At 55.9% G+C, this 57671-nt stretch carries 50 protein-coding genes and 2 pseudogenes (1 of these 52 running past the window's edge); 18 read left to right on the plus strand and 34 right to left on the minus strand.

All coding sequences use genetic code 11. From position 1 onward, the window contains the following. Nucleotides 1-1230: 1230 nt before the first annotated feature. The 9 genes from U5A67_RS25250 (at nt 1231) to U5A67_RS25290 (ending at nt 8347) form a co-directional block, all read left to right on the plus strand. Entirely contained in the window at nt 1231-2001 is a 771-nt protein-coding gene (locus U5A67_RS25250; RefSeq protein ID WP_321816730.1) for a hypothetical protein, read from the plus strand. 2 nt (nt 2002-2003) lie between these two features. After that, nucleotides 2004-2717: a hypothetical protein gene (locus U5A67_RS25255; RefSeq protein ID WP_321816729.1), complete on the plus strand. Its 714-nt coding sequence runs from the start codon at nt 2004-2006 to the stop codon at nt 2715-2717. Between the two features lie 283 nt (nt 2718-3000). Further along, nucleotides 3001-4035 (plus strand): hypothetical protein, encoded by a 1035-nt coding sequence (locus tag U5A67_RS25260; protein WP_321816728.1) that lies wholly within the window; start codon nt 3001-3003, stop codon nt 4033-4035. Between the two features lie 23 nt (nt 4036-4058). After that, the gene (locus tag U5A67_RS25265; RefSeq protein WP_321816727.1) at nt 4059-4367 is read left to right on the plus strand and encodes a hypothetical protein; all 309 of its coding nucleotides are present in this window, start codon (nt 4059-4061) and stop codon (nt 4365-4367) included. Between the two features lie 31 nt (nt 4368-4398). Continuing rightward, nucleotides 4399-4971 carry a FlhC family transcriptional regulator gene (locus U5A67_RS25270; RefSeq protein ID WP_321816726.1) on the plus strand — a complete coding sequence of 191 codons (573 nt, stop codon included), beginning with the start codon at nt 4399-4401 and terminating at the stop codon, nt 4969-4971. 18 nt (nt 4972-4989) lie between these two features. After that, a complete protein-coding gene (locus U5A67_RS25275; protein WP_321816725.1) occupies nt 4990-5277 on the plus strand; it encodes a hypothetical protein in 288 nt (95 codons plus the stop codon). Nucleotides 5278-5375: 98 nt separating this feature from the next. Then, a complete protein-coding gene (locus U5A67_RS25280; protein WP_321816724.1) occupies nt 5376-5762 on the plus strand; it encodes a hypothetical protein in 387 nt (128 codons plus the stop codon). A gap of 226 nt (nt 5763-5988) precedes the next feature. Next, on the plus strand, nt 5989-6438 hold the full coding sequence (locus U5A67_RS25285) for a lytic transglycosylase domain-containing protein (RefSeq protein ID WP_321816723.1): 450 nt from the start codon (nt 5989-5991) through the stop codon (nt 6436-6438). An 844-nt stretch (nt 6439-7282) separates the two neighbouring features. Beyond that, complete coding sequence (locus U5A67_RS25290; RefSeq protein WP_321816722.1) at nt 7283-8347, plus strand: acyltransferase; 1065 nt, start codon at nt 7283-7285, stop codon at nt 8345-8347. A 142-nt stretch (nt 8348-8489) separates the two neighbouring features. Here the strand turns inward: U5A67_RS25290 and pilV (U5A67_RS25295) are convergent, their stop codons facing one another. The 15 genes from pilV (U5A67_RS25295) to U5A67_RS25365 all read right to left on the minus strand — a co-directional run bounded on the left by pilV (U5A67_RS25295) (nt 8490) and on the right by U5A67_RS25365 (nt 26814). Further along, nucleotides 8490-9635, minus strand: coding sequence for a shufflon system plasmid conjugative transfer pilus tip adhesin PilV (gene pilV / locus U5A67_RS25295; RefSeq protein ID WP_321816721.1), 1146 nt, complete (start codon nt 9633-9635; stop codon nt 8490-8492). 892 nt (nt 9636-10527) lie between these two features. Further along, nucleotides 10528-11724 carry an acyltransferase gene (locus U5A67_RS25300; protein WP_321816720.1) on the minus strand — a complete coding sequence of 399 codons (1197 nt, stop codon included), beginning with the start codon at nt 11722-11724 and terminating at the stop codon, nt 10528-10530. A gap of 160 nt (nt 11725-11884) precedes the next feature. Further along, complete coding sequence (pilV, locus tag U5A67_RS25305) at nt 11885-13033, minus strand: shufflon system plasmid conjugative transfer pilus tip adhesin PilV (protein WP_321816719.1); 1149 nt, start codon at nt 13031-13033, stop codon at nt 11885-11887. A 595-nt stretch (nt 13034-13628) separates the two neighbouring features. Next, the gene (locus U5A67_RS25310; RefSeq protein ID WP_321816718.1) at nt 13629-14591 is read right to left on the minus strand and encodes an ATPase, T2SS/T4P/T4SS family; all 963 of its coding nucleotides are present in this window, start codon (nt 14589-14591) and stop codon (nt 13629-13631) included. 3 nt (nt 14592-14594) lie between these two features. Beyond that, on the minus strand, nt 14595-15095 hold the full coding sequence (locus tag U5A67_RS25315) for a type 4 pilus major pilin (protein WP_321816717.1): 501 nt from the start codon (nt 15093-15095) through the stop codon (nt 14595-14597). A gap of 34 nt (nt 15096-15129) precedes the next feature. Continuing rightward, the gene (locus U5A67_RS25320) at nt 15130-16200 is read right to left on the minus strand and encodes a type II secretion system F family protein (protein ID WP_321816716.1); all 1071 of its coding nucleotides are present in this window, start codon (nt 16198-16200) and stop codon (nt 15130-15132) included. Continuing rightward, nucleotides 16200-18041 carry an ATPase, T2SS/T4P/T4SS family gene (locus U5A67_RS25325; RefSeq protein ID WP_321816715.1) on the minus strand — a complete coding sequence of 614 codons (1842 nt, stop codon included), beginning with the start codon at nt 18039-18041 and terminating at the stop codon, nt 16200-16202. The genes U5A67_RS25320 and U5A67_RS25325 overlap by 1 nt, the downstream gene beginning before the upstream one ends. After that, the gene (gene pilO2, locus U5A67_RS25330; RefSeq protein WP_321816714.1) at nt 18038-19384 is read right to left on the minus strand and encodes a type 4b pilus protein PilO2; all 1347 of its coding nucleotides are present in this window, start codon (nt 19382-19384) and stop codon (nt 18038-18040) included. The genes U5A67_RS25325 and pilO2 overlap by 4 nt, the downstream gene beginning before the upstream one ends. A gap of 1 nt (nt 19385) precedes the next feature. Then, nucleotides 19386-20042, minus strand: a complete 657-nt coding sequence (pilP, locus tag U5A67_RS25335; RefSeq protein ID WP_321959749.1) for a type IV pilus biogenesis protein PilP — start codon at nt 20040-20042, stop codon at nt 19386-19388. Between the two features lie 44 nt (nt 20043-20086). Continuing rightward, the gene (locus tag U5A67_RS25340; RefSeq protein WP_321816712.1) at nt 20087-21748 is read right to left on the minus strand and encodes a secretin N-terminal domain-containing protein; all 1662 of its coding nucleotides are present in this window, start codon (nt 21746-21748) and stop codon (nt 20087-20089) included. Continuing rightward, the gene (locus U5A67_RS25345; RefSeq protein WP_321816711.1) at nt 21748-22596 is read right to left on the minus strand and encodes a toxin co-regulated pilus biosynthesis Q family protein; all 849 of its coding nucleotides are present in this window, start codon (nt 22594-22596) and stop codon (nt 21748-21750) included. Before U5A67_RS25345 ends, U5A67_RS25340 begins: the two co-directional genes overlap by 1 nt. A 47-nt stretch (nt 22597-22643) precedes the next feature. Next, on the minus strand, nt 22644-23771 hold the full coding sequence (locus U5A67_RS25350; RefSeq protein ID WP_321816710.1) for a TrbG/VirB9 family P-type conjugative transfer protein: 1128 nt from the start codon (nt 23769-23771) through the stop codon (nt 22644-22646). 2 nt (nt 23772-23773) lie between these two features. Then, nucleotides 23774-25180, minus strand: coding sequence for a TrbI/VirB10 family protein (locus U5A67_RS25355; protein ID WP_321816709.1), 1407 nt, complete (start codon nt 25178-25180; stop codon nt 23774-23776). Between the two features lie 8 nt (nt 25181-25188). After that, entirely contained in the window at nt 25189-25959 is a 771-nt protein-coding gene (locus U5A67_RS25360) for a TrbG/VirB9 family P-type conjugative transfer protein (protein WP_321816708.1), read from the minus strand. Nucleotides 25960-26076: 117 nt separating this feature from the next. Further along, nucleotides 26077-26814 carry a type IV secretion system protein gene (locus tag U5A67_RS25365; RefSeq protein WP_321816707.1) on the minus strand — a complete coding sequence of 246 codons (738 nt, stop codon included), beginning with the start codon at nt 26812-26814 and terminating at the stop codon, nt 26077-26079. A 324-nt stretch (nt 26815-27138) separates the two neighbouring features. Between U5A67_RS25365 and U5A67_RS25370 the strand changes: the two genes are divergently transcribed. Continuing rightward, a complete protein-coding gene (locus U5A67_RS25370) occupies nt 27139-27843 on the plus strand; it encodes a hypothetical protein (RefSeq protein WP_321959750.1) in 705 nt (234 codons plus the stop codon). 44 nt (nt 27844-27887) lie between these two features. On the opposite strand, the gene U5A67_RS25375 is transcribed toward U5A67_RS25370, so the two are convergent. From U5A67_RS25375 to U5A67_RS25430, 12 genes are all read right to left on the minus strand, one after another. Then, nucleotides 27888-29387, minus strand: coding sequence for a type IV secretion system protein (locus U5A67_RS25375; RefSeq protein ID WP_321816705.1), 1500 nt, complete (start codon nt 29385-29387; stop codon nt 27888-27890). 142 nt (nt 29388-29529) lie between these two features. After that, nucleotides 29530-30747 (minus strand): type IV secretion system protein, encoded by a 1218-nt coding sequence (locus U5A67_RS25380; protein ID WP_321816704.1) that lies wholly within the window; start codon nt 30745-30747, stop codon nt 29530-29532. A 23-nt stretch (nt 30748-30770) separates the two neighbouring features. Next, the gene (locus tag U5A67_RS25385) at nt 30771-31565 is read right to left on the minus strand and encodes a hypothetical protein (protein WP_321816703.1); all 795 of its coding nucleotides are present in this window, start codon (nt 31563-31565) and stop codon (nt 30771-30773) included. Further along, a complete protein-coding gene (locus U5A67_RS25390; protein WP_321816702.1) occupies nt 31531-34062 on the minus strand; it encodes a hypothetical protein in 2532 nt (843 codons plus the stop codon). The genes U5A67_RS25385 and U5A67_RS25390 overlap by 35 nt, the downstream gene beginning before the upstream one ends. A 25-nt stretch (nt 34063-34087) precedes the next feature. After that, a complete protein-coding gene (locus tag U5A67_RS25395; RefSeq protein WP_321816701.1) occupies nt 34088-34414 on the minus strand; it encodes a hypothetical protein in 327 nt (108 codons plus the stop codon). Between the two features lie 15 nt (nt 34415-34429). After that, nucleotides 34430-34771 (minus strand): hypothetical protein, encoded by a 342-nt coding sequence (locus U5A67_RS25400; protein WP_321816700.1) that lies wholly within the window; start codon nt 34769-34771, stop codon nt 34430-34432. Continuing rightward, a complete protein-coding gene (locus U5A67_RS25405) occupies nt 34740-35732 on the minus strand; it encodes a CpaF family protein (RefSeq protein ID WP_321816699.1) in 993 nt (330 codons plus the stop codon). The genes U5A67_RS25400 and U5A67_RS25405 overlap by 32 nt, the downstream gene beginning before the upstream one ends. Before the next feature lie 190 nt (nt 35733-35922). Beyond that, nucleotides 35923-36555, minus strand: coding sequence for a DUF4400 domain-containing protein (locus U5A67_RS25410; RefSeq protein ID WP_321816698.1), 633 nt, complete (start codon nt 36553-36555; stop codon nt 35923-35925). 1 nt (nt 36556) lies between these two features. Beyond that, entirely contained in the window at nt 36557-37099 is a 543-nt protein-coding gene (locus U5A67_RS25415; protein ID WP_321816697.1) for a hypothetical protein, read from the minus strand. 26 nt (nt 37100-37125) lie between these two features. Then, nucleotides 37126-38976 (minus strand): conjugative transfer system coupling protein TraD, encoded by a 1851-nt coding sequence (gene traD / locus U5A67_RS25420; protein WP_321816696.1) that lies wholly within the window; start codon nt 38974-38976, stop codon nt 37126-37128. 112 nt (nt 38977-39088) lie between these two features. After that, the gene (locus U5A67_RS25425; RefSeq protein ID WP_321816695.1) at nt 39089-40273 is read right to left on the minus strand and encodes a TraI domain-containing protein; all 1185 of its coding nucleotides are present in this window, start codon (nt 40271-40273) and stop codon (nt 39089-39091) included. Nucleotides 40274-40770: 497 nt separating this feature from the next. Continuing rightward, nucleotides 40771-40971 carry a hypothetical protein gene (locus U5A67_RS25430; protein WP_321816694.1) on the minus strand — a complete coding sequence of 67 codons (201 nt, stop codon included), beginning with the start codon at nt 40969-40971 and terminating at the stop codon, nt 40771-40773. A gap of 422 nt (nt 40972-41393) precedes the next feature. On the opposite strand from U5A67_RS25430, the gene U5A67_RS40750 reads away from it, so the two are divergent. The 3 genes from U5A67_RS40750 to U5A67_RS25435 all read left to right on the plus strand — a co-directional run bounded on the left by U5A67_RS40750 (nt 41394) and on the right by U5A67_RS25435 (nt 44737). Further along, nucleotides 41394-41519 (plus strand): hypothetical protein, encoded by a 126-nt coding sequence (locus tag U5A67_RS40750; protein WP_415767934.1) that lies wholly within the window; start codon nt 41394-41396, stop codon nt 41517-41519. Between the two features lie 148 nt (nt 41520-41667). After that, a complete protein-coding gene (locus U5A67_RS40755; RefSeq protein WP_415767935.1) occupies nt 41668-41757 on the plus strand; it encodes a hypothetical protein in 90 nt (29 codons plus the stop codon). Nucleotides 41758-43519: 1762 nt separating this feature from the next. Next, nucleotides 43520-44737 (plus strand): RepB family plasmid replication initiator protein, encoded by a 1218-nt coding sequence (locus U5A67_RS25435; protein WP_415767936.1) that lies wholly within the window; start codon nt 43520-43522, stop codon nt 44735-44737. 208 nt (nt 44738-44945) lie between these two features. Here the strand turns inward: U5A67_RS25435 and U5A67_RS25440 are convergent, their stop codons facing one another. Genes U5A67_RS25440 through U5A67_RS25450 form a run of 3 tightly spaced genes read right to left on the minus strand, consistent with a single transcriptional unit; the run spans nt 44946 to nt 47999 of the window. Further along, nucleotides 44946-46187 (minus strand): hypothetical protein, encoded by a 1242-nt coding sequence (locus tag U5A67_RS25440; protein WP_321816692.1) that lies wholly within the window; start codon nt 46185-46187, stop codon nt 44946-44948. A gap of 26 nt (nt 46188-46213) precedes the next feature. Then, on the minus strand, nt 46214-47311 hold the full coding sequence (locus U5A67_RS25445) for a ParB/RepB/Spo0J family partition protein (protein ID WP_321816691.1): 1098 nt from the start codon (nt 47309-47311) through the stop codon (nt 46214-46216). Between the two features lie 10 nt (nt 47312-47321). Then, entirely contained in the window at nt 47322-47999 is a 678-nt protein-coding gene (locus U5A67_RS25450; protein WP_321959751.1) for a ParA family protein, read from the minus strand. A gap of 434 nt (nt 48000-48433) precedes the next feature. Between U5A67_RS25450 and U5A67_RS25455 the strand changes: the two genes are divergently transcribed. The 3 genes and pseudogenes from U5A67_RS25455 to U5A67_RS25465 form a co-directional block, all read left to right on the plus strand. Next, the gene (locus tag U5A67_RS25455; RefSeq protein ID WP_321816689.1) at nt 48434-48700 is read left to right on the plus strand and encodes a hypothetical protein; all 267 of its coding nucleotides are present in this window, start codon (nt 48434-48436) and stop codon (nt 48698-48700) included. 1337 nt (nt 48701-50037) lie between these two features. Next, on the plus strand, nt 50038-50235 hold the full coding sequence (locus tag U5A67_RS25460; RefSeq protein ID WP_321816688.1) for a hypothetical protein: 198 nt from the start codon (nt 50038-50040) through the stop codon (nt 50233-50235). 1194 nt (nt 50236-51429) lie between these two features. Continuing rightward, nucleotides 51430-52011 (plus strand): annotated as a pseudogene (locus U5A67_RS25465) (transposase); the annotation flags it as partial. A 620-nt stretch (nt 52012-52631) separates the two neighbouring features. On the opposite strand, the gene U5A67_RS40760 reads toward U5A67_RS25465, so the two are convergent. The 4 genes and pseudogenes from U5A67_RS40760 to U5A67_RS25475 all read right to left on the minus strand — a co-directional run bounded on the left by U5A67_RS40760 (nt 52632) and on the right by U5A67_RS25475 (nt 54903). Next, complete coding sequence (locus tag U5A67_RS40760) at nt 52632-53120, minus strand: transposase (protein ID WP_415767937.1); 489 nt, start codon at nt 53118-53120, stop codon at nt 52632-52634. Nucleotides 53121-53141: 21 nt separating this feature from the next. Then, nucleotides 53142-53345 (minus strand): annotated as a pseudogene (locus U5A67_RS40765) (hypothetical protein); the annotation flags it as partial. A gap of 51 nt (nt 53346-53396) precedes the next feature. After that, the gene (locus tag U5A67_RS25470; protein WP_321816687.1) at nt 53397-53621 is read right to left on the minus strand and encodes a hypothetical protein; all 225 of its coding nucleotides are present in this window, start codon (nt 53619-53621) and stop codon (nt 53397-53399) included. 121 nt (nt 53622-53742) lie between these two features. Beyond that, nucleotides 53743-54903: an ATP-binding protein gene (locus U5A67_RS25475; RefSeq protein WP_321816686.1), complete on the minus strand. Its 1161-nt coding sequence runs from the start codon at nt 54901-54903 to the stop codon at nt 53743-53745. An 853-nt stretch (nt 54904-55756) separates the two neighbouring features. Here U5A67_RS25475 and U5A67_RS25480 point away from each other — a divergent pair. Together U5A67_RS25480 and U5A67_RS25485 are read left to right on the plus strand one after the other, a co-directional pair. After that, complete coding sequence (locus U5A67_RS25480; RefSeq protein ID WP_321816685.1) at nt 55757-56488, plus strand: response regulator; 732 nt, start codon at nt 55757-55759, stop codon at nt 56486-56488. Continuing rightward, a protein-coding gene (locus tag U5A67_RS25485) for an ATP-binding protein (protein ID WP_321816684.1) crosses the window boundary here: on the plus strand, nt 56472-57671 show its 5' portion. It continues 78 nt past the right edge of the window; the window shows 1200 of its 1278 coding nt (coding positions 1-1200); its start codon is at nt 56472-56474; its stop codon lies beyond the right edge, outside the window. Before U5A67_RS25480 ends, U5A67_RS25485 begins: the two co-directional genes overlap by 17 nt.

The raw sequence follows: 57671 nt of genomic DNA on the forward strand, positions 1-57671 counted from the left end.
CCTTCCCCACCTAAGCAACGGTCTGTGGCGGAGCCGCCCTGTCGGCCGTAGTAGCGCAAGTCGAGCGCAGTGACAGGACGTCCCGCCCGCTGGAAAAACAACTGAAGCAACGATACGCAAGAGGCCAGCAACGATAGGCGACAGCAACGCAACGCTACGCAACAGCACGCAACGCGACGCAACAACAAACGCAACACTACGCAACAGTACGCAACGCGACGCAACAACAAACGCAACGCGACGCAACAGTACGCAACGCGACGCAACAACAAACGCAACGCTACGCAACAGTACGCAACGCGACGCAACAGCTGACGCAACGCGACGCAACAGTACGCAACGCGACGCAACAGCTGACGCAACGCGACGCAACAGTACGCAACGCGACGCAACAGCTGACGCAACGCTACGCAACAGTACGCAACGCGACGCAACAGCGGGGGCAACACTCGAGCAGCGAGCGCTACAACGCTAATGAATGCTGCTTTGGAGCATTTTTCGTGCTCTAGCCCATGCCGCCAGCGTGAGACCATGTGCGACTTGCAAAACCAAGGTCTAAGATGTTGTGACGTCGATCGACGAATTCCTTGCCGTGGCTCGCAAGAAGCGGCGCCGCGGTAGGCTCGATGAGCATTCGGATGAGATAGTCGCGCTTCGGAGCGCAGGTGCGAGCTATGGCGAAATCGTCGAATTTCTGAGTGCTAAATACTCGGTCAGCGTGAGCCGATCCACGATACTCCGACATCTGGATGCCCTTCCTGCAAACCAATCAGCTTCGCGCGACGTCGCCACACCTTCAATAGCCGCGCCTCGCGATCCACTATCCGACGTCGACGGGAAGCGGGCGCCGCCTCCGCCGTCATCGGGTTTTGCGGAACAGCGCGTGGAAGGTGTGGCTACAGGCGCGCGAAATTCGAACCGTCACGACCTCAACGCGCCTCCTGTAATTCCCGATGCTTCGCCGCGATCCGAGATGCCGATGCGACCTGAGGTCGAGTCGGCAACTACGCCCCCTGTCTCAGCTTTACCTACTCCAGCTCGTGGTCGCGAAAATCGACCTCCGATCGATCGAGATTCCAGAGAAGTGGTTGAGAGGGACGCCGGATCCGAAGACGATCTCGTTACGAGATACAGATTCGGCGGCGCAGAGCACAAAGCCCTCATGGCAGCCTACCGAGCCAGAAAACGCCAGTCAGAAGACTGAGCTACCAACCCCCTAAGGAAAAACCAATGGCACTGAAAATTCTCGTAATTCATTCCACCAGCTTAGTTGGCAAAAGCACGACAGTCGCTTCCCTGCTGCACCCCCGCCTCCGAAACCCGCGGATTTTCTCAGTGGAAAAGCAGAACCAGGACGCGAGCCGATATGGAATCGAGGTAGTTCGCTATAACGGCCCGGACTTTAGGACTCTCTTTGACGACATCGTCGCGTACCCGAGCGACCTGATCGTCGACGTTGGCGCGTCGCAGTACTCTGGCGTAATCAAAGAGTTCGCGCGGCTGGCCGGTTCGATCGACGATTTTGATATCGTCCTCGTTCCAACCACCCCAGATGGCCGGGTCCAGGAGGAGACACTCGGGACGATCGATACGCTCCGCAAGGTCGGCATGAACCTGGAAAAACTCCGCGTGCTATTTAACCGCGCAACCATCGACGACCCCTCGCAGCTCGACGAGCAGTTCGAGCCCGTAATTGCATATCTTCAAGAACACCTCGGTCTTTCCTTTTACAAGGACCTTATCCTGTACGAAAACCCGATCCACTCGGAACTCCGGGCCGAGGGTCTTTCGTTCGAAGAAGTCGCACGCGACACTACCAACTACCGCGAAAAAGTAACCGAGGCGGTGCGCAAGTCGCCCAGGAGCGCCGAAACACAAGCGCTGATTCGCATGCTCGGCCTCCAGCGGGCAGTGAACAGCGCGAGGATCGCTTTTGACGAAGCGTTCCAGGCCCTCCGCTTGCCGGTCGTAACACACCCCTCGGTTGCGATCGAGGAGTGAACATGTTGCGTGGTGGTCCGCGGGGCGCGATGGAAGCGCTTTACGAATTGCAGGTCGAGGAGGCGAGCGCACTTCGCGCCGAAGCACAGTCGCTGATCGCTGAGATCCGCAGCGTACACACCCACATCCTGGAGGTGGTTAAGATACGCAGCACGGAAGATCAACGCATCGAGCAACTTTCCGCCGAACTCCGCGCCCATCACGTTCAGTACCAGGATCTAGCGAGGGAGCGGATTCGCGCTGACCGCGAGTTCCTGCAGTCTGATAACGAGCGGAAGGCAATGCTGCTCACGCTCACTGAACAGGTCGAGAAGGCGGATTCGATCCCTGCGCGAATGCAGGAGATACTCAACGCAGCCGATGTTACGCAGATCCACAAGAAACTCGCTGACGCACTCGAACTCGACATATGGGCCAGCCTCGCGCGTCATTCAGAGGACGAGTTCCGCCGACTAGCCGAGTTGGCGGCGCGAGTGGAACAAAGTGTCCACTCGGCGGTAGCGCAGCTACGGGACGCAAATGCCGGCAAACCGGCGGTCCCGCCCATCCTCACCACCGGTCCTGTCAAAGACCGGATTCTCAGCTTCTTTCGCCACCACTACGCACGCGTACTGCGTCTGAGCACAGACCTTCGCGATCTCGTCTTCGTGTTGGCGTGTACGTGCGTCTCGATAGCGGCCCTCTCAGTCGCAGCGCTGCAATTCTATCGTTCTTAATCTGGGACAAATGAAGGCACCCGAGACCGCCTTCAGACCGAAGATAGCACGGCGAAACTCATAAGCCACTGATTTAAAGTGGATTATAGATTCCACATTTGCCCATTTGACGTTTTTTTCGACAAAACGTGAATCGGCCACATCGCTAAGTCTTGCCAAAAACAGACAATCTGGAACTTTTTTTCTCGCCTGGGGGGTGAAAGAACAGAGGCTCGTGCCGTATCTCTACATGTGGGCTCAAATCTTCGAGCCCGGTCATTTTGGCTACTGAGAGGAAAAGCACATGTCATCGCTGGCTGCGCACGCAACAAACACCCGCCTCCCCACCATGCCCCCTGGTCTTTCACAGGAAGATCAACAGGAGCTCGCGGGACTGGCCATCACCCTGCGGATCCACTTTGAGAGCCTGAACCAAACGGTTGTCCAGATCGCGTGGATCACCTTTCGCATGGCCCAGCTTATCGGTGATCAAGGAGCCCAGGAATTTTTCTGTGAGGTCTGCGGGCGAGCTGCATCGACGTTTCGTCACTATCGCTACATAGGGAAAGTGGTGAATCGCTTCCTTCATCCAGACGGGCATATTCCGCCGCACATCACCCGCCTGCCGCTCAACGCCTTCAAGCTCATCGACGACAGCGACGATGTCCGCTTGGCGCAGGTAATCGATGAGGAGGCGCAGAAAGGGCCACTGAGCCTTAGCCAGGTGAAGCAGATCGTCGAACAGGCTACCGCAGAGCTTAGAACCGAGCTTGAGGAGGCAAATGCTCAGATCGGCGAACTGACCGCAACGACAGCTGAAGCTCAGGCCAATGCGCAGGACGCAGAGAAGGCCCTTTCGGTAGCACAAGCAAAGCATGACGCGGTGGTCGTCGAGCTGCGGTCACACGAAAGGCAAGTCACGGACGTCGCTGCCGACCGAGACGCGATTCTCAAGGATCTCAGAGAGGCACAGCAAGAGATCGATCGACTACGCCTGAGCGAGAAGGAAGTCTCCATTGTCGAAACACCGGTCGAAGTTCTGCCCAAGGATGTTGAGAGTCTTGAGCACGCGCGCCGCGAACTTGCGGAAGTGACAGCGCGACGGGATCGTTTGAACCTCGAACTCGTGGAAATTGATCAAAAGATCTCACAGGCACGAGACGCCGCAGACGCACTCGACCAACTCGAGAAAGGTGCTGCCGACCTCCTTTCTGCGTTCCCTGCCGCGGCGGTTCTGGCGATGAGAGCGTCAAACACCACTATCGGCGCGCGAGTTGACCAGCTTGCCGATCAGCTTCGAGCGTTGGCTGACGCTCTTTCGTCGAGCCACGCTGCCTGATCACTCGTGCCACAGGAAACCCAATGTCCCGAAAAACCGAAATCGACCTCTTTCTCCCACCGCTTGCTCGGCTCGCCATCGCCGAAGCCAACATGAAGATACTTGAGTGCTACCGCAGCTTGAAGGGCCACGATGACCCAGCCGCGGCCCTTATGTTCGGCCTGTCCGACAAGCAGTATGAAATTGTGCGCAACCTCAGTCATTCCGACATCAGGTGGGCCGCCAACAACGGGCTCCCCCTTTGGCAGTCACGCTTCGATCTCGTGTCGCTCAACGACAAGCCTGAGCTCGATCGAGACCGCGTCATCACGGAACTTCTCAAAACATTCTAACGATCCCGCGCCGTCTCACAGGAGTAAAAACATGATCGCTAACGGAAACGCACCCACTCTGAACGAGCGTATTGCACGTGTCCTTATCGCTGCGGGTACACGTAGACCGGTGGTCCGGAGTATCAGCCGGGTGCCGGAGCCGCTTATCGACCAAATGTACACCGAAGAACTCGGTCGCCAATCCACGTCAGGCCAACTGCCATCAAGCCTCGAATGGTTTACAAAAAGCCATCGAATCCAGATACACGGTGCGTTTGTGCTGCTAGCGTACCGCCGCATCACCCAGTCCCTTCGCGGACCGGCGTTCGATGGCCTCCTCCCGCGCCAGAAAAAGGAAGTCGCTTTTACGCGCACCCTGACCTACTACCAGGAGATCTGCGGGGGCGCTGATAAGACGGTAGTTAGCTCACAGCGGCTGTATACGTTGCTCGGGACTTTTGGCGACGCTCGACAGATCAGCGAACGCGGTAACGAGGCGGCCGAGATCAAGCTGCACTTTTGTGCAAGCTGCAAGGTACCGCTCATCATCCCTCGCGACTACCTGGAATACCATTGCGGCGAGTGCAAACCTAACGCGCGCCGCGGCCAGAGACATCCTTCATAACCAACGGAAGGCCAGCCGATGCAATACTTGTTGACCGCATCCCGAAAGGTTCGACGCGAACTCGCGCTGTTGCTACCGAACTGGAGCTGGAAAATTGACGGGGTTTTGAGCGCAGCTATCCTCATCACGCTCATTCTTGATCGTACGCCAATCAAGAAACTGCCGATCTCATTGTGGATAAACGTCGCCGCGATTTTCTGCGCTGGTTTGCTCTTGCATCGCTACCGGCGCCACTCGATCAACAACATCGATGGAGCCCGGCGTTTCTCCAACCGGTTTCGCTTCCCACGGCGACAAGGGGATTAGCTTCCTCGCAGTTTGCATTGTGTCTCGCTAGCAGTAACCTCTAAGCACAAACCATGAACGCACAACAGTACGATGTGCAACTACGCAAGGAGCGCTAGATGAGCACGAAGAAGCCATATTCGGACGACCCGACATACAAGGAGATCACGGAGACGCCCAAGCCGACAAAAATGTGGCTTCCATTCCTCGACAACGGAAGACGTTCGACGGCTGAGCTAATCGTCGCAAATGCAGCTGCATGGTTTGGCCTGCTTCTCATCGCCGCAATGTGCGTCATGATCTATTGTCTCGCCCTTTTTTGTTTGAACGGTGCGCGTGATTATATTAGTGAACTCCTTCCCGGCTGCGCCAACGCCGCAGCAGTAGTCAGCATCGCCTTAAAAGTTCTGGTGACCGTTGCAGTTGCGTTCTTAATGAAGTTTCTCTGGGACTGTACGCCTTACTTCCTCTCCAAGCTCCGCGAAGAGGAAGACGACATTTTCTAAGACCGAATCTGTGCTAGAGCCACCCACGGTAGCTCTAGCACACGCAGGCCGCTGCTGACCGAAAGACATGGGCCAGCGCAATTCGCCCACCAACCCGTGAGTGATGTGAACTCCGCCAAGCGAGAATTCGCTTCATTCAAATAGCGGCCACAATCTTGCCGCTTTTAGACCGAGGCACTTCTTTACACCGCCGACAATTACCGGACCCTATACCCCGGTAATCTGCATGAACATCCCCGTGCTCCTCATCCGATCGTTCGCACTGTTGCTCCTCTTGCCAGCGGGCGCAGCATTTGCCGACTGTTTCGACGACGCCGCGAGTTTCCACCACGTTAATCCGACGATTCTGAGAGCTATAGCCATCGTGGAGAGCGGCGGCCGGCCAAACGTCACCAATGTCAACAGCAATGGCTCGGTCGACTATGGAATGATGCAGATCAACTCAATTCATCTTCCCGAACTCGCAAAATTCGGCATCAGTAAAAGCGACCTATATGACGGCTGCAAGAGCGTTTATCTGGGGGCGTGGATTCTTGAGCAGTCCATTCAGAAGTATGGAAACACCTGGGATGCGATCGGAAGCTACAACTCAGCAACCCCAGTTTACCGAGACCGTTACGCAGCAAAGGTGAAAAATGTAGTGCAGTATCTCATATCACACGGCTATGCCAACTAAGCCTCATCGTGTTGGGTGCGATTGACATAGATAGTCGAATCGACCGAATAGCTGGATATCCGTCGGATGACAATCGGTCCAGTGATTTTCTCGACGATCACTCAAAACTTTCAAGATCGTGCTCGTCTGTAGTTTGATTCCGTTGCTTCCCGCAGTTACTGTCCAGAATGACAATCACGACGGATGCCCTAACGATCCCGAAGCACCTTCGACGCAGGTCGTCCGCTTAACTCTGGCTCAAGCCGCTCTAAACATGGAATTTTGACGAATTACTCTGCACTCGCGCCTACAGATCTCCGCAGCAAGCTCGGGAGCTCGCAGCGCAGCAGCTCCACTACTGCTCGCCTGAGGCTTGCCCCCCAACATATAAACTTACCGCCAGATAAACCAGTCGAAAGGATTTGGAACATCCACTCCGTTAAGGAGCCTTTCAGTAACCGTGCGAATCTCTACAAAGGCGACGCTGCAAGTGCACCTTCACCGTATGGATGAAAATTCCCGGCTCAATACTTTGTTATGGCATAACGAAACGGAATTTCTCTCATAGAGAATTTTCTCGTATCTCGCGGCTTCGCATTAAGATTACCTTGCAAATTCCTTAGTCTTCGAGTTTCCCCTCGAGGCTTCTCCCGTGTATTCAACGGGCTAAGCGAGCGACGGATACATAACCACGGAAAAAACGGTGATCTTGGAAACCGATGAGGAGGGGTAAAATGGCGGCTACGCCCGTGCACACGACATAGCTTGCAAAACGAAGCAAGTCGCCGAAAATTAGAGGACTGCGCATAGCAGGAACGGCTCGAGCCCGAAACGCTAGCATGCTGAGCCCATAAATAGGAAACATATGAAGTCGGATAGGTTTGAATCGATACAGGTGCTTCGCGCCCTCGCAGCACTAGCCGTGGTCGCCTTCCACACAGTCGGGAACGTCGGAAGTTATGGGTGGTCCGCCCGCCTTCTTCCACGGTTCGCCAGTTACGGCGAACTCGGTGTGGATGTGTTCTTCGTGATCTCAGGATTTGTAATCGCGCTCGTAAGCAAAGGTGACAGGGGCGGCGTCGGTGCCGCGAGGCAATTCCTAGTCGCCCGGATCACACGCGTCGTACCGCTATATTGGCTAATGACCGCCATTTTCGCTGTGCTACTTGTCGTTGTTCCGTCGGCGTTTGGACATGCACGATTGGCTCCGTGGCACTTGATCACATCGTTCATTTTTTTTCCATCTATCAACTGGGCGGGAATCGTCGCCCCTGTCCTCAATGTAGGATGGACGCTCAACTACGAAGCATGGTTCTATCTGGTATTTAGCTTAGCGCTTTGCTTCACTAGCCGCCCTCTAATTTTCGTTGGTATCGCGCTCGCATCTACGTCACTTTTGCGACTTTCACACCCGACCGGAGTGGCTTTTAGCTTCTATACAAACTCTATTGTTCTGGAGTTTCTTTTCGGGGCATTCGTCGGGACATACTATGCAGCCGGAAAAAAGATACCAGCAACCGGTGCAGGGATCGCTCTGCTAATAGCAATCGCGTGCAAGTTTGCTTATTCCCCGACACTGACTGAGGAAAACCGTATCCTAGTCTTTGGCATACCTGCGCTAACGATTCTCATCGTCGCCTTGGCACTCGAAGCTCGTCTGCGTGGCGCAAGACTCATCGGGAAGCTTGGCGATGCGTCTTATTCGCTATATTTGACGCACGTTCTTTCTGTACCGCTTGCGTTAAAATTGATTCAGATAATTGATCGACAACATCACGTCCCCGGCGATCTCGTCGCCATCGCAGTGATTTCACTCGCTGTTTGCGTCGCACTTGGGTGTTATCACCTCGTCGAAAGGCCGATGACGCGGTTTGTTCGTACTCGGCATAGCGTTCGACCCGTTGGGAAGGGCGCAGAGCAAGCGCTATAAGTACGAACGTATGATTTAGCTGCAGATCGAGGCGCCTCGGCGTGTGGCGTCTCATCCAGCACTGACTCGAAGGCAATCGCTAACATACAGCATGCGATCGGAACTCGGAACGAGTGTGTATCAGCGACAGCTAGTATCTTTCTCAACTGTAACAGCCTGCTAGTACTTGTGCGTCTTTCACGGTCACATACCAGGTTCGCACTCCCGCTCCACCATCGCTATACATATTCCATCCAGCGTTTGGGTCACTGTTGTCCGGTTCTGAGCCAATGATAGAGCAGAAAGTATAGGAACCTATTGTAAAGGTCTCCCATGAGGAGTCTGTATTAGTAAACCAGCCGACCTGCTGCATGGCTTGTTGCATTGTATCGCCATGCCAAACTCCCGACTTACAAAATAATGGCTGAGTTCCATCGGTGCCGATGGCACCATTAACCGAACAGCTACTACCCAATGTCGCACTACCGTCGGCGAGCAAGTATTCTCCGGACGTAATGCGCCCTGACGACTTAATGGTACTACTACCATTGATCGCGCCAGTCGCTGTGACCGTCCCGCCTACAGTCACGTCTCCACTCGCATCGACCGTCTCGGTGTTCAGAGCATCGACGTCATTGATGTCGTGCTTTGTACCGCTTGTATCTTCCAGCGAGAGGTCTGTCTGCATCGCGTTGAGCTGCGATTCTCCGGTGACCTCTACGCGATACAAATAGTTCGTATTGGTGGAGGAACTGGTGAAGGCCAGCAGCGAAGCGAGATGTCCGCTTCCTGGGTTCGTGAACGTGGTCATCGCCTGCTTCCAGCCACCGTAAGCACCACGCGCATAGCTCGTGGTCATCGTCGAGTCGCCGCCCTGATTGGCGTAAGGGATAAATCCGCCTTCTGCACCGACCTGCGACGCGATCTTTACGAGTTGCAGCTGATCGGAGATTGCAGTACCGCCCGTCGAGACAACCATCGTCTCCAGCTCACCACTTGAGGGCTGCAATATCTGCGCTTCCCATGTCTGGCCGTATGCGTTGGTACTGGAAAAACCCGACGGCAGATAGCCCGTATTGATCAACATCGCCGTCGTGATGGTTGTCGGGGATGACGATGTAACCAGCCCCGCCAGGGTAGCTGCATAGTCCTGCACGTACTGTTCTACAGCCTTGTTGAACAGCACGTTTTGGCGCGCGACCGCGGCGGCCAAGATGTTCTTGGTTCCAGTATCGGACCATTTGATAAAGGTGCCCACGCTCATCAGCGAAAGCAGGATGGCCATCGCGTAGCCCAGTAGCGCGTCCATATGAAACTCCTCAGGGGTTAATCTCTATCTCGCCCGGAAGGCTCTGACGCTATCGAGTGCTGCAAACTCGCCATCGAATGATGGACAGACACGTGCACCAGAACCGTTCTCAAACGCGCAAAGCCACGTTTTGTGACGCGACGCTTACAAAGTGATAAGGAGTTTGCCCCGGAGTCTGCGCTCGTCCAAGACGAATGCCAACCGCATTGCGGCGCCTTTCGCTCGGAGATCTCTGATCACATCTCAGCACTGACCTACACGCGAGACATCCAGAGATGGGCTTCGCCCCTCTTTCACGGGCACGTCAACCTGAGGGCAAACAGAGCAGAATGAGTAGGCGTTTGAAAGCCGTGTTCAAACGGAATACAGAGCGACCGGCACCGCGTGGTCAGCAAATTCGCGGGCGGCAGTAAAGCTGCGTCCGTTCGACGCCAGTTAGCCCATTGGGCGTTTCGTGGACGGCGCACACCGCATGCTTTAGGCGTCGTGGCTATGCGGATCGTGAATAGAAATAAGACAAATTGCGTGCCGATCGGCCAAGGCCGTGAGCCACTGACTAGCTCTGCTTCTGGACAAGCAGGAAGCGCCTGGAAACTGACACAGCATAAACTTCGACGGCCGCTGCATTGTCGCCTACTCCGCTCCGGGAAAGGCGACCGTCTCACCAGCCAATCACCGGGGACGCACCAGCACGTCTGGAACATCACACGCAGGCAAATTCACCAATCACCAGATCCAGCGCGCGCGATTGCTTTGTCGACCAGCCGCGATGGGGCCGGCCGGGCATATTGAACGACTCAAGATGCCTACCCTATCCAATCTACTTGGTATTGCGCCTACGAATGAAGATGGTGAAAAAGACCAGCGATCGACGGACCGGGATCCACGGTAATCATCGCGATGCGTTAAAAGCCCCGAACACTCTCTCAGCACGCCTGCTAAATTTGCGACCGGCGGAACGTCCCATCGCTATACCGGGCCTCTCAAGTTTGACAAAAACTACCGCAGAAACTACGCTCAACATTACAGCACTTCCGACAGTGGCAAACCAGAAATTAGTTTCAGTTCTCGTAATAAACGACCTACCAGCGTCGGTGTCCCACACAATGCTGAAGATCAGCCCTTGCAACAGGTAAATCGCAAAACTCGTGTGACCGAGGCGGACAGCCGCAGTCGACGAAAATGCGCCAAACAACGTCGCCCCTTGAGAAATTAAGACGAAGAATACGAAGAGGATACCCGCTTGAATTGACGAAAACGGCGCTGGGTGAAGCCAAATTAGAAACACTAACAACAATGCCGCGGCTAAGGAACCAGCCCGGTCGTTGATCGTTTCGGTTGGCCATACTTTCCGAATAGACGCAGCTACCATTCCCGCAGCAAACAACGAGACATACGACCAGTTGTTGCCCTGCTGCCCCACCTCTGAAAGGTAAAGACTCGCGACGAGGAGCGCTGTTGCGGTCGGAAGATGTGAGCGTCGGCGGGCGAAGATGGAGGCCGGCAGTAGCGCAAAGTAGAACCGCCACTCGTACTTTAACGTCCATACGACACCGGCCAGTATGATCCAGGTGTTCTCATAGCCATTCAAATCATGGCCGATCAGCAGACCCAGCCCGAACCAATGAACCACACCGACGGCAAAAGCTCGCATCGATTCATGGAGAACAAATCCTGTGCGCAACATAACTACGGCAAGCATTAAACTTACCGCCAGGAAATATACCGGCGCAATTCGGAAAACCCGACCGATGTACAGCTGAGACCATATTAGTTTGCCGCCAGATTTCACGAGCTTTCCCCAAAATAGAAAGCCCGTCACCATGAAGAAGAGACTGACTGCTACCGATCCTAACTGAGAGAAGAGCGGATCCGCCGGTAGCGTCCATGTCCCCGTGGCCAACCACTGCCTTGCCACGGCAGCGTGTTGAACCATGACGCTTAACGCGAGATAACCGCGCATTCCATCAATCGCGACACTACGGTCTCCGCCGTGACCAGGATCATCCAGAAATGCCCATGTGGATGCTGTGAACAACACGCTGACGACTGCCAGCAAGATCAGATAGAGCGCGAGCGAAAAGAGCAAACCAACCCCGTATAGTTACGCGAACTGTGATCGTTCGTCGCCCGCAGTATACCGTGCTCGCTAAAAATCCCATGTTAATTAAAAACGCCTGTTCTCGCTATATGCACTTTGGGTTCAACAATCTCCCATGGGGAGCTCACACCCGAGTGAAATTCCCGCACTATGACTTGACACAGGTGTACTCGTAGTGCAAGGAAATGGTCGCCACTATCGTCGATGTGTAGCCGCTTGGACAGCCTTGTTCACCTGGAATGTAACCCTCGCAAGCTGAGACGTGTGCCCATCCCTGTGCAGAGTCCCCGTTGTTGTCGTAGTCTGCCCAGCCACACGTTGTCCCAGTTGGAACAGCGCCAATTTCAACCCATTCCCCGTTTTGACAGAAAAGCGGTTGAGTTCCATCGCTTCCCATCGCGGCATCAATTGAGCAACTTGCCCCAACGGTGGCGCTACCGTTTGCGAGTACGTACTCCCCTGAGGTGATTCTTCCGGACGATGTAATCGTACTGCCGGAAGTTATCGAGCTGGAGGCAGTTAGCGTACTCGAAGTAGAGATTGCGCCAGTAGCGGTGATCTTGCCGCCTGCAGTCATATTGCCACTTGCGTCGACCGTCTCGGTGTTCAGAGCATCGACGTCATTGATGTCGTGCTTTGTACCGCTTGTATCTTCCAGCGAGAGATCTGTCTGCATCGCGTTGAGCTGCGATTCTCCGGTGACCGCTACGCGATACAGATAATTCGTATTGGTGGAGGAACTGGTGAAGGCCAGCAGCGAAGCGAGATGTCCGCTTCCTGGGTTCGTGAACGTGGTCATCGCCTGCTTCCAGCCACCGTAAGCACCACGCGCATAGCTCGTGGTCATCGTCGAGTCACCGCCCTGATTGGCGTAAGGGATAAATCCGCCTTCCGCACCGACCTGCGACGCGATCTTTACGAGTTGCAGCTGATCGGAGATTGCAGTACCGCCCGTCGAGACAACCATCGTCTCCAGCTCACCACTTGAGGGCTGCAATATCTGCGCTTCCCATGTCTGGCCGTATGCGTTGGTACTGGAAAAACCCGACGGCAGATAGCCCGTATTGATCAACATCGCCGTCGTGATGGTTGTCGGGGATGACGATGTAACCAGCCCCGCCAGGGTAGCTGCATAGTCCTGCACGTACTGTTCTACAGCCTTGTTGAACAGCACGTTTTGGCGTGCGACCGCGGCGGCCAAGATGTTCTTGGTTCCAGTATCGGACCATTTGATAAAAGTGCCCACGCTCATCAGCGAAAGCAGGATGGCCATCGCGTAGCCCAGTAGCGCGTCCATATGAAACTCCTCAGGGGTTAATCTCTATCTCGCCCGGAGGCTCCCGATCGATATCAGCAAACGTGATGCCGAAGCGCGAGCTCGCGTGTTCTGAGAAGCGAGCGCTTTTTGGCCACCGGCCGTCAAGGGTTAATCACCACCCAGTCAAGCAAATCTCCAGATGGGATCGAAGAGGAAACCGAGTAAGTCGTCCCGGTCGAAAGGTTGACAGCGCTACCTGTGCTACGAACGGCGTACCAAGAGAGGTCGCCCGACGTGTCCAAGCGTATTTTCCCTGCAGCCCCCGGCACCGACGGCACATATGCGAACACGTTAAGGCCACTGCTCGCAGTAGTCGTCATGCAACCGGCGTTCGTCGGCGCGACAACGCCAACTGGCAACGTCACAGTAATTGCACTGCTCACCGTGTTGCCGAGTTCGGACGCTGCCTCGACGCACGCCGACGCATAAACCTCCGCAGACGCGGCGCGCGCAACCGCAGCGGACTCCAAGGCGCCAACCGCGCCCGCACCGGTAACTGTTTGCGACCAGAAGGCAGTCTGGGCTATCAGGCCACAAAAAAAGAGTAGCACTACCATTGGTAGTAGTGCGGGCATCAAAGCCTCCTGCTATTAGCGGGCGCTGTGTTCAACAAGGTCCGCTGGCGCTCGAGTTCTGACGATAAAAGCGAAAAATCCCCCTTACGTAGATTCGTACGTATAGCGGTCTCGTTAACGACCCCCGAGACGATCAAAGGCGATGCGGTGATGACATACCGTTCTCCACCTTGAAACTCCATGATCCGCATACTCTGATGGATCACAGCGCAAAGCGAATCCGCGAGGAGCCCCATATCGAGCCCTGCCTCCCTGACCATATTCTTCATGCGCTCCAATGCGGTAGGCACGTCTTTCGCGTGAAGTGTCGCAGACACGAGATGGCCACTGCTTCCCGCAAGCGCAGCTTGTGCCGCGGCGCTTCGGGTCAATATCTCACCGAGCATGATCATGCTCGGATTTGCACGCATTAATCGAAGTATTGCTGGTCCATATTCATCATCGGAGCGTATTTCCGTCTGGTAGCAGGTCCCTACCGTGGAGCCGACACCGTGGCGCCCCTGCATGCGAATCTCAACCGGATTTTCGACCGTGCACGCGGTTCCACCATACATCGTGAGGCGCTTGAGGATCCACGACGCCTGACTCATCGATTTCCCCTCTCCGGTTGCGCCAGTCCATAGGACCAGGCCCCCGGACCCGAATCGATCTGATAAAAGTGCCTTCACCAGTTCCGGCTGAAATCCAAGACTCTCGAACTCGATCGGCTCTTGCAACAACCTGCGACAAACGTAGACGTCACCGTCCAACGTATCCAGCCGCTGGACACGCAGCCCTACACCGTCCCACTCGGTCCGAAAATCGAGTCCCGTCCTGTGCCCTTGCAGATGCCTTCGGAGTTCGTTGATAACATCGATCCACGGGCCATCGAGAACACGACGCTCGCGTTCGGCAGCGCTGCGCTTGAACCACACACCATCTGGTTCAAGATAGAGATCAGAAAAGCGAAGATCGCGTAGCATCGGTTACTGGAACGTAAGCGTAATTGTCAGGTCCGACTCACACGCGGACTCTGCGGTCGTCGCATCTGGCTGGTTGGTTTCGGTAAATGTCGTACCGCCCACCTCGAGGCTCACGTAGTCCTTGAGACCAGTAACGACAGTAACGCACTGTTTCACCGTCTCCGAACCGCCGCCGCCAAACGCGACAACTCCTTCTGTGTCGCTGTCCGCGCTCGAGAGCGTTACGGAATTGCCCCAGGCGTCGTAGATTGCACTGCTACGTACCATGTCAGAGGGAAACACACCGGCTGACGACAGCGCACTCTCATTGGCGCTAGTGAAGTTCGTGTAGCCGTTGTTATTCTGGCTAAAAAGTCCTCGCGCATTTGCCACTACCATCGTGATGTCCGACACCACGGTGCTCGCCTTGCTACTTGAAAACGCGCCCGTTGCTGCTAGTGCGACCGCAGCGAGTGCGATAAGACCCAACACGACCGCCATTGCGCGGCCAAGAATACCTTCCATGCTCTGCTCCTTCTAACTAAACCGTAGTCGCGGGTTAACGGCCTGCGCCAACCGACGCGTTGATAAGTGACGAGATTTCGTTGCTGCCCAGCTGCAGCACAAGAAACGCGAAATACATCAGTCCGCCAAAGAGGCCTGAGACGAACATTCCGCGAAAAACCAATTTCCGCTCAAGGGTCTTCGCATACTCACGGGCCACCGTTTCGATCTTTTCCGAAAAGTCCGGATAGTCGATGTAAGCGCCAATTTCGTCGACGAGGTCTTCCGAGGGAAAACCGTTTCGCGATGAACGCATGGCTTCGTCCATCCGCTCACCGTCACGCAGGCCCACCCGGATCGGCCTGAGCCGCGAGGCCAGCCACGGGGAAGCGTTGGCGATCTGGCCTTCGAGCGCGTCCGTGTTCGTCACGCCAGCGCGTACCAGCGCGCAGTACGAAATCAACCACACGAAGCCATTTATTTCGCGATACACGATGAACGGCAAAACCCAACGGTCGCAGAAGATTCGTCCTCTTCCCGTCCATCGGGGCAGTGCCATCCAGACACCGGCGCCGATACCGGCAACGACTGCAAGGGCTACCGGCCCATACCACCCGGTCGCAAAGCTACCGAGCGCATTGAGTACTGCAGCCCACCCGGTCCAATGGGAAGTTGGGACAGCCAACGCCAGTTGTGGAATCACGCTGTGACCAAGCGTGAACAACACCATCCAGAACGCAACCAGATAAGTGAGCGGACTGAACAACGTCGACTGAAGCTTGCGTCGAATGCTAGTCGTCATCGAGCGGACGTCAAGAACCAGACGCATGGCGCCGGGAAGGTTTGAAACATGCTCACCGGCAGCCAGTACGCCGCGCTCAAGGTTTGTCAGACTCTCGCGCATAGCCTCGGTAAAGGTCTCACCGTTGATCATCCTGAGTTGGGTCTGCTCAACCGTGCGCGCAGACTTCCGCCGCTTTTGCCGGATAAGCGTTTTTCGAAAGCCGCTCAGAACTTCGGTGATACCAAGTCCGTTCGCCAACTGGCTCGAAGCCTGTTCGTAGAAGCGCTGGCGCACGGTCCATGGCAGACGATAGACCTTGAAGTTGGAGATTGTCTTTGCCATTAGCTAAAGTTGTGATGTTCCGCAGATTCGAGGCGATGCACGTGGCGATGCACGTCGAGTGGCGAGAACTGCCCACTCAGCACCCTCTCCATAGCATTAGCGAGGAGCGAACGATCCGAGCCCGGGCGGGCGCGGTGCCGGCGTCGGGCCTCAACGAAGCCCAACTTGACAAGCCCTTCCATCAGCTCTTCGTCGGACAGGACGATCTCTGCGACAGCCTCCCGATCGGTGACGCCGGTATCTCCACACTCCTTGCACCCAGGACCACGCAAATGAATCCCGCTGGTATCACCCCACGTGCTTAAGGCGCGCAACATGTATTCCGGAAGACTTTCGCGCGATTCATCGAGCGGCCGGCGGCAGGCTTTGCAAAGCACCGGAACGATCCGCTGCGCCACCATCGCTACGATCAATTCGTGGTCGCAGGTCTTCGACATAGCGAGCCGCTCCTCATCAAGACCTGCAAGACGAGGCATAACGCGGAACGCATCCATCACGTGCAGCGTCGACCATACAAAGTGGCCTGTCTCTGCCGCCTGAAGACAGGCCACCGCCTCGTCAGCCTTGCGGATCTCAGCCAACTGGATAATGTCTGGGTCCATACGCAGCGTCATCCGGACCATCTCGCGAAAGTCCTTGCCGTTCGCGTCGAGCGTAATTGCCCATGGCAGCGGATACTCTGGCGGGTCTTCGATCGTGATCTGACGTGCCTCAGGAAAGAGCTGCGCTTGATAGCGCATCAGCTGATATAGCGTCGTCGTCTTGCCGCTCCCCGTTGGCCCCGTCGCCAGCACGACTCCAGACGGTAGCCGCACAAGTTGCTCGCACAGATCGTGCTGCAACGGTGTGTAGCCCCGAACTTTGAACTGTCCAGTGGGGGGCTTAGGTGTGCGCAGCGTAAGTACGCGACCGACCTCACGCGGAGCATCCCCGTTTGCGGGTTCCTGTCCATATTGCAGTCGTGCGATTAGAAAGCTGCAGCTCTCTGTCGGATAGTGCGGTCCCCGGATGATCCGGATGCTCTCAAGGCTCGTTCTCGGGAAGGTACTCCCGTGAATCTGGGCATCCTGGAACTCCCGCGGGTTATATGTTGCATCCTTGACCGTGGCGAGGCCGGTGTAAATCGCACGCGCAAGCGCCTCCCCCTCTTCCGGTCGGCGGGTGTATTCGTTCACAACCCGATAGTCGCCCTTGACCCGTACCTGCACTTCGGCATGGGTTTCCCGTACCAGCAGCACGAAGTCGGTCGCTCCGAGCGCGATTGCCTCAGTGAACATTCTTCGTGCCTCCATGAGCGTGGCGAGGCCGTTCTCATCCTCGACGGACTGGACACGTTGCGCGATTCGAAGCGCCTCGAGTTCGTCGGCCGAAAGACGGTGTACCTCTGGCCGAACACCAAACCGGCGCAGATCTGCGATCCATGTCAGGAAGGCGGCGGTCGCTGCGTGGCGGACGTCGACATGGACATCCATTCGCTGCGCCTGCCTGACCAAGTCGAGTTCGGTCTCGTCCAGTAGACCCGTCTGCTCTGCGAGCTCTTCGACACTGCGGCCCGTTCGTCCCTGCTCTTCGAGCAACACCTGCAGCTGCGCAGGCGTGACCACTCCCATGTCAATGGCGACCCGCCCGAACGGCCGCGCAGAAACTGAGTGATAGACAACATAAGGGCCAAGCCCCTCAGGAAGGGAAGGAAGACGCTCGGCGTTTTGAGCAGTGGGATCCCCTGTGGCGCGGAGGGTGCGTTGCCCACCTGCTGGCGACGCGGCCGCAGCTGGCCGATCTTCGTCGCCGGCTAGCTGCGCCGTGACGCGAGACACACTACGCGTGAAGAAATTCGTCACGATTTGACCTTTTTTGAAATCCCGTGGGGGTGACGTTGCGCCGCCCCGCCAGAGGGCGCCACTGCGTCCATATGCACAGCAGTATTGAGTGTGTAGAGCTCGAGCGTAGCCTTCCAATGCGAGCTGTCGGACGCTGCTGCACCCCCGCCCTTTATAGGGCCGCTCGTCGAGCCGGCGCCCCAACTGACGGACTTGAGGCGTACCCCAGGCAGGCTATCAAGGTCGCCACTCCAGCCACCCCACGGAGGAACATCGAACGTCACCGTCGCGATGCTTCGAGACCAAGCGGATTGAGCCGGCAATGCAGACTTCGCACCGGGAGCATCATTGACTTCGCGTTGCCCCTGGATATTGAGTGGGACGTCATAGCGCTGGGCGAAGACCCAGAGCGCACGCCGCGCGTCACTTTCAGCCTGAGCGTAAGACGAGCCAGCCGCGAACACGCGAGGCACATGCGACGACAAGCGAGCGAGCTTCGCATCGCCAGCAAGTTGGCCCGGGGCGTCGGCGGCGAGGCCCCCCACCCAATCTGTCGAAATTGTGATCCCGCCGTGCAAACCGGCTCCGGGCTCGCAATCCCACTGATTCAAGGTCCAGCTTCCGTGCGCCAGATGCTGTCGCGCCCACGCCTCACCACACACAGTCGCAACTTCTGAAGCGCGAGCTTCACGCGTCCATGGCAACACATTTGCTTCTGCATCGTGCCGGGCCTGAAGCGCGTCGAGAATGGCGAGTTGGCGCGCATGCTCAGCTTTTAATCGCTGTACCTCTCGCTGGTGATGCCAGACAAAACCAGCCAGACAAAGGCCCAGCGCAGTACACGCCAAGCCCCCCGCATAGGCGGCGGTGAGCCACGGCTTACGCTGCAGGTCGCGAAGGAGAACGTTGCTCGAGGAGGCCTCGACCATGGCCGCGAGCGTAGCGACGTCCCCCTCAAAGGAACCCCACTCGCCCAACGCCATATGTCGTTCACGCAGGCTCAGCATCTCGTTCAGCGTGCCGCATGCGTCACCGTCAGGAATGATCTCACCTCCCCGACTCACAGCAATAAGCCAATGCTGGTCTTCGCCCAAGTCAAATAACCCGATCCAGGGCGAGGGGCGATGCGCAGCAATGACTGCAGCAAGCACGCGCAGAGCTGAAGGTTTGCGCACGTCTTCCGGCAATTCGCAGAATCCGACCTGCACGGCGTCAGACGCGGTATGCCATACGGCACCCCAACGCCCGTTCAACCTTGAACGCGACGCGAGTTCGCTCGCGCGAGGCACCTCATCTTCGTGGCGCCACGACAGGCCCACGACGAAGCTGCCCTTTATTCCGGGAAGGGAAAGAATTTCCGCCACGTCATACCCTCAAGACACGACGTTCGTGCCCGCGCACCAGCGTCACGCCAGCCGAGTCAATGTGCGACACCGTCCAGCCACTACCTGCCGCATCACCGCGACGAACCGTGATGTCGCGCCCGGCAATATGTAGCCGTGCCTGGAAATGCCCTTCATATGCGCTGATGGAGACCGCACGGTCATCGTCGCCCGAGATCACAGCTGACTCCGCCCCCGATGCCGCCCCGATGCCCGGCGACGGCGAAGCTGATTGCGTATGTGTGAGACGGTTGATCTCGTCCTGAAGCTTTGCATTACGCAAGCGTGCCGAAAGGAGGACACCCTGTTCGTTCAGCCGCTGGAGCTCGAGCGACGGGGAAGTCGGCGCCTGCTCCAGCGGAGCAGCGCTTTCGTGTCTCACCATAGAGCCGTCTTGCTTATCCGTAACGCTGACCGGCTTCCTCGTAGCGAAGTCGTCTTTAGCCGTGACGCTCACCGGTTTCTTCGTAGTGAAGTCCTCTTTAGCCTTGCCCCTCAACGGTTTACTCGTAGCGAAGTCTTCCTTCTCAATAGCATCCACCGAGCTCGCGGGATTTGTATATGGCGGTACCTTTGCAACAGCTACGGACGCAAATACGCCTGCTCCAACCACCAGTGCACTTCGCAGTACTGATCGCATGACAATGCGTTCCATTGAATTAAGACCCATTGTGTCCCCTTCCGTTACAACAACCGCGCCGTAATGACGACTGCGATCACGACGTTATCCCGCTGCGCATCAACGCCGCCGCCAAAAATCGGCAGGTAAGCGCTACCTTCCCCATTGTTGGTCGTGGTGGCCTTCTGCTGTTTCATGCCCGTAAGCACAAGGGTCTCGCCCGGCTTCAGGCTCACGCTTTGCTGGAGGCGGGTCATCTCCATCGTAGGCAGCTCAACGCTTGATTCATTCGAACTACTACCCGATGTGTACGTTGCCAGGCTATCCAGATTCGAGAGCGTCATGTCGAAGTCGATCAGGATTCGACCGTCTACAACCTTAGGAAGGAAACTGCTCGTGAAGCCCGGAACCAGCGTACCCGTCTGAATCGAAGTGGAAGAACCGACACTCGTGGTAGAGGTTGTCGTGGTCGATTGAACGTAGCCCTCCTCGGTGGCCGCCTGCAGTGCCAAGGCTTTGCCGTTCTGGGTAATTCCCGAACGGGAAACCAGTTCAGAGACCTTACCCAAGGTTGAAAGCGCCTGAATCGTCGCAGAAGAACCCGATAGCGTGCCGCCCACAATCGAAGCACCAAAACTCATCGCGCTAGACGAGCTGGAAACGGACGGGATACCTGCGCTTGAAACGGACACGTCGGTATGACCACCACTGCTTGCGAATGCAAGAGTCAGCTTGTCCCCGTAGTTGTCCTCCGACGTCTCCTTGATCTGATACAGATGTACGTCGATCGCGACCTGTTTGCCAAACATCGCGGTCATCGACTTAACCCAGTCCGCCACCCGGTCACATTGTGGTGGCGTACCGGTAACGGTAAGCATGCCCAGGCCGCTATCAGCGACAACGGTCGAGCCAGCGCCGGCGACCGCGGACACGGTTTTTTCAATATTTTTCCACGGCTCAAGGTCGACATTCATCGCAACGTTCTGCGAGTCGCCTGATGCGCTATCGGACGACGAACCCGAGGAGCTCGAACCGCCATAGGAGCTACCTTTGGTACTGATCGTGCCTTTCATGCTCCCGGAGTCAGCAATGATGGGGATTGAGAATGTACGGGTTTCGGTGCGGAAAAAAGTAATCCTCCCATCGCGATATCGTGACCAGACGTGATAGCGCGCGTCTACGACATCAAGCAGTCCTCCCAGCTTGCCCTCGTAGTTAATCGCGGCTCGCGGTTGGTCCTGCGGCAGTACGGCGGCTGCAGAATTTCCCGCATTCGCCGCGCTCATCAAGCCAGGCAGCGAAGGAAGTGGCATCGTTAGACTCTTGCCGCCCTTGGCGCCGGACGCCTCGCTAGCGCTACTAGCTGCTGACGCACTGGTCCCGTCGACTGACGCATCCACAGACGCTGGTACACCTACGTTGCTCGCAATCCACGTGGCGATATCGGAAAGTGACAAGGGATCCGCATTGCGAAAAACGACCTGTCGGTCAAAGATCGCGGGTTGCGGACTACTGGCCTGGATCTTGTCGCCAAGCAACCACGCGCCGTCGTGTACTTTCACAACCGCGCGAGACTCCACTTTCTTGTCGTACTGACCTTTCGCCTCATTGGCGACTTCGTTCGCCTGGTGAAAGGTGTCGTATACGCCGCAGCCACTAAATGACAACGTGATCGCCAGGCTGAGCGCAAGCGCGACCGGGCGTCGGATACGTGATACATGTGACATCAGTTAACTCCTGCCCGATCGATTACGACCGTATGATTGCCGGTCCAGATGTCACCACGAACATCTGCCCCGTTGGATTCCATCTGGTTAATCACCTCGGTGATAGCCTGCTGAAAATCGCTTCCAAACGAGCTCGCATGCGGCACGATCCAATCTTCGGGCGTGTTCCATGTAACGGTCCAACCAGCACGCTTCGCCCAACCAGCCAGTTGACGCTCGAGCGACTCACCTGAAACCAGCGTGAACGTTATGGGCGCGCCAGACGCATAATCGTCGCCCGAGATCGTTGGCGTGGTCGAAACGGATTCCGTCGCGAGCGCGTCAATATGGGCGAGCGTGACATGGCGCTTGTCCCAATCAATATCGACGCTTACATCGCCAAGTGCGTCGATCGAATCGGCAAGCACGAGGTCCCAGGCAGAGCCGCCCGTCCAGCTCACGGTTCTCGTCGAGGGCACATCGCCGTAGTCGACTGTGAACCCGCGTGGCAAAACCGCTCGCATCATCCGGCTAAGTACCACCTTCCTACCGTGGCCCTTGACGGTATGCACGTTATTCGGACGAACACCGGTTTGCGTGACCGCCGATGCCCGGCGCGGAATGGAGTTACTCCCGCCGTCAAAATCAGCTTGCGGAGTCGACGAAACATTGTTCGACGTAAGACTCCTTGCCGGATCCGAGGCCTGGGCAAACGTATCCGCCGCGGCGACTGCAGACCCATCCAGCGGTTGCCAGCCGCCGGCGCTTGCGCCAGAACCGTCGTTCGCGAAGGCAATGCTCGAACTACCCGCATACAGCATCAGTGCGCAAACACTGGCGGCTCGAACGCGCAAGCGAAACTGTTCCATGCTGGTTGAGCTCAATGACCCGCGCCCATGTTTAAACGATGTGAAATTCACGATTCGCTGCCATCCTGGTCGGTGAAATGCACGGTGCGAGCTCGGGTGACAGTGACGTCGAATCCGTCGGCATCGACCACAAAGTTGTCCGCCGCTCCCGTAACACGGTAGTAGCGGCCTTTTTGACGGCCAGGGAGTACCTTTCCGTCTTGCCTTACTGTCACTCGCTTTGTTCCCGCTGCAACCTCGAGGTAGACCGCGCCGGCGTCTTCGAATACGCGGTTCAGTCCCGCGGCGTTATCCGGCGGATACAGGAATGTGTCATCGGTTACACGCGACACAACCACACTCGAACGGCCATCCCGTACGAGAAATTTCGGTGTCGCGCTCACCGTCATCACATTCGAAGTCGCGTCATAAAACCACTCCAGATGCTTTCCGTCCGCCGACGCGAACTGGATATCCGGGTTCGGTCGGAACCGGAAGTGAATCTGGATCGTGTCCCCGAAGCCGTCCCGAATACCGTCGGCGCCGAAACGCGCCGCAAGGTATGACAATGGGCGGACTACTGGCGTGATACCCGCCGGGTTTGCGTAGCCTCCTGGGGCGACCGACTGCGTTGTGACCGGCGTCTGCATCATCGGACCACCAATGATCGGCGGCTCGGTGCCACCCTCCATCCGGGCTGAAGCGCGCATGTCGCCGGCCGGCGCCTGCCGCGGCACGATCGCATCAGTTCCGTGCGGTACTCCCGTTGTCGCACCATCGAAGTCATCAGGACGACGTTGGGAGTGCGCTGCATTGGTTTCCAGCACGATCGGGCGCGACGCGGCGTACGCGCGTGGCGAAGTTGGACCAGACGGCAACGTCTCGTGTTCGACACGCATGGAGATAGCCCCGGCCCGGACAGTAAAATTATCAGGAATGCCGGGGATTCTTAGATACGGTCCGTCCTGATGGGCGCCGTCCGCGCTAACTCGCGCATTTCCTGACGGCTGGATATAAGTGTCCTCACCGTCATTAAAGACAAGCGTCGGTCTTAGGTTTGTTGGCCCATCAATGCGATATCCAAAATCAAGACCGGTGGCGGCGAACACAGGGCACGCCGCCAATGCGGCGGTCACGAAGAGGCAGTGCCTCACGCTGCGCGACGCCCGCCGTTTTCCGAAATTCAGGTTAGCCATAATTACGTCCTGTTGTACGGCGTGAACGCCAGGTCATGTCGGACCAGGAAGATGAACTGGGTACCGCCGTCGCGCGTGATCGTAGGCGCGATATTCTCGTTCTTCTGCAAAAGGTTCTGAACGACCTGCTGAAGCGTCTGGGCGAAGATCGTCCCACCCTCCTGCGTAGTGCTCGCACCCGTCGATACGGTGACGTTCGTGTCAGCGCGGTCAACCAGCAGTGTTGCTGCGCCAATGACCAGCGCACTCCCGAAGATCTTCCAGAAGTGATTATTGACATCGCCGACCAGGCCGCTGGAGCCATCCATCTCTGCACCAGTCGTGCCGGAGAGATCAATCCATGAACCATCCGGCCGCACGAGTCGCGTCATCGCGATCAGAACGCGCTCCTGGCCCTCCTTGATGTCATGGCTGTATTGGCCCGAGAGACGTGAGCCCTTCGGGATCATCAACTGCTGGCCGGTTACCGTGTCATAGACATCGCTTGTAATCATCGCGGTAATAGAGCCCGGCAAGTCCGTGTCCAATCCGGTAATCAACACCGCACGAACAGGCGTACCTTCGCCGACGACCGGTGACGAGGGTGCTGCGTGCATTCTGGTTGCTTCACTGTCATCAGCTTTCTGCGCGGCCAGCCACTGGTCCTCTTGCGAAGCCCTGGACGTTGCAGTGGAGGTCGCCGACGCGGTGTTGCTCGTGTTGGTGGAGGTTTCGGCCTGCTTCATTGCCCTGTCAAACTGCTTGTCGGCTGCCGCCTGATTCGCCTTCAACTGGTCGGTGAGCGTCTTTGTCATATCGTCGGCAGACGCTGTTGCACCGCTCGCCGCCGTTGCATCGGATGCGCGCAGTGTCTGGACATTCGTCGCTTCCAACGGCGCAGCCGCAATTTCAGCCGCTTTTTCCGCTCGAGCCTCCAGCTCCTTTTTTTCTTCAGCTGCAGCAGCTTCTGCCGCTGCACTCGCACCATTTGCCGGTAACGCCAGTGCAGATTGCGGCCCTCCCATCCCGCCAATCGTCGCCGCAGCAGCGGCGTTAGGATCATGACGCTTCGCAGCAGCTGCGGCCTCGTCATTACGTTGCTGCTCGAGTTGAAGGCCAGCCTGCTTCGCCTGCTGCACAACATTCGTCCCTGCTGCGTCAGAAGGTGTCAGTGTGTCGGTGTCCTTTTTATGATGGCCGCCAGACTTTCCCTGCACAACAAAGACGTAATACAGTGCGCCGGCGAGCAGAGCTACAACCAGGATAAATCCAGCCGTCTTGCCGCGTTTGCGCTTGCCTCGCGTCAGATCTTCCAGAGGCTCACGATCCGGCGACTGTGAAGATTCCGGAATATCGCTGCGATCCACACGTCGACGCGACGGGTTTTCCGCCGCGAACGGTGAATCCTCATCTTCATATTGATCAGACATCGACGCCCTCAGCGCGTGTAGTTACTGTTGTTCGTGCCAAGACTCCACCAGTGCTTGACGCGGTCCGACTCAACGGTAATTTCCTCGTCGTCGAGCTTCAGTACAAACCGGTCACCGATGCGATCGGCTACGATGAAGTTGCCCTGAGGACGGGTCACAATGAGCTCAAGGTGCTTCTTGTCATCCTGGATAAACACCGCCGGCAAGTCCTGAACGTCCGGCAGGCGGAAGAAGGTTTTCTTGCCATCGTCAAAGACGTCGATCGGTCTGAACGGTGCATCACCCGTGATCTTGTAGCCGTAATGGAACGATGTCGGGTCAAGGCTGGGGGTCAGCACCTGACCATCAAGCCGGCGCTTCTCCGTAATAAAGCTCTCTGCCTGCGCCTGAGCTCTGAGCTGGACCTCTTTAATGTCGTCCGGATAGACGAAGCTCACCTGCTGATAGAACTTCCCGCCAGTATCCGAGGCGACCAGAAAGAACTCGTACGTTCGCTTGTTCGTCACAAGCGTCAGGGTCGTCGATATACCCGAGCGCACCGGCTTCACATACAGGTTGGTCGGGCCACCGCTTACGCGCCACTGGATCGTGTCGCCGAGCACGGGCTTCTCCGTCACTCCCTCGCCCGCCTGAAGCTGTATATGCGTGCCTTCACCCATTTGCGTCAGGAGCGGATACACCGCGTCCGGACTATAGGTAAAAGAGACAATGCGATCATCAAACGGCGAAGGCATCGGCGTTTCAGCTGGATTGTGAAAACTAGCTTCGGCAGCGTTCACGCTCGATGCTGTACACAGGACTACCAACGTTACAAACATCGACGCCGACAAGCAGCGAGGGAATTTCATAAGGCGAGACCTTTTGTAGGGTCAACAAACGCGATCAGGCGGATGCGATTACTGTTCCTGGTTGACGTTAAAGCTCTTCACGTAGATTCCACCCGGATTGATCTTCACCTGCGCGATCGTCGTCGGAGGAATCCGGGCGAACGTGATCGTCATTGCCCACGTGGAGATGACTGGCGTCGATCCTGGACCATCAAGATCGGTCAGGGTGAAACGCATGATCAACGTGTCGTCGTTAATCCAGTTCGCGGTCAGACGGTTATAGGTTTGACGGAACTGGGAGTTGTCGTGAAGCTTTGCGTACGGGTTCAACTTGTGAAGCAACGCATTCAGCTGATCGGTCGCATCTCCGACAGTCATCTTGCCTGCGAGTGCAAGATTCCCGTCGATCGTCGACATGTTGATGTCGTAGACGTTGTTGATCCACTCCGAAAGGAAGTACTCGATAGCGGCATGATCCGGTACGTACGATGCCGTCCCGCCCATATCAGCGGTCTCCCGCCCGGCGCTGTTCTCATGCACGACGATAGTCTGAACCGTCTTCAACGGGAGGAAAACGATCCACGCGACGGAGTTCAGGATGTGCATCGCAACAAGCACGACGGTCGCAAGAAACCAGCGATTTGATGTGATCCGCTCCATCTCACCTCGCGCAAAATACTTACGCACGGCGGATTCGCGGATAGGTCCCGGCGTGTATGGCGGAACCGACGGTCGCCCGGACTTTTCAGTCGGCGTTTCCTCGGCTGAATCCGACCGCGCCCTTCGTTTTGAGGTGAGTGTTTTCATAAGCACAATTCTCGCGGCATCGCTCACGCGGTAGCCACCGAATGCGTGACTCAAACGGGGGATTTTCTAGCGGATCACGCCGGCCGGACGCCGGCTTTTTTGTAGCGGAAACGCGAATCCAGACCGAAGCAAGCACGGGAATTGTCCTTATGCATTGATTCTATTGGCCTTTCAGATTCAGCATTGTCCCATTTGAAGTTTTTTCGGACAAACGTGAATCGAGCCGCCGTTCCGGCGCGACTCAAAGTTGAGTTGCGTGATGGGATCGACCGGTATCATGGTCTTAAGCACGCAACACGCGCACCCACTCTCCAGAGAATGAAAATGCACATCCTTACTATAGAACCTCATGATCCCAAGCGCTTCAATACCTACGGCTACTTGTTCGGCGCTATGCAGGCACTGTCTCGCCCCCACGAAACGTCCCCGCACGACTTCATGCCAGGCGAGCAGATTCTCCGCATTGAGGACATCAACGATATCGTAACCATTCACTACCGTAGCAAGGCAGCGTTAGTTCAATACTCCGGGCTGTTGGTTGAAGCGTGGAAGCGAGTGGCTGAGTCACTGAAGATGCCTTTCCTTCGCCACAGCACTCCGGACGGAGCATTGGTGATTGGTGACCCAAACTATCATTTCGACACGTTCGAACCTAGCGGAATGGACTTTAAGGGCACCGTGTATCCGAAGGATTACGATCGCCATGTTTCACTCCGCTTCGTAATGGGGGCATTGCAACTGAGTGGCAATCATCAAGGTTACGGGGAGAAGTCGCCCATTCTGCTCGGCCGACACATTTCCCGGATGGGCTGGGAGAGTGGGGTTGTGTTTGTAGAATGGAACTCGGCAGAGTCATTCCTGGCGTACGGGCACGTTGCAATGTACGCTTGGCGGGTGGCAGGTAGCCGCCCTGCGCCTGGCACCATCCGGCATAGTCTGCCGGATGGCAATCGCATCGAATGCAATCTTTGGGAAGAAAGTCCGTGGAAGCGTGTGGTCAATAGTATCGAGCGCAGCCGAGCACGCTGAGGCTCGAATAAACCAATATCGAGGAGACCCTGTCGGCCCTTCTGTTACGACTTGCGCCAGTCAGCATCCTCGACATCATCAGGGCTACCCCCTTGGCGGTCCCAGATGGACTCGCCGTTCGGATTGCCGGTCAAAGGCTTGTCCTGCGATTCCTCGACGACAAACTCACTGGCGCCGATGTTGCTTGCTGAGTCACCTCCGGTACCTTCGCCACTGCTCGGGCCGGCAAGTTGCGGCGGGCCTCCGTAGGGTGGCACCTCAGGCACAGCCGTCGGGCCTGTCAGCTGAGGAACACCGCTAAACGAACCCGTCTCAGTACTTACGGTTGGCCCACTGCTGCCTTGGCCCCCGTTATCTCCCCCCTTTCCGCCACCAAAGAAGTCCTTCGCTGCTCCCGCGGCGCGCTGTGCTTTAGCCGCCACGTTCCTCGCAACGGCCGGTGTAGCCTTTACAGCCTTGGCGGTACGCTCAGCCCCTTTGACGGCATCCTTCGCTCCTTGGGCAACGGCCTTGTTGAAGCTCGCGACGCCGACCCCACCGCCTCCGAACAGTCCTCTGGCAATCGTTGGCACCTGCATGAAGAGATGCCGCAGGACCCACGTCATCCCAAGCAATCCTAAAAGGCCTGCGATGGAGACGCCCGCGCTACTGCTTGAGTTCGCAGGGTTCGCAGTCGTGATCTCGGTCTGTATAGAAGTGACCATGCCCTTGACAAGGGTCAGGATGATACTCACGACCATCTGATAGGCCGATGCTCCCAGGAGAAACTTTAGCCACGAGTCAAACCAGCCTCTCGACCACTTGCAGACAGCACAGGCCACGAACAACGGGCCAACGGCAACCGCAATCCCCACCATGATGACGCCGGTTAGCAGGACGCCCACCAGATCCCCGATTGCAATAGCGGCAAGGACCGTCGCGCAGATGAGAATGAGGACCGAAAGCAGCAACTCGCCGATCATCGCCGACGTGAAGCTCCAGATTCCAGTGCAACCGGCTTCACTGAACAACGTTGTAAATGCGGTTCCTAGAGTCTCCGCCAGTGTCTGCATGAGGCTGGCCATTGAACTGGAAACCGAGGTCGAGCCTGTCGCCGCTTGAGTGAACGCTGTAATCACCCCTTGGATGCCGCCACTAGTGCTTACGAGCGTCGCGTAAGAACCGATTGCGGCCGACGTTATCGCAGCAGGCACGAGCACCCCTACCATGATGCTCATGATGCTCTCGCCGCTACCGGCGTACGAATCCACGATCGACCACAATAGGTACGTCACCGCGAGAAGCCCGGCGACCACGAGCGCGACAGACGAAGCACTCGATGCCATCGAGTTTGCCTTGGTCGCAATCGTCGACTGGGCGCTGTTGATCGGCGCAATGATCACGTCCACGAACTTGCTAACTGCGCTGAATTTCGCCTTCTCGCCGGCGGATACCGCAGCACAGGCATCGCTGGCCCAAACTTGCGCGGGGAACAGTAGGGACAACGGCAACTGAAGGAGTATCCCCAGCACAAGGGTGCGCCAGTACCGCTTAGCTTTATACATGTTTGACGCTCGTAGTATTTCTCTCATACAAAAGGAAACGTAGGCGGCGGAACAATCGAGCAGATCAGATTGCTTGCGCTCGGTTCCTTACCCTTGCGAGTCGATAGCCCCGCCACGCCGTGGATATCTTTCGGGCGCTTAGCTATCCCCCGGAAAAAGAGCCTGTCTGGCTCGATACAGACGGCCCGCCACCGCCGCCACCACCACCACCACCGCCAGAACCTCCTCCTTCACCCTTGCCGCCGCCCTTATCCCCGTCCTTCCCCCCGTCCTTCCCCCCATCCTTGTCACCTTTTCCGCCACCTTTTCCGCCACCTTTCTTCCCGCCGCCTGGTTGGCCGCCAAACAGCCGATCAGGTGCTTTAACCGCCCCGCCACCGAACAAGCCTGCGGCTATTTGAGGAATCTCCCTAAAGAGATGCCCCATCACCCAAGTAAGCCCCAGCAAACCCAAAAGACCTGCAATGGAAACACCAGCGCTACTATTCGACGTCGAGGGGTTCGTGGTCTGAATCTGACTCTGTATGGATGTGACCATGCCAGACACTAGAGACAGGACGATGCTCGCTACCATCTGGTATGCAGACGCACCTAGAAGGAACTTGAGCCACGAATCAAACCAGCCCCGTGACCACTTACAGACTGCGCAGGCGACGAAGAGCGGGCCAACAGCAATCGCGATCCCAACCATTACGATTCCGGTTAGCAGCACGCCCACCAGTTCGCCGAGGGCAATGACCGAAAGTGCCGTCGCGAGAAAAACGATGAGGATCGAAAGCAGCATCTCGCCGACCAAAGCGAGGGTAAAACTTGTGATGCTGGTGCATCCTAACTCGGAGAGCAGCGTCGAAAATGCGTTTCCCAAGGTGTCCGCCAACGTCTCCATGTAGCTAGCCATTGCGCTAGAGACTGACGTCGATCCGGTCGCCGCCTGAGTGAAAGCGGTAATCACCCCCTGGAGGCCGCCACTCGTGCTCACGAGGCTCGAGTACGAACCAATCGCGGCTGCAGTAATCGCTGCGGGCACAAGCACCTCCACCATGATGCTCATGATGCTCTCGCCGCTGCCAGCGAACGAATCAACGATCGACCACAGTAGGTAGGTCACGGCGAGAAGCCCGGCGACCGCGAGCCCTACCGAGGACGCACTCGACGCCATCGTGTTTGCTGTGGTCGCAATAGTCGACTGAGCGCTGTTGAGTGGCGCCAAGATCACGCTGACAAATTTGCTAACCGCAGTCCACTTGGCAGTCTCGCCCGAAGATAGTGCGGCGCACGCGCTGCTCGCCCATACCTGTACAGGAAAAAAAGCGAATATCCCGCTCACTACCGAGGCCTCAAACCCTCTTGATTTACGCATGATTGGCGTTCGTTGTTCGTATATCAATATCCAAGCAACGTAGTCGCCGTGCTGATGCCGCTAGTACCAGCAGCCGCGGCCGTCCCCATGGTGTTCGCGGTAGAGCGCGTGGTCGATTCATTCGTCGTGCGCGCGAGATCGGCTGTCTGGTTATAAGCGCTTTGCCGAACCAGCGTCTGAATTCCCTGCAGCGTTGCCTGATTGATCTCTGCAATGTTGTCTAGCTGCGCGTTGGTGATCGCAATCTCGTCGCTTGTACCCAGCGCACCGGTATTCTTCGCAGCGATTGTCTGTCGCTGCGTGATCGTCTTCTGCAGCTCAGAAGCCATATTTTGATAGTTCGCGAACAGTGACGTTGCGTTTTCCTGCTTGATGGTCTGCTGTGCAGACAAACGTGCGATGTAGTCGGTCAGTGTTCCAGTCGACGAACTCGCCGCGTATTGCGAAAGCACCCCCGAAATGAACGTGGACTCCCCGCCCAACTCGTTCATCAAAGTCTCGTCTGTATTCCACTGGCTCAGAAGACTTGAGATCGTCTGGCTCGCTGATGTGATCGAGTTGATGCCTTTGAGGCTGGAGATGGTGTTCTCGGTGTTCTTAACCGAGTTTTCCAACATCGTGACCTGGCGCACTGCAGCCTGGATCTGAAGCTCCTCCTGTGCCAGCGAGTGCGTTGCACTCGCCAGGTTCTCGACGAAGTTTGTGGGGTCATAGACCATGTCGAACGCCATAGCCTGATTTGCATACGCGGCCGATCCGACCACGAAGGCAGATACAAGCAGCTTAGCGTTCAGCGCTTTCTTCCGGTTCTCGGTCATAGTCAATTCTCTTCATGGTTGCGGCTTCCGCCAGGTAGTCGTCCAGCCAGTTGGGATTGGTTTTCTCTGTTGCCTTATGCCGGTTGAAAACGGTCTGCAAGTGCTTTTCCGAGCGCAGATAGTTCAATACCTCCGGAGAGAATGTCGTCTGTACTACACGTGTAAAGTTATCCTGAACAAACATGTACTCCAGCCGCGGGCGCAAACGACCGACACGGTTGATCTGCGTATCGTTCAGCCCAAAATTCTTCCTGTAGAACTCCCGATGAGACTCGACCTTGTTGTTGTACATCAGGATCGTCGTCTTGATGTTGTCGATAAGGTCTTCGCGAACGGGCCCGTTGATCGAGCCTGGGCTCTGGACGGTGAGCCAAACAAAAGCGTTCTTTTTCCGGAACGTCTTCAGCCAGTCACCAATCTTCTTCGCGAAAGTTTCGATCTGCAGCAGGAAGGATGCTTCCTCAAGATAGATAAACGTCGGCCGCCCATCAAGCGCCATGTCGATAGTGCGAAATGCGTACTCCATGAACAGCTCAAAGAGCCGCGGGATCGCCGCGAGCTCCTTCATTTCGATCGCGGTCCATGCCTCGAGTGCGAATTCATTTTCCTCATTGTCAAAGATGCCGTACGGCTGCCCGTGCAGCCACTCACCGATCGCCTGAGCCATACGCTCGGGGCAGAGGGAGTGGAACGTCGAGATCGTTCGACTACTGACAAAGTGCTCGTCGTACATGACCCCGAGAATTCGATCAATCTCTTCACGATCGGCTGGCTGCAGCACGTAACCCGACAATTCGAGCATCCGCATGATGAATTCGCGTACCCAGACCCGGCTGAACTCCGTGCCATCATCAAGAGCGAATGGGTTCAGCTTAAGGGTTCCGCCCTTGTAGTCGAGATACTTGCCGCCGTGAAGGTATGTCGTGATCTTGACTGACGCGTCCCGATCGAAGATGAACGTGTTGACGTCGCCATACTTCTGGAACTGCGATAGGCAGAAGTTCACAAAGGTCGTCTTGCCAGATTCAGTCGGGGCGATCAGGATCGCATGGCCCACCTGTCCGACGTGTGGCACCCAGCTGTATTGGCAGCCGTAGGTGTCGATGAACATGGCGTGTGGCGGCATGCGCTTCTTCACTACCTCAGAGAAGTGCGCATGGATTCGCGGGCCGGAGTCCATCGTGTATATCGGCGCCAGATCCACCACGTTGTCAACACCCACCAGATGGAAGCGCGCCTGCCATTGCCAGTTACCCGGCAACATTGCCGCATAGGTCGGCCCGAGATTCTCACGCTCGCGAATCGTCAGCAAGCGCTTGAGGGAAAACAGCCGTGCGACGTTTGCGCAACGACGCTCCAGACTCTCCCGATCTCGATCAAAGACCATTACTGAGAGGTTGTAGTAGGCTGAGTTTGGACCTCCGCCCGTTAAACGCGACAGCGCTTCGTCCGCTTCCTCAACGAGCTCGGCTTTGCCCGGTGCCGCCTCCGCCTGGCGCCCTGTCATCTTGGACATAACGGTTGCGAGGACCGAGTACTGGGTCATCTTGAGGAAGTTCCGGACTTCCGTCAGTTCCTTCTCGCTCGCCTCCTTGCCCAGGCAACGCACAGTCTGCGTGACGACAAGCTCGTTGTCGGAACGCAGAAGGTTCTCAAGCATCATAGGATGCACGCGCTTTGGCCATTGCTTCGCGCCAAACACCGCTGCATAGCGGTCGCCATGATTACCGGTGAACCGGATAACGTCAGAACCAACGACGACAGAGTCCGCCGGGACCCAACTGTCGAGCATTACGTCTTCGGGGCGCTCAAGAACATCGTATTCACTCGCTGGATTGACAAGCTGGAAGAGTGCGTTATCAAACTGCTCCGACTTCATTCGTTTAAATGAAAGCGCAGGCGTCGACCCGACGAACGAGCCAAGAATTTGCTCGAATGCCTTCCAGTTCATTTCGAGTTGCCGGCGGTCCCGAGCGAGTCCAGCAGACGTCGAAACAGAACCGTTCAGCGCCTTCATATAGGCGACTGGACCGGCCACCTGCTCCTCCGCCTCAATATGACGTACGCGATCCATCAAGCCGTCTACGCCTGTGTTCCCCGTAAAGAGAACAAAGAACCAGCGGGACATCTCGTAGAAGGAGCCGTTCCTGTAAGGCTTTGCATATGCCTCGTCAACGCGCCTCGCGACTTCGTTCTTAAACGTCTGTTTGATGTAACTGTACGCTTTCCGACGCTTCGTCACGATCCACAGCGTGATCCGCTCGTCGAAATTCGCGTTGATCGCGCGTTCGAGCTCCTCAACTGCCCGGTCAACAAGCTCGTCATCGATATTGTCAGGATCGAGTCCCGAATACTCGTATCCTGCCAGCAGGGAACCATCCTTGTTCAGGATCACACCGTCCGCAAGGTAGGTCATCCATGGTAGTAGTTCCTGCAGGGGACGGTCGTCCTCTTTGGCGAGGAATACGGGAATTTGAGGCTCAGCAAGCTTTGCCATGACGAGATTCGATCCTGTACGTCTTTCAGCTACGAAGGTTGCGCCCGAATCCCTTCGGACGTTGGCCGCGCCCACGCAAGGTCTCGCGCGGCCATGGGTGATACCGGTCTGCCATCAGGTCGTAGTTCTTTCTGATCTGGGGCGAGAATAGGTCGTGACGGAACTGGTTCTTGAAGTAGGCCTGCGCGATAAAGGCGACCACGATCGGGAAGATCGTGGCCCACCAGTGCCACTGCGAAAGCAGAAAGCCCACCCCGCCCGCCGATCCATAAATGACAGCGGTATGAGCGCCGCTCAGGCCGCCAGACATTTTCGGGTTAACAATCGCCTGGACGATCGGGGATGTCCGCATGACAGGCTGTCCCCGTTAGAGCGAACAGGACGACGAGAGGCCGAGGTCGGTGATGATGGTCACAGCGACACTGGCCAGAACCGTCGGCACGCCGATCTTCACCGTCAGGTCAGCCATGTCGTTCTTGCTTGAAAAGTGTGCGATCGCCCACAGCATGACCGCTGCGACCGCAACGATGGCACACACCGTCTTCAGAATCTGCGGAATGATGCACAGACCCGAGACGTCAACCGAAGTGCTCGCCATCGCCGCCTGGCTCGCGCACAGAACGGTCACGAACACAGCCGCCTGAATCGACGACATGCGCGACGCCTTGGAGACCGCCTTAACGAAGCGATTCGAGTACGTAATTTCCATCTTTAACTCCTTTAACACGAACGATTTCACTTACGCGACGGACATACTGGTATTTGCCGTCGCTACCTTGCTGCACTGTGCGCGTCACGTGCACGCATACGTGCACTGCGCGACCGATATATCCCCGCACCGCTTCCGGCGAGAGGCTTGCGTCCGGAGGCAAGCTCATTTGGTAGAGCATCTCCAGCGCGTAGAGCATGTCCTCTGCAGAGCTCGCGTGAAGCGTGCTCAACGAGCCGTCGTGCCCAGAGTTGAACGCCCGGATCAGATCAAATGTCTCCGAGCCGCGGGTCTCACCGAGAATCAGGCGATCGGGTCGCGACCGGAGCGTATGCTGGACTGTCAGGGCAGCCGTTGCCCCTTTGGTCGCATTCGTAATGAAGCGAACGTGGTGCTTCAGGTTTGGCTCTAGCTCGGCCGAGTCCTCAACGGAGATGACACGCTCGTATTGAGGAATGCACATGCACAACGCGTTCGCCAGAGTCGTTTTCCCGCTACCGGTCGGCCCACCAACCATCAGGTTCCGCTTCTCCTTCACGAAGAGCTCAATCAGCAGTTCCGCGTCCGACTTCGACAACATTCGCCGCTCGACCAACTCATCCAGCGTAGGACGCTTTCCACCCTGCTGATGCTTACGGATCGTGAGCGAGGGTCCACCGAGGGAAACAGGCGCAAGCGCTCCAGCTATCCGCATGTTTTCTACCGAGGCGGAGATAAACGTCTTCGCCGAATTCGCCTGAACCGTCTCGTTGACGGTCTTCGCGAGCGCGACGATTGCACATTCAATCTGCACATCCTTAAGGCCCGCGTCATCGATGAAGATCATCTCGCCAGCCCGCTCCGCAAAGACACTACCGCCGGGATTAACCATCACCTCGTTGACCGCCTCGTCCTCGAACAGAGCATTCAGCGGCGACAGGTTTTCTTTCAAAACCCTCATCACGTGCGCCTTGTCGGCCATCCCTTTCCTCCTTTTATCCGCGACACTGTCTCTGGGAGATTCTGGAATCCAGAAGAGTGGTAACCCGCACGAAAGACGCATTGATTTAGCCTCTATTCGGTTTTTTTATTTCGCGGGACGCAGAAATGAAAACGGCCGCACTGCGAGAGCTCTCGCAGTGCGGCCAACACGGTAGGGACGAACGAATTGACTAGCTACGGCTCTGGAAATTTCCCACCGTCAACCAGGTCATGACACCCAACCCGACGAACAAACCCGACACGATCCAGTGACCAAGCGGCCACGGTACAAATGGGATAAACATCAACCAGCCGATAAACACCGCGGCTGCCGAGCCGCTGATCGTGAAACCGATGGGGTTGTAAAGGCCGAATTCACTTCGCTTGATGGAACGGACAACGATGCCGTCCGCCACACAAGGAATGAAGATCCCCACGAGCCCGATCAGGTATAGAGGCCACAGGGCAATCCACCGCCAGATGACGCGATACACGAAAAGCCATACGCGCCGCATATAAGCATCCATCATCGAACCAACCCAGGCATAGCCCTGATAACCTGAGTCTTCGGCTCTCTGGTAGTCGCTAACAGTCCAACTAACAAGGCCTGTGTCTACGAACGACGTGTTGAACGCAGTCGCAGCGTGGTCGTTAAGGGTGTCCAGGTCAGACCTGAAACCGCCAACGAAGTCGATCTCTGACTGTGCGATCTTGAAGCTGTCGACCGGCATGAGAAGCGGGCAGAAAAGCAGCGCAAAAATCGGCGCGAGGATCCACCAGAAGTACACCTTCGCGCCAAACGGGTTCTCCCTGATCTTTGCCATCCTAGCGCCCCTTCTGCTTCGTGCGACCGATTACACGGCGCACGAGCTGACGCGCGATGGACTCGGGCATGAGCCGCGCGCTAAGGAGCATGACGGACTCGTCGCGGTCGTTCTCCATCTCCTCCTCGGGGGACTTACGCGTCACAGTGATCTCCGACACCCTGTTTCGGCTAACGAAGGCATGCACGGGTTCCTTTAGCGGATCCCAACACACGATCCCGTTCGCAACGCGGGCTTCGACCCTGAGATCAAATACGTCAGTAGCACGCTCGAGAAGCGCAACGAGATATTCCACAAACGCTTCGAATTCGTCTTGATCTTCTCTCGCGCGATACGCGGCAACCGCGTCGATCAGGCAGTCGCGCAGAAGCGGGCCATCCCGGCCGGGCAATGCGGTACTTAGATGCGCGGCGAGGCTATCCGACGCAGTCTCGAGCAGAGCGTGATCTAGCCAGATGTCGCGTGCCTTAGGGAACAGCATGCTATCCCGGGCAACCTTCGACATCGGGACGGGCGCTACCATCAGTTCGGTGATTTCACTCATATCTAAATCTTTTTCCTCTCCCCTGCTCATCGGTTTTTGATGATGGGAACACGGCCTTTGTAGAGCCAACTCCCGCCGATGAAAGCGAAATAATTCATTGGTGGAAGTCTCGTAAGAAGATCCTCCGATACGAGAGCGATGTCCTTGACACTCACACTCCTTGACCCTGATCCTGAAAATTCAGTCGGATGACTCGTACTACTTCGACCAGAGTTGACGGACCTGGATTCGTCCCGGAAGCCAGTTTGGCCGAAGGACTGAGCGACCCACTTTGCTGTTTCGTAGTCCTTTAGGCGCAGCGTGATGACGTTGTTCAGATTCCCGAGCACCTGCATCGCCTTGTCCTTGCTGCCCATTCGCGCAATGAAGTCCGAGATTGTCTGAGTGGCGATATAGCATTGCATGCCGGCACCGCCGCCCTTGTTGAGGATCTGGATCAGTTGCGCGTTGAGGGCTTCGGCAGCCTCATCGACGAAGAGATGCACGTCATTCTTACCTTCGAAGTTGTAGATCGCGCCGCAGACGGAAGCGAGGTCCGCGAGAATGATCGATCCAATGGCCGAACCAATCGTCGTGTTCGAGAGAGAGTCCAGGCCAACATAGAGAACCGCGTTTTCTGCAATGATCTTTCGCGTATCCATGATAGGACGCTCGTCGAAGACATCGGTCGGATCAGGAGAGAGCATTCGCCCTACCTCTTCCGCGCCAAGCATTTCGAGGAGCGGCTCGAGCACCTGAATCATCTTCGAGTAGTGTTCCTTCGAGTGCTTGACCATCGCGCACAGCGCATCGATAGTTTCATCAAACGGGATTTCTTTTTCCTGACAGGTTCTTGAGTAGAACGAGATCCAGGCAAGCATGGGATTCGGATCGCGTTTGTCCATGTGAGCCTGAGCGTCTTGTTCCCACGTCGGCCCTGCATGCTCGTGGAACCACTTGCGAAGGATTGACTCAAGCAGATCCTCGACACCAACCTGTGCCCAGCGCTTGATCGATCGGATGGTCGGGCTGCGCCCGTCCATAAGTTCACCTCGGATAATGCCGTACAGCGTTTTCCATGCGAACGCCTGAAAAGTACCCGTGGCGTCTACTTGCTCAGAGATTCGGGAGGCAAGGTCTGAGACGTTGTTCCAGTTCGCCAGGATGCTTAATCGAATTGAACGAGACGGGTGCGCTGGGTGGAAATAGTAGAACCTGCGCCCTGTTCGAGCGCATTCATTGCGCAAACGATTCTCGATATCCTTATCACCTTTCGGGTCAATAAAGATTGTCGTCTTTCGCATGTGAACAAGTTGTGTGAGCAACATTTCGTAGAACTTTGTCTTGCCCGCACGCGTGGTCCCCGTCACGAGGGTATGGCCCGTCAGGGTTTCAAGGCCAGCGCCGATCGGATGCTCGTTTGGCTCGATACCATGAATCCACGGCACCCCGATGCCGCTATCATCAACAGGTTTCCAGCCTGCGGGTTTCATCTTTTCTACGATGGACTTCGGCAGCCAGTTGGGGAGCGGTGGAATATTCGCTCGCCCTCGTCGCAACAGGTGCTTGCTGATTTCAGCCTGCTCCTGGTCCCAAACAAATCCATTGCCGATATAGAGCTTCTTGCCATTCGCCATTTCCTTCGAGCGCGCCATCAGCTCGTCGACCGAGATCTCTTCGATCCGGTAGCCGCTGAGCGAAAGCCTGAAGCGAAACAGGTCAGTTGCCTGCAGCCAGCGCTTGCCGGCAGCGATAAAGCAAGCGAGGCCAAAGGCTGCCCATTCAAGCGGGACAGCACCTAACGCCCAGCTCAGTACTAGGACGGTTCCCCCGCAGATCCACAAGGCCGCAGCTGGGATCTCATACGCCGGGCGAAACATGTCGTGATATGTTTTCATCAGAAATAGTTTCGGAGTCGGTCAGTTTTTTTGGACATGTGGACCGAGCCTCGCGGGACGGTCCTCGTAATCTCGTTCAAACGTCGAGATTCATTCAGGGCGATCCGAGGCCTCATCCCAGGAGGAGACTTCGAACACTCTTTGGGAGTACCAGGCTCTTGCGCGTGGGTGACATCTGGACGATAAGTTTGTTTTGCTCGAGGAGCTCAAAGACCTTCGCAGAAGGCATGCCATGCTTCGCAAAGATCGTCACAGGCACGGCAATTCCAGACTCGGTCTCATTACAGAGCTTCTTCACTTCTTCGTAGTTGGGCAACGCGCGAATCGCCTTGAAGATGTCGAGGATGATGTCGGGGTATTGGGCTACCGCCGGGGCTGCGGCTTTTGGCACAGATCCCTGCGCCTCACTCGGTGGAATGTTGACTTCGGGCGGGGCCGTCACCTCGACGGCATCGGGAAGAGCGGGTGTCGGAGGGTGTGCCGCTACGCCGGAAGGGACCGGACTGGGCGGCGAAGCACTATCCTTCGCCGCGGTGTTAAGACCCGCGCCGAACTGTGCGATGGCTTCGGGTGTGACGCCTTCGGGCAAATCCTTCTTAAGGTATTGTCCGGTCATTGCCCGAGTCTCGAACTCCCGTGCCGTACGGTATGCGAGCCGGACGCAACTGGTTACGGGCGACTCACCGGCCTTCGAGTCGACCTGATAGATGGCTTCGTGCGCGAGCATCGCCACCTCTTCCCGGAGGTTTTGCCATGTGCCGATACCAACAATGTCGGCTGACCATACGATGGCGTTCGGCTGCGAGATCTTGAGCTCAGCTAGCCGCCACTCCACGCTGAATTGGTTGGCACCGACTGCCGTTACCCAGTCCTTGAGCGCCGGCGCGGAATGAAACGGCGTCCACGTCTTGGCTCCGGCTTTGATAATGACTCTGGCGTGCATCGTCGCGGGTATTCCGGCGAGCGTTGCAAAGAACACGGCGAAGCGGTATTGGGGGACCAACACTCTGCGCTCTTCAGCGCCGTGCTTACCAGTGAAAAACTGCTGGTTCGATATCTGCAGCGCGTAATAGGCCGACATCAACGCGTAGCGCAAAAGGCCGCCAGGCTCGGAGAAGCAGACCTGCTCAAGCGGGCATCCCTGCACATAGTCCGCGACGGCGGTGATCAGGGGTTGCCAATAGCTTGCGAATACGTCCGCTCGCGCTTCGGAAGAGCTTTGAATGCGCGTGAGCAGACCGGTCTCTGCTTCGAGGCGCTTGAGGAGGTCGGAAGACGAGGTAAGAGGGAAGTCCATACCCTCATGTTAAAAAGACTAATCGTTGTGTTCGCTCCGAATGCCGGGGCGAGCTCAGCGATTTTCGCTATCTCTATACCCTCCAAGGGGCGTATTTTGCGCGTTTTTCTGGGTGAGTTTGCTATCTTCGGTCTGACTTTTCTCCGTAACCCGATGTTTTTATGCGAATTTTAAATTCGCAATCTGCCGAAACGAGCTTTTTTCGGACAATCGTGAATCGGCGAGGCGTTCTAAAAAGGATCAATAGATTGCCAAGCTCTGCCGAGGATCGTGTCTACCGGAGGTCATCTAGGGGCGACGAGAGCCGAGATATCCTTGCCTAGAGAGCGTCAAGTAGCATGGCCGGTCGGCCAGGTTAATTTGTCGCCGCCCACTTGCCAGTCGAGAATCGGCAAAGACTCCCAGAAGGGTGTTGATGTTCACGCAGAACAGGAAAGACAGTACGCAGCTGGCTGCGGCAGTCCGATGCCGTTGTGCCGAAATCTCCCCAGCGAGGGCTACGCAGGCAGCGGCGGCCGCGTCAGCGCGTTCATGAGGCGCTGGCATGAGGAGCAGGCAGAAGCGCCACGCAAAAAGGCCTGCGTGCCACTCGCCTCCGAACCCGGCGAAGCCTTCCAGTTCGACTGGAGCTGTGAATACACGCTCATCACCGGGTGAAGCCGGCTGAAGCCGCCCGTCGAGAGTGTCAGCCTTTCCATGACGAAACTGCAGCTCAAGGAAGACGGGGCAGCCAAAGTGAGCCGGTACGAGACAGCACGTACCAACCCACTGGAGGATCGTCATGTCTAACGACGTCACTGCTCAGCTCAGACGCCTAAGCTGTACAGCATGGCGAGCAACCCGCCGGAGTTCCTCGCGCAGTCACGTCATACTGAATCCGAGCCAAGACGCTTCAGAAAGCCGTTGCTGATGGCTGAGGCCGCCGAGCCGCACGTACGCTCGATCGCTTATCAGGTGACCGCTGCGTGCTCACCGGCTCACCGTGACCTGATGGTTTGACTTTAGCCAAGCGTTCGCTGACGAAGCGTCTGCGTGGGAACTCAGCGAAGTGTCGTTTCTCGCGAGCGCATAGAACGTCGTGTTCATCGGTGGGGATGACACTGGGAAGACGCGTTGTGGAATGGAACTGGGTCGGGAAGCCGTCATCCGTGGAAATTCCACGATGTTCGTCTCAAGGACGCATTTGGTCGGCGCGCTGGCCAAGGCGCATGCTGGGGGTTGGCTCGAAGAGCGGCTGCAGCATTAGAGCAAGTAAACGGTTGATCAGCGATCAGCTAGGTTACTTGTCGTTTGGACAGAACGTTGCTTACCGGCTCTTCCAGATTGTGTCCCGGTACTTTGAGAAAGGCAGTCGGCTCGTGACCAGAAACTGCTAGATATGTGAATGGGGCAACGTGTTTGGAGACCCCGAATTTGACACCACCGTCCTGGACCGGATGCTGTACCACGGTCACCTTGTAACCATCCGGTTAGAGAGCTATTGACTGACGGGAGGCGCAGATCCGGTCTGATCGAGTCCGTCAATGTAGCTGCGATTAACGCGGTGGTCAACTACATCCATTACGTCGCCAGCGGGCGATATACCGATGTCGTACCGCGCGGATTCTTTATGTCGCTTGACATCGTTCGCTGTTGTGTTTGTCACCGGAGCCGCTTCGTGTTGCAGCGCGCCTAGATGACGGCAGGTTTCGCGTTTGGTTTGCTAGGCAGCGTCTTCCCTATTTAACACGCTGTCCTGCTCTGCAAATGGCCTGGAATGCAGTGGATATCGGCACTTGAGCTTGCTGGTCGGTTCTAAGGTGGATGTTTTTGGTGAGATACGCACGTTCGTTTACGTGTTTACTTGTAAACACTTTACTTCTTTAAAACCTTTAGGCGCGGAAAAATCGTTTCGCGATATGGGTTTACGTCGCCAATGGTGTAAGGCCTTGGGGGATTTGGTGGATCATTTTGGGGTCAGAAGTGGAAGGATATGGGCGCTTGGTGGATCGTTTTGGGATGTTCGGTGGGTTGATATGGGATGGCGGTGGATAGTTTTGGTGACTTGCTACATAGCAAAAGGTGGATATTTTTGGGGTGTGCTCAAACAGTGCTTAAGGTGGATGATTTTGGGCCCTACTGTCGGCCCTTAGAGGTGGATGATTTTGGGTTCCGCTGCACTTCTTGAGATAGCGAGAGAGGTGGATAGTTTTGGGATGACGTCCAGCGGAAGTGGATTTTGCTGTTGGTGGATGGATTTGGGATATACAAGGTACTTTCGCGACAGGGATGGACGCGTTTTTATAGGGGATTGTGCCTTTAAAGGGTTTACCCGATCGTAAGTGACCACGTGATGGCCCTTCTCACCCCCGTTGCCCAGTATTTCATGGCCGTGAGCCACCTGCATGCGAGGCGTGATCCGGATTGGAGTCGGATGCGAACTGTAGTGACTGAGGCGCCAGGTATCGAAAGGTGGAAGGTTTTGGGTTCAGCGTGAATAGTGCGCCAGAGCGATCGACTTTCGTTTCCTGAGGTGTAGAGATTTGGGATATACATTCAATGTATGTGAATGCTCACTCACATTAAAATGTATATAAATCAAACACTTGTGTCAGCGCTTTATATGTTGGCAACGCAGGATGACAGATTGCGGATCCACTCATCGTTCGGCTGCATCAGGTGTAAAGATTTGGGATTGATGTATTAGCGGGAGGTCGCGAGTGCGATGTCTGCGAGGAATGGTGGAAGGATTTGGTGAGTTAGACTCGCTTATGTGAGCACTCACTTCTTAAAAAAATTCATATTTTTCAAGGATTTGTCGAATCCAACATGTTGTTTGCAGCAGCGCAGCTCTCCACCGCATTCGAACCTCGGATTGATTGTGAACAGAAAGGTGTATGGAATTGGGACGGAGCGTCGTTTGTTGGTGGACATGTGTGTATGTTTTGCGATACGCCAAAGGTGGATGATTATGGTCTCGGTTTGGCACAAGTCCGAGTGGCTGATCGACTTCGCAGGTCAGCACGATTGAACACGCTCACAGTCGTTGCGTACATGGCACCCGCTGAGCGGTTCCCTTAACCTGAACGGTGGAAAATATGTGACCTTATTTCCACCTTTCGGTAGAATCGCACTAACATGCGAGGGAAGACCGTGGCGACTAGCAGACGAAAAACAACTCGAGAGGTTTCTGGGACTGATCAGTTTGGTCTATTTCCAGACGTTGAACTGCCCGATACATATAAGAAGGCGGTATCGGCGGTGCACATGGCGCCCAAGGACGGGCCAATGACGCTTAACCAATACCGCGTCTTTGATGCATTGCTGAAGCATGCGATGGATCAGCATAAGGCGGATCCCCAGCGCGTTTGGTACACCATCCAAGTGTCCGAGCTCTCGGAGAAGATCGGTCTTGAGAGTTCGAACAACACGGCGTATTTCAAGGGCATCCTCAACGACCTGACAACGTTTGGCGTCAATTGGGATTACTTGGTCGGTCTCAAGAAGGGAGAGTGGAACGCCAGCGCCTTGCTCGCGGCCGCCAAGATTAGCAGAGGCGGTTTGCTCAGCTACCACTACGCAGAGAATCTCCGAGAATTGTTTGTAACACCGGAGATTTGGGCCTTGGTGGACTTCCGGATCATGAAGCGGCTCAGCCACGCCTTTTCGGCGCCGCTTTATCAGAACGTTCTGAGATACGAAGGTCTGGGGCAAACCCCCGTCCTTTCTGTGGATGTGTGGCGAGATCTGATCGTGGGAATGAATTGGCGTAAAGGCTCGTATGCCGTCTACAAGGAGTTCAAACGCACAGTTCTTAAGAAGGCTCTCGACGACATCAATCGCAACGCAGACCACGTCTTCGAACTCGTGGAACTTAAGGAGGGTGGACGCGCAGTATCCTCGCTTCAGTTCATTATTAAGAAAAAAGAGCGTCAAGACGTTGTGGCAGCACCGGAACTCGACGTTCTTTCTTCAGTGACGACGTTAGGTGTGCCCTTATCCGAAGGGCGACGACTTATTGCACGTCATGGCGCCGAACAGGTTTCGGGAGCAGTGCAGTATGTTGAAAAGCGCTTGGCCAATAAACAGCTGCCGCCGCTAGAAAACGTGTCTGCCTATTTCCGCAATACAGTGAAGATGGGGTGGACGATCAATGAGGAATCGACTCAGGAGAGGAAGTCGCAACTGCCAGCGCCGGGCGGTGCTGTGGCGTCGCCGACGGACCTCAGGGCGCTCTTCATCGCGGACCGCATTGCTGAAAGCAAAGGCTATTTCGCTGAGTTGGACACTGCGGAGCGAGGCGCGCTTGTCAAGCGTTACAACGATCAGCAAAACAACATTGACTTGCGGATCGCTGACGAGCACAAAATGAAAAAACTCGCGTCAACTGCCTTTTTCACATGGGTGGCCGACGATACATGGGGCGCCTCTACCGACAGCGATCTGCTCAAGTTCATTATGACCAAGACCAAGGTCACTATCTGAGTGGGATGCTGCTAAGGGGCGTTTGTCGGCAGAGCTTCCGAACGATGCTTGATAGTCTCCCCTCTCTAAAGTAAGGGAATTCCTGCTGCGGCTGGTCCGTGATGACTTGGGTCGCTTCAGTGAATTCCTGTCCCCTTGAGCGGGTTCGTGACGTCTGCCACGTCCTCGCTTTCGTTCCCCACCTTGAATGACGTGGCGCGTATTCCGATCAAGAAATGCTGGCCATAAGCGGTTCGTGAAACAACTCGGGATGGTGCACTACTAGCCTGCTGCGAAGCGCCATCGCTCGAGCGTCACCGTACCCTGTATGACGCTTAATTGCGTTAAGCGAGGAGCGAGTATCGCCATTCCGAATCGCTCGCACGAGTTCTTCAAGCATTTCTTCATCGCTAAGAGGCTGAACTTTCGATTTCAGGTTGGTCTCTTGCGCACGTTTCGTCACGGACAGGTCGACCTGGAGGTCGACAGTCATTCGAGTTAGTTTTTCGTTTTTTCGTGCAGCAAACTCAAGTGCAGGCGCGACTGCGGTTATAGGTGCGTTCGCCGCGGTTGGCCACGTATCGCTCCAATGAACAGCCGCCTCCTTGCTCGGATACTGAGTGGTACATACCGCTTGCGGCATCTCGCGAACGGAGAGCTCGGCTTCTTTGCGGTTATGCACTTCGCTACGCTCGTCGTCGGAGCGAAGCGAATTGCCGTGGCAGGCGAGAACCCAGCTCACACTTGCGACGACTTCAAGTAGTAATCCAAGGCTAATGGCGAAGGTAAAGCTTACGTCGCTGTCGTTAGCATGAATTAAACGCGCAAGTCTGATCGAAACCGGATCGGCCTCGGCAGCGTCTCTCTTTGCCAGCACCTCACGCCGTTCCGCAAGCTGCCCGTCGATGATCTGCTCTCGGCGCCGGACTTCGTCGAATTCAATGTTCAACGCAGCCAACTTTGAGGAAAGACTGTTTTGCCGCAGCGTCAGCCAGCGGCAATCGTTCGTACACTTCGCAAGCCGTGCGCTTGCCAGATCAGTTTCCACCTTCGCGCGTTCCGTCGCGATCTCGTTTGGCGTCCTTCCTACATCCTCTATGTGAGGCATTGGGGCAAGCTGAATTCGATGTGAGCGTTCCAGCCCGGCGTCTCGTTGCGCGTTAACGTAGAACGTCGCATGGGTGTAGCCGGTAGCGAGCAGACAACAGAGCCAAAGCACGCCAGCCCCCAAGCGGATATGCGTTTGGCGTCGGCGGGCAAGCGACGGCATAAAGTGCGCGCCTAAGAGAAGCGTGATACCGATAGCAACCCAAGCGCCCTTTTCAAGTGCGCTACCGCCCCGCTCTGCCCCGGCTAAAACCGTGACCATCGCGGAACTACACGTGGCGACAAGGCCGAGAATCAACGCGGCGAAGCGTGTGTTGCGGTCGCCACGTGCATCAGCGCACCTCGTGAAGTTTGCTACAGTCATAGGCCTATCTTTGCCGTTAGTGGAAATTATTCAGTCGCTGTGCCTGGCTTACCGCTGAATGGTTGTAAAACCTCCCGAATGGCACGCTCAAGCCGGTCTCGAATTTCTTCAGGAAGATTCACAAGCTTCAGGTCAATCCGGTTTTCGCCGTAAGTTTTCAACTCACCAAGCGATTGGCCAGCATGGTCCTTAAAGCGGAAACGTTGGACCGCACTTTGCCGAGCTTTCTTCCCATCGACGCGACTCTCTCGTGCATGGTTCACGATTGCCTGTACATCCCGAACGCGCAGCTCACCGTCGACAACCCGGCGGATAAGCTTCAATGTAGCGTCGTCGTCTTTCGATGTTTTCTCGTAAAAACGCACAATCTCATAGGCCATGCGTGTGCCAAATCGCTCTGGTGCGACGACCATCTCCTGAAGAAGGCCGTCAGGGAGCCGGCGTAACGCTAGCGTCTGCGAGACCTTTTCCGCGTCTATCCGTAGTGCCTCAGCCAAGTTGGCTTGCGTAAGAAACTGCTTGCCCTCGAGCATCCTGCTCCACACTACCGCATTGTCAAACGGCGTTTGGGATGCACGCTGACTGTTCAACTCGTACCCAAGCTTGTAGCTCTGGATACCGATTTCGAGGTCCACCACAGTGATGAGTGCGTCCCGGATGCGTGCCTTTTGCAGCGCCCGTGTTCGACTTCCCCCATCAGCAACGAAATAGGTACCCGGATTCTCGTAGTCCGGGACAACGTGAATGGCCTGCTGTTGGCCGTTCTCCAGAATGCTCTGGGACAGTTCAGTGATCTTGTTTTCGTTGTAGAAATGTCTGGGATTGAACGCTGTAGTCTTCAGTGAGCTGACTGGCGCAAGGAGCGTTTGACCCGGCAAATACCGATGCTGGACGCACCAGTTGCGGTATTGCTCCGAAAGTTCGTCGTTGAGCTTTGACTTGTCGAACAGACCGTCGGCACGATCCGTTTCGGCGGACTTATCTTGCCCGTCGGGTTCGTTGTCAAGCATGCCCGCCGCAATCGAAAACCTCCGATCAGCGGAAACAAGCTGCGAATTCAGCTCTGATCGCGATGCCGGCAGAGCTTGAGTGAATTTGCTGGTGAAGGAATTCGGCTTCTTCATTGAATGTTCCTCAGTGCAAGAACGATAAAACGTCTTGAGTCATACCTAAGACCTCTTGCGATGCGTCGCGGGCCGTTTTCCCTTTGCACTCGAAGACGGTCACTCCTTGGGCGTATGCCTGCGCATATATTTCGCGGAATGCGATGAGAGTCGAACAGCGAGGAAAGTCGAAATGCTCGATCGCCTCGATACAAGACTTGGTCAGTACGCGAGATTCCCCAAGCACCTGATTCAAAAGCAAACCAAACCGAAGATCAGGGTTGACCTTCTTCTGCACTTCTTGGATTGATCCAACTGTCGGCCGCATCGCCTGGAAATCGGCAAGCGATGGCCTGAGCGGAAGGATGACCAAGTCGGACATAACAATTAGAGCCTCGATATCTCCCTCGAGGCTCGGCCGACCATCGATCACTATGTATTCGTACGTGCCAGTCAGCTTTTTGATCTCCGACGCGAGGTTTTGCTTTGCGCCAGACAGATCGGTGTAGGGGAATGGGATTTCGCCGTTTCCGTTCTGAAACCAAAGCACAACACTGTTTTGGGGGTCGCAGTCGACGAGGATCACTTTCTTCCCGAGCTTGTTCAGCCCGGCCGCAAGATTCCCAGCGGTTGTGGTCTTGCCGCTGCCGCCCTTCTGGTTGGTGACCAAGATAATTTGCGTGCGCTTCATATTCGGGGCGTCGCCCATAGTCATCCTTGTTTGTTCGGGATTTCCGTCGGAACAGCGTTCGGCACAACTATTCCTTGGTACGTACCAAGTCGCTGGCGCGTTCCAAGGGGACTTTAAACGGTGATCGAACGTAATTCAAGAATTAAGTGAAATTACGATAAAAAATCTAAAATTTAAATCTAATTTTTGACAGATATACCCCCTCAAAGGTGGAGGTAGTTCGTGCTTCGCTCTTTGAATTTCAGGCGCGGACTTGGTGTGTGCCACGCAGTTTCGTACGGGGGTGTTGACCCAAGCTAAACCGATATATGCAGGTTCGAACATCTGAGTAGAGGACTGAGGGGCGGTGCGGGATTGTTCCTTAGTTAGATCCCTCACGTTCACGGTCAGTGATGCGCGCGAGACTCTTGAACAGAGGTCAGCGGGAAAAGCGCTGGGAACGGGCAGAATCCGTGGAGGATCAGATCGGCGTGGTTGGTACATACCAACTACTTGATGTTCTTGTTTCTTTTCACTATGGCATCAGCTGCTCCGCCACTACGATCCGCTGCGGCGGGATATCGGTAGTGAAGGCAAATGCGCTGTCACGCTGGATGCCGGGGCTTAGGTCAACCGCAATCGACGCGAAATCAGCAATCGATACGAAAAGCGAAGGCATCAAACTGCTGCACATTGGTACGTACCAAGTTCGAGCAGCACCCATTTCACGTGGGAGCTGAAGCGATTGATAAAGACGACCTAAGTTCTTGTCTTTTTGTCCGACGAAAAACGGAGCGTGCCCGATTCCGCCCTACAAGTGAGGCTGATTTACGTGTCTAGGCAGAGGAGGCAATGTTGCCGTGGGCTGGAGAAAGATGTCCACGCCGGGAGCGTTGATGGGGCGCATACATAAGACCCCTTGGTGAATTACTACATCCGCCGAACGCTCAGGCGGTCGCCGCGTTCTCCGGAACGGTAAGTTGGTACGTACCAACATTCATGTGGGGCTCCGTTTCCCAACATCTACTCACATGCTCAGTTGCTGAGATTTTATATGGCTCTGCTTGCGGGATTGAGTATCGTATTGCCGCGTCTTCTGATTGGTACGTACCAAGAAGCCGGCACGCGAGCGCCCAAGCGTGTGTGAGCCGTAGCGAGAGTCCTTGGCTTCTCCCGTCCTAAGAAAGTGACGAGAAGTGCACTACAGCGCTCGCATTCGAACGAGTTTGGTTTGTCCACGCTTTGCCGTGACTTCTCATTTTAGGTGTGCACGACTGAGTTCGCCTGCGTTGATTTTGACAGCCGTTGACTAGATCTGGGCCACGCGCACATTACAGGCTAGTCAATCTGGCGACTGGTGCCTTAAGAGTGAATTTTCAGGAGCATCAATCGCTTGGGGATGTCTTCTTAAGATTTTTGAGATTTACCCAGCCGTGTGCTCTGGGATAACGCCGTGATCAACGCTGTGAGTTGCCGGGGCGCCATTTGGCCACAGATTGGTACGTACCAATCTGTGGCCAAATGAAATACCCAAGCTCACTGGTTCGGAATGGACGAATGTAGCCAATGGTCGTCGGCGGATATTCCCACTCCGTTGGGATTTATCAACTGAATTCAGCAGAAGGACAAACCATGCGGGCCACGGAAGATTAGTAACGAAGTCCTTGCGCAGAAGGCATTGGTACGTACCAACTCATCGGTTCTCCGGTTTCATTGGTAGATAGCCTCAAATGCCGAAACTAGATTTGGAAAGAAGAAGTGACTCGATGAAATCCACGTTTGTCATCGAGAAGTTACCATCAGGCTCTGTTGATCGCCCTGATTGTACGGCTTCGAAATTCGTGAGTTAGCGGCACAATCCGTCGTGTTACTACGGTCTAGGCCACGTGTTTACGCCCGAAATTTATAGACAGATGCGTGGGAGTAGAGCTAGTCGAAGCTCTTACAAAAACGACTTGACACCCGGTTCCGACGACGGAGGACGATAGCGTGCGACTCGCTCGCAGCGTGCTTTACGTCTTCCTATTGGAGGGTAATCTATCTCATCAACGCTATACACTTGCTCGAAAGAGAATGTATGTTTTGGAACGTCTTTGCTTTGCGCAATCTGGCCCGAAAGTTGGCACGTACCAAAGCTCAAAGCAAGAAGATCAATTCGAGCGGCTATAACGTGCCTTTTGAAACCCGCAACGTTTGTCGGCAACAATCAAAAGCCGCGCCCTACAGAGTTTGTTTGGGTCGCGGCACCACGCCGCCTCGCGTTTCGGCTGTCTGATCGTTGGGGAAGCGACGAGGTGCTCCGTCGTCACTGCCGAAGAAGTCTCGTGACCGTCATTGCCAGACGGTGGAGACAAATGTTGTATCAATCCAAAAGTCACAATTTCAGATGTTCGCGCTGCGAACTTGCGTCGGATACTGAGCTACTCGCGGATCGCCATGCCGCAGCGAGAGCAGGGTAACGTTTCTCCGATCACATGGGAGAAACGTTGCCCGAGTAAAAAATATCGGGGAATGGAGCAACCTTGCTGCAAAGGTCATCTCATCGGAAGCGTTTTGGTCAGGGACGTTTGGTGATGAAGAAGAAGTGTGATCTGGCGCGGCTCGATGTTTTTTGCGCGGTGTTGTACCGGGGGGCGTTCCATTATTTTCCAGCTTGTTTGCTAACGACTAGGTTCCCCTCGCTAAGTATCCGAACTTCGCACGCGGTTGCGCGCAATCCGCCGTGTACGCGGCGGATTTCCCTTCGGACTTGCGAAGGTCGCGATAGCGGCAATGCACGCAGCTAAAAGGCGAGACATTCGTTGTTGGCTGAAATGTTGTCGTGCGTTGTGGCTTCTGAGTGCTCAAGCGTCGCTGCACAAAAGTTCACTAACAGAATGACCCCAATACATTGGCGCTCAGCAATAGTCGTATGAACCGCGATAGAGGAGCCTGGCTTTGCTCATGGATTGATCTCGCAAGCATCCGGTAACTTGATTGCGCCAGTAGCGCAGAAATCGCTATGCCAAATGGTCAGCCGTGAAACAATAAAGCAAAATAAAATTGTTCTCTCTGCCCTTGCCTGGCGGGCGTTTCGGCTGATTTTACTAATAATTTGTCTAAATGTTTCACGGATCGGCGCGATTTTTTTGCGAATCTTGACTCGTTTACTCTGAGTCGCGCTGTGCTCCGAAATTTCGCCTCAATACGTATTATTTATTACGTGTTTTGTAGTTCTGAGCCCCTTGGGCAGAAAGCACGAAACTTTTGCGCCGAGTGCCATATTTTTAAGTGTAGTCCCGCGCAATCTGTTCTAACAAACGCCGATCCCGGTTTCGGCGAACCAGACGTGGCGTCTGCGTCTTATATCTTGCCATGCACGCAGGTTCAGTCCTGGAATCATGTTCAACAACGTGACCGCATGGAATCAATCATTGGACTCGTTGCTTCGCAATCGCAACCTCACCACGCTGTCAAAGTCTACCCGCGCGGTTTGCACGTACTGCACACAGAGGGCGCCAAATTTGGCTCAAGTTAGTCAACGAACTGAAGCCCCCCCGGCTGCAAGGACATTCTGATCGCGCTCGTTGATGGCCTGAAGGGGATCGCCGATGCGATTGGCACGGCTTACCCGCGCACCTCAGTGCAGACCTGTATCGTGGACCTGATCCGTAACAGTCTAGAGACGCTAGCTACAAGGACCGCAAGGAACTGGCCGCAGCTTGCGCCCGATCTACACCGCGGCGAGCGAGGGCCCCTGGGGAGCGATGTACCCGACGATCGTGCAGTCCTGGCAACGCGCCTGGGTGCAGGTCACGCTGTTCTTCGTGCTTGCGCCGGAGATCCAGCGCGTTGTGTACACAACGAACGCTATCGAAAGTCTGAACATGCAGATACGCAAGATCATCAAGACCCGTCGCCACTTTCCGAACGACAAGGCGGCCATGAAGCAGCCCTGCCTGACGCAACGCAATATCTTGGCAAAGTCTGTTCGTGCCGCCTTTGACTGGAAGTCTGCTATGAACCTGTTTGCTATCCTGTTGGCGATCGATTCACACAGGCGCGCGGGTGACGACTCCTTAATCCGCCTCGCCCACAAAAACACGGACCGGTTTAACCGGAGTATTGGCCTAAAGGACGGAGGCTATGGTCTGCATCTGCTCGGTTTCCTCGCCAAGATCAGCTCGGTTGGACGCACTGCCTGCATCTTGGTACGTACCAAGATGCAGCCTTCGAATTCGCTTTACTCAGTTCGACCCTGCGATCGGTAGATCTGTAAGTTCAGCGTTTTATGACCTTAATGGACTCCCGGTGGCGATCGCACATATCGCTTGTTTCCGGCATTAGTTTCTTCGAGGGCAGTTAGAAAGCCGACTGAGCGGCACACTCGCGCTTATCCATGAGGGCTATTTTTCGGCTATGGGAAGAGCACTATTGCGGGCAGCTCAAGGCATGATCGCAGCGCGATTGTGTTCAGATCAGTATTCGTTGTCGAAGATCAGAAAGTGGCCAATCAGCGTCTAATGCGGCACCGCCGGCATCGGTAGTTCATTCCCGCTCCGGGCGCACCTCGATTAACTGTCGGGAAATGCGGCTAGGTCCGTTTGCTGAAGTATTGTTTGCGCCACCGGGTCATCTCGGCGCAGCGCCTATTTCTCGTACTCTCTCCGCGAGACGCAAATTCTCGTGGCTCTACGTGATGATTGGATGCGAAGAGACGGCGCAGTCAGACCGTCCAAAGAAGGACGAGCCCATCGATGGTGCTTGTGCACCCGTCGGAATTCGGAATCCCCGTCCCTTAGAGGCTGTCGCAAAACGCATCAGGAGGCAGCCCAATCGCGAGCGGTTGAAGCGCGGAAGCCGGGCGAGAAGTCGAGCGCGTAAGGTCGCGCACTGGAATGCCAATAAAGCCCTTTGCAGGGCCACAGCCCGCGACAGGTTGTGCGCCATGATGTGAAGCGCAAATTCGCGCCTGAGCGCTGCAAGTCCACGGCGACGGAACCGGTTCAATCCCTGTCGCCCGCGCAGGCCACCGAATACCGGCTCAACGATTGCCTTGCGCTGGCTGACGATGCGTCTGGCCTGCGGATGCGGCGTCACCACACGAAGCGCCTCACGTTGCTCATCCTTAGATAGCGTTTGATACGCCGCCCCAGCGCGGCCTTCGTGCAGTTCGCACACAGATGGCAATCACCACAGACGCTAGCACCATACGCGCGATGCTCCGGCGTATTCAGGGTCTTGCTGGTCGTGCAGAACGATGAACCGACCGATATTGGCATGATCGGGAGTAATACCGCCTGTCACCCACATGCACCTCAGATTCAGTCGCTCCAGTTCGCATAGCGAATGCACGCCTTGCATCACGCCGTACAAAATCAATCCCATCATCTGGCGCGGCAAGTACGGCGCGCGTCCGCTGCCCGCATAGCGCCCTTCGAAGGCTAGCCAGTCCTGCTATTCAAGGAGATAGGCCACGACAAAGGGTGCATACTGGTCGGACTGCTTCAGCCAGTCCTCAAGGCGAGTCGCGCCCAGGGCGATCTCGTGCGCGTTGCCCCTGATGAACCGGCGACCTGTGTCCGATGCCCACGGCCGGGGTCTGGCATCCAGCGCCGGCGCCGCACCAAACAGATCGTATTGTTTGCTGTCCAGTGACGCCATCCTGGATGCCGTGCTCATCGTTCTTCTCTTCAGCCATCGAGTCACGAAATTTCACCAGGTTGGGGCTTTCGCGACAGCCTCTTCAGGGCGGGGAAGGATATGCCGATCAAGACGCCGACAATCAAAGTAGCGAAAACAATTAATTTCGCGGTTTGGAGGCAGAACGATGCGACGCTGCACCATCTTTCCACTCAATGAATCGCTGAGTGTGCGTCGCGCGTGTGGCTGCGCCTTGTTCAAGCTGAATACGTGCACTCAAACCGGAAGGGCGACGATTGAAGAGTTGGAGTGTGCCGCTGTGCATGCGTAGAATCTCGTGCGCGATGGCCAGCCCGAGGCCGACGCTGCCCGGTTGTCGGCTACGTGACGGATCGAGCCGTACAAATGGTTCGAGTACGTCGCGCAGCATTGTCTCGGGAATGCCGGGTCCATCGTCGCTGACGTCAATAATGACCATATGTTCGTACAAGGACGCGATTACTACGACTGTCTCGCCATAGCGAATTGCATTATCGATCAGATTCGCAAGCACGCGCTGGATGCCGTCAGGCTGGCAGAGACAACGGAGCTCCCGTGGTACCTCGCAGCGGATCACGGCGCCCATTCCCGCGTAATCTGCGCAGATTGTGGCTATGAGCGAGCTTAGATCGATCCATTGCTTGCGTTCGTCGGTATTGCCGGTATTCAGGTACGTTAAGGTAGAGCCAACAATTGTCAACATCAGATCGACGTCTTTGCAGAGTTTGTCGCGGACGGAGTGAATCTCATTGGTGTCGAGGTGCAGGTGCATTCGCGTGAGCGGTGTGCGCAGGTCATGGTTGACCGCTGCGACCATACGTGTCCGGTTGCTAATCAAACGGGTGATGCGCTCCTGCATCGAGTTAAGCGCATGAGCGGCACTGCGGATTTCCAGCGGACCTTCTTCGATAATTGGCGTAAGCGCGAAGTCGTAGCCGAAGGCTTCGGCCTTGTCCGCCAAGCGGCGAAGTGGGCGCACGACTCTCGACAGGCTCCATGCTGACATCATTAGGATACCGATGCACATCATTAGTAGTGAGCCAAAAAATGGGAGAGTCAGGCGCGGAGGTTCTGGACCAAGTCGCTGTGTGCGGACTTCGAGCTGCGTGATGTCGCTTGCATTCAGGCGCACGATGACCTGAACAGTCTGCGTCTGATCATGCCGGTCACAGGAGTGAACACTGAACGTCGCATCAATATCGCGCAATTCATTGCGCAAAGTACGGTACAACTCTTCGTCATCGAGACTGTTGACAGTACAGCGCGTGGGTTGGGCCGTCATGCGCAGCGAAAATCCTGGCGATTGGAGGCTAATCGCCGTGTTTGCGCGCGCTTGTATAGGCGTTTTCGCTAGGATGCGCGTGACGCTCGCAATGCGGTACGTAGAAGGCCACGGCCACGGTGGCCTGGCTTGCTCGTTCGAATGCCACACCAGCAGAATAAAAATTGTGAAGGTGAACGTTGTCGAGCAGACGACAATGGCGACACTCTGTCCGAGTGTGGAGGAAAGAAAGCGCCGCATCAGAGGATGCGCGATTTGGAAATATTGTCACTGTTGCCGGACGCTGCCAGTCCGTAACCTGCCGAATGTCCCCGATCTTGCGAAAGGGCAACTGCTCCGGCTACATAGGCAGCAGGCGCATTGACCTGTTGGATGAGAATGGTTGTGCGGGCCACTGGAATGACGGTCCTCAAATGGAGTCAGCGGCTTGCATTGTCTAATAGTTAGTCCGCTTCCTGGCACTATATCCTGTGTCAGAATAGATATATTGTGTAATTTTATAAAAATCCGCGAAAAATCTGCTGCACAAGCTAGATAATCACAGCAAGTAGAAATAATATAGTTGTCCTGTCGATGTGTCCCCAAAGTTTAATCGGTCTGATATTTCTGAGAATCTCACAATATTGCAAATGTGTAACTGTGGTAATGCCTCGGGAAGCACAGGATGAATACGATTCGCTACAAAAAATTGCCATCAAAAACCTGAATATGACCCGTAGGAGCGGCAACTCATTCTCGTGAGTCGGTCGCCGTGATTTCCACGATTTGAAAGAAACGGTTAACGTCGATCGCGTTCTCTCACCGAAGATGACGAACCTGCAAGAGTTCCTTGCGCCAACCTGTCGCACTTTGCATGCTACCCACTCCGATCCACATTCTGCTCGTCGATGATGACATTGAGCTTTGCCAGCTTCTCGGCAAATTCTTTCGTCTACGCGCGGCCGAATTCACTGCCGTGCATTCCGCAGTAGATTTATGCCGAACGGTCGCGCGTATCAGTCCCACAATCATCGTCCTCGATCTTATGCTTCCCAAAGTGGATGGTCTCACCGCGCTGAATCACCTGAGGGCTTTGGACAAGATCACTCCAGTCATCATGCTGACCGCTCGTGCTGATGATGTGGATCGCATTGTTGGGCTGGAACTCGGCGCCGATGACTATCTCGGCAAACCATTCGTTGCGAACGAATTACTGGCGCGTATCAATGCTGTTCTGAGGCATCACCGGCAGCAACCTCGCATCGTTGCTCAAAGTGGACCGCTGCGCCGCTTCGGGCGATTCGAACTTGTGCAAGCAACACGCACACTGTTGCGGGATGGGCAGCCAGTCAAGATCGCAGTGCGTGAATTTATGCTGCTCGAGATACTGGTATCGAGGCCGATGGAGTCTCTTAGTCGCGAAGAGATTGTCCATTTACTGGACGGGCCTGACACAGTGGCGAACGAACGCAGCCTCTATGTAGAAATCCTTCGTTTACGACGTATTGTCGAAGCCGATCCGGCGCGTCCGCGTTTCATTCAAACGCTTCGCGGCACGGGCTATGTGTTTGTTCCAGAGAGATCGGACGATGAAGCGTCTGTATAACACGCTCTTTTTGCGGCTTGCAGCGATGACCGTTGGCTTGATTGTCCTGTTGCACGTGACGTTTCTGTTGCTTGTCGATCGCGAACGAGCAACACTGGAAGTGCTGCATATATCGCAGGTCGTCATGACTGCTGCAACAGTGCGCGAGCACGATGCCGCACTTGCGCCCGCCGTCGCACGTGAACTGGGAATCCAATACGTTCCGCGCGACGATCGAAGTCCTGCGCTCTGTGGAGGAAGTTGCAGTAGCAGGCTGTATCCGATCGAAAGCGCTTTGCGCGACCGGTTGCCAACGGGCAGCCGCGTTTGGGCGCGCAACGACGGCAGCATTTCGGTCGACGTGGGTGGCACGGCGTATACGATCGTGGTTCCAAAAGGTATTTTGCCGCCCACCCGCTTCCTGAGCGCGTCGCTGTTGATGCTCGTCTTTGCCGTGGTAAGCGCGCTTGCATTTGCATGGCAACTACAACGCCCGGTACAGGCACTCGCTCGTGCTACGCGTGAATTTCGCGTGCGAGGCGGATTTCGCGATCTGAGCTTGAACGGACCGAACGAGATTCGGGAGCTTACAGCCAGTTTCAACGAGATGGCCAGCGATCTGCTGGAGAGCGAACGCGAACGTGCAATCATGCTCGCCGGACTTGCGCACGATCTGCGGGCACCGATCACGCGTATCCAGGTTCGTGCGGATCTCTCAAGCGACGCTGAAGATCGCGCAGCATTCCTTCGCGATACGTATTCGATGTCGCGTATTGTCGACGAGTTTCTCGACTTCTCCCGCGGTGCGGTAGAACCGTCGTCGCTTGAATCTGTGGACGCAATCTGCCGCCGAGACTATGGCGACGTTAATAAAGAAGCCCTGAGCGCCACCGATACAACGCAGGAACTAGTGCAGCTCGACCTGCAGGCGGGCGACGATTTCCGGCTGCCCATGCTCGAATTGGAGCGCATTGTCATCAATCTCGTACAAAACGCGATGGCATATGGGGCACCTCCGGTCGAAATCATGACGCGCAAGGTGCGTGATGGCTGGCTGCTGCAGATTCGCGATCACGGACAAGGTGTGCCGCAAGACGACCTTGCTTCGATTCAACTGCCCTTTGTCAGGCTCGACCCCGCGCGCGGAGGAAAAGGCAGTTGCGGACTAGGGCTCGCGATCGTTCGGCGCTTGGTACGCGGTCTG

It is taken from the genome of Paraburkholderia sp. J69-1, from assembly GCF_905220255.1.
Lineage (GTDB): Bacteria > Pseudomonadota > Gammaproteobacteria > Burkholderiales > Burkholderiaceae > Paraburkholderia.

Coding starts and splice junctions, on each gene's coding strand:
- U5A67_RS25460 (WP_321816688.1), top strand. CDS start 50,038: ATGTTTTGGAACGTCTTTGCTTTGCGCAATCTGGCCCGAAAGTTGGCA.
- U5A67_RS40750 (WP_415767934.1), top strand. CDS start 41,394: ATGGAACTGGGTCGGGAAGCCGTCATCCGTGGAAATTCCACGATGTTC.
- pilV (WP_321816719.1), bottom strand. CDS start 13,033: ATGGACGCGCTACTGGGCTACGCGATGGCCATCCTGCTTTCGCTGATG.
- U5A67_RS25415 (WP_321816697.1), bottom strand. CDS start 37,099: ATGAGTGAAATCACCGAACTGATGGTAGCGCCCGTCCCGATGTCGAAG.
- U5A67_RS25475 (WP_321816686.1), bottom strand. CDS start 54,903: ATGACGGCCCAACCCACGCGCTGTACTGTCAACAGTCTCGATGACGAA.
- U5A67_RS25380 (WP_321816704.1), bottom strand. CDS start 30,747: ATGCGTAAATCAAGAGGGTTTGAGGCCTCGGTAGTGAGCGGGATATTC.
- U5A67_RS25425 (WP_321816695.1), bottom strand. CDS start 40,273: ATGGACTTCCCTCTTACCTCGTCTTCCGACCTCCTCAAGCGCCTCGAA.
- U5A67_RS25255 (WP_321816729.1), top strand. CDS start 2,004: ATGTTGCGTGGTGGTCCGCGGGGCGCGATGGAAGCGCTTTACGAATTG.
- U5A67_RS25345 (WP_321816711.1), bottom strand. CDS start 22,596: ATGGAACAGTTTCGCTTGCGCGTTCGAGCCGCCAGTGTTTGCGCACTG.
- U5A67_RS25430 (WP_321816694.1), bottom strand. CDS start 40,971: ATGGAAAGGCTGACACTCTCGACGGGCGGCTTCAGCCGGCTTCACCCG.
- U5A67_RS25440 (WP_321816692.1), bottom strand. CDS start 46,187: ATGACTGTAGCAAACTTCACGAGGTGCGCTGATGCACGTGGCGACCGC.
- U5A67_RS25260 (WP_321816728.1), top strand. CDS start 3,001: ATGTCATCGCTGGCTGCGCACGCAACAAACACCCGCCTCCCCACCATG.
- U5A67_RS25405 (WP_321816699.1), bottom strand. CDS start 35,732: ATGGCCGACAAGGCGCACGTGATGAGGGTTTTGAAAGAAAACCTGTCG.
- U5A67_RS25280 (WP_321816724.1), top strand. CDS start 5,376: ATGAGCACGAAGAAGCCATATTCGGACGACCCGACATACAAGGAGATC.
- U5A67_RS25370 (WP_321959750.1), top strand. CDS start 27,139: ATGCACATCCTTACTATAGAACCTCATGATCCCAAGCGCTTCAATACC.
- U5A67_RS25365 (WP_321816707.1), bottom strand. CDS start 26,814: ATGAAAACACTCACCTCAAAACGAAGGGCGCGGTCGGATTCAGCCGAG.
- U5A67_RS25375 (WP_321816705.1), bottom strand. CDS start 29,387: ATGTATAAAGCTAAGCGGTACTGGCGCACCCTTGTGCTGGGGATACTC.
- U5A67_RS25315 (WP_321816717.1), bottom strand. CDS start 15,095: ATGGAAGGTATTCTTGGCCGCGCAATGGCGGTCGTGTTGGGTCTTATC.
- U5A67_RS25265 (WP_321816727.1), top strand. CDS start 4,059: ATGTCCCGAAAAACCGAAATCGACCTCTTTCTCCCACCGCTTGCTCGG.
- U5A67_RS25250 (WP_321816730.1), top strand. CDS start 1,231: ATGGCACTGAAAATTCTCGTAATTCATTCCACCAGCTTAGTTGGCAAA.
- U5A67_RS25385 (WP_321816703.1), bottom strand. CDS start 31,565: ATGACCGAGAACCGGAAGAAAGCGCTGAACGCTAAGCTGCTTGTATCT.
- U5A67_RS25270 (WP_321816726.1), top strand. CDS start 4,399: ATGATCGCTAACGGAAACGCACCCACTCTGAACGAGCGTATTGCACGT.
- U5A67_RS25435 (WP_415767936.1), top strand. CDS start 43,520: ATGGCGCCCAAGGACGGGCCAATGACGCTTAACCAATACCGCGTCTTT.
- U5A67_RS25350 (WP_321816710.1), bottom strand. CDS start 23,771: ATGGCTAACCTGAATTTCGGAAAACGGCGGGCGTCGCGCAGCGTGAGG.
- U5A67_RS25340 (WP_321816712.1), bottom strand. CDS start 21,748: ATGTCACATGTATCACGTATCCGACGCCCGGTCGCGCTTGCGCTCAGC.
- U5A67_RS25275 (WP_321816725.1), top strand. CDS start 4,990: ATGCAATACTTGTTGACCGCATCCCGAAAGGTTCGACGCGAACTCGCG.
- pilP (WP_321959749.1), bottom strand. CDS start 20,042: ATGCGATCAGTACTGCGAAGTGCACTGGTGGTTGGAGCAGGCGTATTT.
- U5A67_RS25410 (WP_321816698.1), bottom strand. CDS start 36,555: ATGGCAAAGATCAGGGAGAACCCGTTTGGCGCGAAGGTGTACTTCTGG.
- U5A67_RS25400 (WP_321816700.1), bottom strand. CDS start 34,771: ATGGAAATTACGTACTCGAATCGCTTCGTTAAGGCGGTCTCCAAGGCG.
- U5A67_RS25450 (WP_321959751.1), bottom strand. CDS start 47,999: ATGGGCGACGCCCCGAATATGAAGCGCACGCAAATTATCTTGGTCACC.
- U5A67_RS25320 (WP_321816716.1), bottom strand. CDS start 16,200: ATGGCAAAGACAATCTCCAACTTCAAGGTCTATCGTCTGCCATGGACC.
- pilV (WP_321816721.1), bottom strand. CDS start 9,635: ATGGACGCGCTACTGGGCTACGCGATGGCCATCCTGCTTTCGCTGATG.
- U5A67_RS25390 (WP_321816702.1), bottom strand. CDS start 34,062: ATGGCAAAGCTTGCTGAGCCTCAAATTCCCGTATTCCTCGCCAAAGAG.
- U5A67_RS25310 (WP_321816718.1), bottom strand. CDS start 14,591: ATGCTACGCGATCTTCGCTTTTCTGATCTCTATCTTGAACCAGATGGT.
- U5A67_RS25395 (WP_321816701.1), bottom strand. CDS start 34,414: ATGCGGACATCCCCGATCGTCCAGGCGATTGTTAACCCGAAAATGTCT.
- U5A67_RS25290 (WP_321816722.1), top strand. CDS start 7,283: ATGAAGTCGGATAGGTTTGAATCGATACAGGTGCTTCGCGCCCTCGCA.
- traD (WP_321816696.1), bottom strand. CDS start 38,976: ATGAAAACATATCACGACATGTTTCGCCCGGCGTATGAGATCCCAGCT.
- U5A67_RS25470 (WP_321816687.1), bottom strand. CDS start 53,621: ATGAGCACGGCATCCAGGATGGCGTCACTGGACAGCAAACAATACGAT.
- U5A67_RS25355 (WP_321816709.1), bottom strand. CDS start 25,180: ATGTCTGATCAATATGAAGATGAGGATTCACCGTTCGCGGCGGAAAAC.
- U5A67_RS25285 (WP_321816723.1), top strand. CDS start 5,989: ATGAACATCCCCGTGCTCCTCATCCGATCGTTCGCACTGTTGCTCCTC.
- U5A67_RS25480 (WP_321816685.1), top strand. CDS start 55,757: ATGCTACCCACTCCGATCCACATTCTGCTCGTCGATGATGACATTGAG.
- U5A67_RS25445 (WP_321816691.1), bottom strand. CDS start 47,311: ATGAAGAAGCCGAATTCCTTCACCAGCAAATTCACTCAAGCTCTGCCG.